This is a genomic window from Pseudomonas sp. GB2N2 (assembly GCF_054897705.1).
The window spans coordinates 3,325,837-3,383,507 of sequence record NZ_CM142701.1 but is presented as its reverse complement, the minus strand read 5'-3'; the positions used below and the strand labels follow the sequence as shown (position 1 = coordinate 3,383,507).

General features: G+C 59.9%; 42 protein-coding genes and 1 pseudogene (1 of these 43 running past the window's edge). 21 read left to right on the top strand and 22 right to left on the bottom strand.

Features of this window, described 5'->3' with window-relative positions; all coding sequences use genetic code 11:
- Positions 1-34 precede the first annotated feature (34 nt).
- From ACYZT4_RS15685 to guaA, 4 genes are all read left to right on the top strand, one after another.
- Positions 35-802, top strand: coding sequence for a sulfite exporter TauE/SafE family protein (locus tag ACYZT4_RS15685; protein ID WP_461981074.1), 768 nt, complete (start codon positions 35-37; stop codon positions 800-802).
- A 72-nt stretch (positions 803-874) separates the two neighbouring features.
- Positions 875-1,423, top strand: coding sequence for a sugar ABC transporter ATPase (locus ACYZT4_RS15680; protein WP_461981072.1), 549 nt, complete (start codon positions 875-877; stop codon positions 1,421-1,423).
- 207 nt (positions 1,424-1,630) lie between these two features.
- Positions 1,631-3,100 carry an IMP dehydrogenase gene (gene guaB, locus ACYZT4_RS15675; RefSeq protein WP_461981070.1) on the top strand — a complete coding sequence of 490 codons (1,470 nt, stop codon included), beginning with the start codon at positions 1,631-1,633 and terminating at the stop codon, positions 3,098-3,100.
- Between the two features lie 126 nt (positions 3,101-3,226).
- The gene (guaA, locus tag ACYZT4_RS15670; protein WP_461981068.1) at positions 3,227-4,804 is read left to right on the top strand and encodes a glutamine-hydrolyzing GMP synthase; all 1,578 of its coding nucleotides are present in this window, start codon (positions 3,227-3,229) and stop codon (positions 4,802-4,804) included.
- Between the two features lie 97 nt (positions 4,805-4,901).
- Here the strand turns inward: guaA and ACYZT4_RS15665 are convergent, their stop codons facing one another.
- Positions 4,902-9,104, bottom strand: a complete 4,203-nt coding sequence (locus tag ACYZT4_RS15665) for a membrane-targeted effector domain-containing toxin (RefSeq protein ID WP_461988698.1) — start codon at positions 9,102-9,104, stop codon at positions 4,902-4,904.
- A 327-nt stretch (positions 9,105-9,431) separates the two neighbouring features.
- Here ACYZT4_RS15665 and ACYZT4_RS15660 point away from each other — a divergent pair, with 327 nt between their 5' ends.
- Complete coding sequence (locus ACYZT4_RS15660) at positions 9,432-10,808, top strand: multicopper oxidase family protein (RefSeq protein ID WP_461981066.1); 1,377 nt, start codon at positions 9,432-9,434, stop codon at positions 10,806-10,808.
- Entirely contained in the window at positions 10,808-11,305 is a 498-nt protein-coding gene (gene tadA / locus ACYZT4_RS15655; protein ID WP_461981064.1) for a tRNA adenosine(34) deaminase TadA, read from the top strand. The genes ACYZT4_RS15660 and tadA overlap by 1 nt, the downstream gene beginning before the upstream one ends.
- Positions 11,306-11,436: 131 nt before the next feature.
- Here the strand turns inward: tadA and cmoB are convergent, their stop codons facing one another.
- The 7 genes from cmoB to ACYZT4_RS15620 all read right to left on the bottom strand — a co-directional run bounded on the left by cmoB (position 11,437) and on the right by ACYZT4_RS15620 (position 19,971).
- A complete protein-coding gene (cmoB, locus tag ACYZT4_RS15650) occupies positions 11,437-12,393 on the bottom strand; it encodes a tRNA 5-methoxyuridine(34)/uridine 5-oxyacetic acid(34) synthase CmoB (protein WP_461981062.1) in 957 nt (318 codons plus the stop codon).
- Positions 12,390-13,169: a carboxy-S-adenosyl-L-methionine synthase CmoA gene (gene cmoA, locus ACYZT4_RS15645; RefSeq protein WP_461981060.1), complete on the bottom strand. Its 780-nt coding sequence runs from the start codon at positions 13,167-13,169 to the stop codon at positions 12,390-12,392. Before cmoA ends, cmoB begins: the two co-directional genes overlap by 4 nt.
- A 153-nt stretch (positions 13,170-13,322) precedes the next feature.
- Positions 13,323-13,958 carry a lysoplasmalogenase gene (locus ACYZT4_RS15640; protein WP_461981058.1) on the bottom strand — a complete coding sequence of 212 codons (636 nt, stop codon included), beginning with the start codon at positions 13,956-13,958 and terminating at the stop codon, positions 13,323-13,325.
- A 2-nt stretch (positions 13,959-13,960) separates the two neighbouring features.
- Positions 13,961-14,353, bottom strand: coding sequence for a protease inhibitor I42 family protein (locus tag ACYZT4_RS15635; protein ID WP_461981056.1), 393 nt, complete (start codon positions 14,351-14,353; stop codon positions 13,961-13,963).
- A 190-nt stretch (positions 14,354-14,543) separates the two neighbouring features.
- Positions 14,544-16,961: an endopeptidase La gene (gene lon / locus ACYZT4_RS15630; RefSeq protein ID WP_461981054.1), complete on the bottom strand. Its 2,418-nt coding sequence runs from the start codon at positions 16,959-16,961 to the stop codon at positions 14,544-14,546.
- A 212-nt stretch (positions 16,962-17,173) separates the two neighbouring features.
- Positions 17,174-19,585: a glucose/quinate/shikimate family membrane-bound PQQ-dependent dehydrogenase gene (locus tag ACYZT4_RS15625; RefSeq protein WP_461981052.1), complete on the bottom strand. Its 2,412-nt coding sequence runs from the start codon at positions 19,583-19,585 to the stop codon at positions 17,174-17,176.
- A 74-nt stretch (positions 19,586-19,659) separates the two neighbouring features.
- The gene (locus tag ACYZT4_RS15620; protein ID WP_461981050.1) at positions 19,660-19,971 is read right to left on the bottom strand and encodes a hypothetical protein; all 312 of its coding nucleotides are present in this window, start codon (positions 19,969-19,971) and stop codon (positions 19,660-19,662) included.
- 73 nt (positions 19,972-20,044) lie between these two features.
- On the opposite strand from ACYZT4_RS15620, the gene ACYZT4_RS15615 reads away from it, so the two are divergent.
- Positions 20,045-20,275: a VF530 family protein gene (locus ACYZT4_RS15615; protein WP_131060937.1), complete on the top strand. Its 231-nt coding sequence runs from the start codon at positions 20,045-20,047 to the stop codon at positions 20,273-20,275.
- Between the two features lie 2 nt (positions 20,276-20,277).
- Positions 20,278-20,925, top strand: coding sequence for a Pr6Pr family membrane protein (locus ACYZT4_RS15610; RefSeq protein ID WP_461981048.1), 648 nt, complete (start codon positions 20,278-20,280; stop codon positions 20,923-20,925).
- On the opposite strand, the gene ACYZT4_RS15605 is transcribed toward ACYZT4_RS15610, so the two are convergent.
- The gene (locus ACYZT4_RS15605) at positions 20,922-21,707 is read right to left on the bottom strand and encodes a siderophore-interacting protein (protein WP_461981046.1); all 786 of its coding nucleotides are present in this window, start codon (positions 21,705-21,707) and stop codon (positions 20,922-20,924) included. The two genes, ACYZT4_RS15610 and ACYZT4_RS15605, sit on opposite strands and share 4 nt — an antisense overlap.
- Entirely contained in the window at positions 21,704-22,294 is a 591-nt protein-coding gene (locus ACYZT4_RS15600) for a PadR family transcriptional regulator (protein ID WP_461981044.1), read from the bottom strand. The genes ACYZT4_RS15605 and ACYZT4_RS15600 overlap by 4 nt, the downstream gene beginning before the upstream one ends.
- A gap of 502 nt (positions 22,295-22,796) precedes the next feature.
- Here ACYZT4_RS15600 and ACYZT4_RS15595 point away from each other — a divergent pair.
- The 6 genes and pseudogenes from ACYZT4_RS15595 (at position 22,797) to ACYZT4_RS15570 (ending at position 29,744) form a co-directional block, all read left to right on the top strand.
- Positions 22,797-23,288 carry a CS1 type fimbrial major subunit gene (locus ACYZT4_RS15595; RefSeq protein WP_461981042.1) on the top strand — a complete coding sequence of 164 codons (492 nt, stop codon included), beginning with the start codon at positions 22,797-22,799 and terminating at the stop codon, positions 23,286-23,288.
- Between the two features lie 111 nt (positions 23,289-23,399).
- On the top strand, positions 23,400-25,922 hold the full coding sequence (locus tag ACYZT4_RS15590; protein ID WP_461981040.1) for a CS1-pili formation C-terminal domain-containing protein: 2,523 nt from the start codon (positions 23,400-23,402) through the stop codon (positions 25,920-25,922).
- Positions 25,923-25,926: 4 nt separating this feature from the next.
- On the top strand, positions 25,927-27,141 hold the full coding sequence (locus tag ACYZT4_RS15585) for a hypothetical protein (RefSeq protein ID WP_461981038.1): 1,215 nt from the start codon (positions 25,927-25,929) through the stop codon (positions 27,139-27,141).
- 44 nt (positions 27,142-27,185) lie between these two features.
- Positions 27,186-27,857 (top strand): annotated as a pseudogene (locus tag ACYZT4_RS15580) (molecular chaperone); the annotation flags it as partial.
- 105 nt (positions 27,858-27,962) lie between these two features.
- The gene (locus ACYZT4_RS15575; protein WP_461981036.1) at positions 27,963-28,463 is read left to right on the top strand and encodes a CS1 type fimbrial major subunit; all 501 of its coding nucleotides are present in this window, start codon (positions 27,963-27,965) and stop codon (positions 28,461-28,463) included.
- A gap of 36 nt (positions 28,464-28,499) precedes the next feature.
- Positions 28,500-29,744, top strand: a complete 1,245-nt coding sequence (locus tag ACYZT4_RS15570) for a hypothetical protein (protein WP_461981034.1) — start codon at positions 28,500-28,502, stop codon at positions 29,742-29,744.
- 112 nt (positions 29,745-29,856) lie between these two features.
- On the opposite strand, the gene ACYZT4_RS15565 is transcribed toward ACYZT4_RS15570, so the two are convergent.
- The 3 genes from ACYZT4_RS15565 to ACYZT4_RS15555 all read right to left on the bottom strand — a co-directional run bounded on the left by ACYZT4_RS15565 (position 29,857) and on the right by ACYZT4_RS15555 (position 40,192).
- Positions 29,857-35,004: a dermonecrotic toxin domain-containing protein gene (locus ACYZT4_RS15565; RefSeq protein ID WP_461981032.1), complete on the bottom strand. Its 5,148-nt coding sequence runs from the start codon at positions 35,002-35,004 to the stop codon at positions 29,857-29,859.
- A 171-nt stretch (positions 35,005-35,175) separates the two neighbouring features.
- Complete coding sequence (locus tag ACYZT4_RS15560) at positions 35,176-38,292, bottom strand: transglycosylase domain-containing protein (RefSeq protein ID WP_461981030.1); 3,117 nt, start codon at positions 38,290-38,292, stop codon at positions 35,176-35,178.
- 274 nt (positions 38,293-38,566) lie between these two features.
- The gene (locus tag ACYZT4_RS15555) at positions 38,567-40,192 is read right to left on the bottom strand and encodes a glucan biosynthesis protein D (protein WP_461981028.1); all 1,626 of its coding nucleotides are present in this window, start codon (positions 40,190-40,192) and stop codon (positions 38,567-38,569) included.
- A 414-nt stretch (positions 40,193-40,606) separates the two neighbouring features.
- Here ACYZT4_RS15555 and ACYZT4_RS15550 point away from each other — a divergent pair, with 414 nt between their 5' ends.
- Positions 40,607-40,792 carry a hypothetical protein gene (locus ACYZT4_RS15550; protein ID WP_461981026.1) on the top strand — a complete coding sequence of 62 codons (186 nt, stop codon included), beginning with the start codon at positions 40,607-40,609 and terminating at the stop codon, positions 40,790-40,792.
- Positions 40,793-41,001: 209 nt separating this feature from the next.
- On the opposite strand, the gene ACYZT4_RS15545 is transcribed toward ACYZT4_RS15550, so the two are convergent.
- From ACYZT4_RS15545 to ACYZT4_RS15505, 9 genes are all read right to left on the bottom strand, one after another.
- Entirely contained in the window at positions 41,002-41,460 is a 459-nt protein-coding gene (locus ACYZT4_RS15545; RefSeq protein ID WP_461988696.1) for a BRO-N domain-containing protein, read from the bottom strand.
- A gap of 292 nt (positions 41,461-41,752) precedes the next feature.
- Entirely contained in the window at positions 41,753-43,237 is a 1,485-nt protein-coding gene (locus ACYZT4_RS15540; protein WP_461981024.1) for an APC family permease, read from the bottom strand.
- A gap of 146 nt (positions 43,238-43,383) precedes the next feature.
- On the bottom strand, positions 43,384-44,808 hold the full coding sequence (locus ACYZT4_RS15535) for a gamma-aminobutyraldehyde dehydrogenase (protein WP_461981022.1): 1,425 nt from the start codon (positions 44,806-44,808) through the stop codon (positions 43,384-43,386).
- Positions 44,809-44,853: 45 nt separating this feature from the next.
- The gene (locus ACYZT4_RS15530; protein WP_461981020.1) at positions 44,854-45,663 is read right to left on the bottom strand and encodes an ABC transporter permease; all 810 of its coding nucleotides are present in this window, start codon (positions 45,661-45,663) and stop codon (positions 44,854-44,856) included.
- Positions 45,653-46,600: an ABC transporter permease gene (locus ACYZT4_RS15525; RefSeq protein ID WP_461981018.1), complete on the bottom strand. Its 948-nt coding sequence runs from the start codon at positions 46,598-46,600 to the stop codon at positions 45,653-45,655. Before ACYZT4_RS15525 ends, ACYZT4_RS15530 begins: the two co-directional genes overlap by 11 nt.
- A 1-nt stretch (position 46,601) precedes the next feature.
- A complete protein-coding gene (locus ACYZT4_RS15520; RefSeq protein WP_461981016.1) occupies positions 46,602-47,636 on the bottom strand; it encodes an ABC transporter ATP-binding protein in 1,035 nt (344 codons plus the stop codon).
- Between the two features lie 187 nt (positions 47,637-47,823).
- On the bottom strand, positions 47,824-48,975 hold the full coding sequence (ydcS, locus tag ACYZT4_RS15515; protein WP_461981014.1) for a putative ABC transporter substrate-binding protein YdcS: 1,152 nt from the start codon (positions 48,973-48,975) through the stop codon (positions 47,824-47,826).
- A gap of 117 nt (positions 48,976-49,092) precedes the next feature.
- Positions 49,093-50,580 carry a gamma-aminobutyraldehyde dehydrogenase gene (locus ACYZT4_RS15510; protein ID WP_461981012.1) on the bottom strand — a complete coding sequence of 496 codons (1,488 nt, stop codon included), beginning with the start codon at positions 50,578-50,580 and terminating at the stop codon, positions 49,093-49,095.
- Positions 50,581-50,684: 104 nt separating this feature from the next.
- Complete coding sequence (locus ACYZT4_RS15505; protein WP_461981010.1) at positions 50,685-51,599, bottom strand: LysR family transcriptional regulator; 915 nt, start codon at positions 51,597-51,599, stop codon at positions 50,685-50,687.
- Between the two features lie 182 nt (positions 51,600-51,781).
- On the opposite strand from ACYZT4_RS15505, the gene ACYZT4_RS15500 reads away from it, so the two are divergent.
- From ACYZT4_RS15500 to ACYZT4_RS15475, 6 genes are all read left to right on the top strand, one after another.
- Positions 51,782-52,504 carry a tellurite resistance TerB family protein gene (locus ACYZT4_RS15500; RefSeq protein WP_461981008.1) on the top strand — a complete coding sequence of 241 codons (723 nt, stop codon included), beginning with the start codon at positions 51,782-51,784 and terminating at the stop codon, positions 52,502-52,504.
- 147 nt (positions 52,505-52,651) lie between these two features.
- Positions 52,652-54,274, top strand: a complete 1,623-nt coding sequence (locus ACYZT4_RS15495) for a methyl-accepting chemotaxis protein (protein WP_461981006.1) — start codon at positions 52,652-52,654, stop codon at positions 54,272-54,274.
- Positions 54,274-54,810, top strand: coding sequence for a chemotaxis protein CheW (locus ACYZT4_RS15490; RefSeq protein WP_461981004.1), 537 nt, complete (start codon positions 54,274-54,276; stop codon positions 54,808-54,810). Before ACYZT4_RS15495 ends, ACYZT4_RS15490 begins: the two co-directional genes overlap by 1 nt.
- Positions 54,807-56,069 (top strand): CheR family methyltransferase, encoded by a 1,263-nt coding sequence (locus ACYZT4_RS15485; protein WP_461981002.1) that lies wholly within the window; start codon positions 54,807-54,809, stop codon positions 56,067-56,069. Before ACYZT4_RS15490 ends, ACYZT4_RS15485 begins: the two co-directional genes overlap by 4 nt.
- Positions 56,066-56,749 carry a chemotaxis protein CheW gene (locus tag ACYZT4_RS15480; protein ID WP_461981000.1) on the top strand — a complete coding sequence of 228 codons (684 nt, stop codon included), beginning with the start codon at positions 56,066-56,068 and terminating at the stop codon, positions 56,747-56,749. The genes ACYZT4_RS15485 and ACYZT4_RS15480 overlap by 4 nt, the downstream gene beginning before the upstream one ends.
- Positions 56,746-57,671: the 5' portion of a response regulator gene (locus tag ACYZT4_RS15475; RefSeq protein WP_461980998.1), read on the top strand. 1,387 nt of this gene lie beyond the right edge of the window; 926 of the gene's 2,313 nt are visible here — the first part of the coding sequence; its start codon is at positions 56,746-56,748; its stop codon lies beyond the right edge, outside the window. Before ACYZT4_RS15480 ends, ACYZT4_RS15475 begins: the two co-directional genes overlap by 4 nt.

Genomic DNA, 57,671 nt, shown 5'->3' with positions numbered 1-57,671 from the left:
TAGAGTTCGCTCCGGGATTCATGGATGACTGGGGATGAATGTGGTTGAGCTGATGAATCATTGGCCATTTGGCTTGGTGGATTGGGCTGTGATCGGGGCGGCCATCGCCCTGGCCTACATCGTTTTCGGCATCGCCGGCTTCGGGACCGCGCTGGTGGCCGGGCCGATTCTGATTCTGTTCATGCCGCTGTCGAAGATCGTGCCGCTGCTGGTGCTGCTGGATTTTGTCGCGGCGTTCGGCAATCTGCTGCCCTCGCGCCGGGATGTGGCCAAACCTGAGTTGCTGCGGCTGCTGCCGTGCATGGCGGTGGGTTGCACGCTGGGGGTGATTTTTCTACTGAACCTGCAATCCGATGTGTTGCTGCTGATGATGGGGCTGTTTATCAGTGCCTATGCGATTTATAGCCTGTGGGTCAAAGCACGACCGACGCAGTTGTCCGCCGCCTGGGCGGTGCCGATGGGCACGATCGGCGGGATGTTCGGGGCGTTATTTGGCAGTGGCGGCTTTTTATATGCCATTTATCTGAACAGTCGCTTGTCGAAAGACGCCGCACGGGCGACCCAGAGCGCGCTGATCAGTTGCAGCACGGTGGTGCGCCTGAGCCTGTTTGCTGTCGCGGGTGTGTATGCCGAGCTACCCTTATTGATGTTGGCGCTGTGTTTGTTGCCGGCCATGGCGCTGGGGTTGTGGATTGGCCGGCGGCTGAGCATGAGGTTGTCCCGCGAGGCATTTGTGCGGCTGGTGACCTGGCTGGTGCTGGCCAGCGGGATTGCGTTGATCGGGCGGTATTTGAGTGCTTGACCTCAGAGTGTCAGGGATTAAGCTGCCCGCCGCTCCCACAAGGGTAATCACTCAGTATTGCAGGCTCGCACCATGAACTCCCAAAGCATCATCGTCCCGAAAATCTCCACGCTGCCGGTGCACGAACCCCGGGCCCGGGCGGTCGTGCGTTGGCTGGTGCGCAAGAACATCATCAAGGAAGAACTGACCACCTGCGGGCGAACCGGCAATCGAATGGCTTACGCCCTTGCCGACGGTGCCCGCGCCGTGGTGCTGCACCCGCAGGCGCTGCCGTTCAACGAACCGGTCAATGGCCTGGAGATCGTCACCAAGCGCTGCATCTACACGCCGGCCAAGGGTTTCCTCGGCGAAGCGGGCTGCGCCGAGTGCCTCAAGGAAGTCGGCGAGGCGCTGTTTGAAAGCCTGGAAGACTGGATGCCGGGCCGAACTGATAACTTCACCTGCCCGGAATGCGGGCACGAAGACGACATCAACGGATTTCTGTTCCTGCAGGAATGCGGGTTTTCCAATCTGGGGTTCATCTTCAACAACTGGGCGGAAGCCGGGTTCAAGCAGAGCTTTATCGATGAGTTTGCCGATTGGCTGGATCAGCCGGTCAGCTGGGTCAAGGTCGAGTTGTAATTCATCTGATGGACCGCGTTATCGTTCATCGCTGGCAAGCCAGCGCCTACAGAAACGCGGTGTATTTGTTTGAGCCTGCTGGCTGGCGATGCTCTGCAAAGACCCCGTCGATCACTGTGTCGATAATAGGCAGAGTTTTACGTTGTACCCGAGGGGGTGTCTGACTATAATGGCGCGCTTCCATTTTCCCGCTCGGGAGCCCCCGCGATGCTGCGTATCAGCCAAGAAGCTCTGACATTCGACGACATTCTCCTAGTGCCCGGTTATTCCGAGGTGCTTCCTAACGAAGTCAGTCTCAAGACCCGCCTAACCCGTGGCATCGAGCTGAATATTCCTCTGGTTTCTGCCGCCATGGACACCGTCACTGAAGCCCGTCTGGCAATCGCCATGGCTCAGGAAGGTGGCATCGGCATCATCCACAAGAACATGACCATCGAGCAGCAAGCTGCCGAAGTGCGCAAGGTCAAGAAGTTCGAAGCCGGGGTCGTCAAGGATCCGATCACCATCGAGGCTGACGCCACGGTTCGTGACCTGTTCGAACTGACCCGCATGCACAACATTTCCGGCGTTCCGGTGCTGCATGATGGCGACCTGGTCGGCATCGTCACTTCCCGTGACGTCCGCTTCGAAACCCGTCTGGAAGCCACCGTCCGTGAAGTCATGACGCCTAAAGAGCGTCTGGTCACCGTCCGTGAAGGCGCCGACAAGAACGAAGTCCGCGAGTTGCTGCACAAGCACCGCCTGGAAAAAGTCCTGATTGTCGACGACAAATTTGCCCTCAAAGGCATGATGACCGTCAAAGACATCGAAAAAGCCAAAGCCTACCCACTCGCCAGCAAGGATGATCAGGCTCGCCTGCGCGTCGGTGCTGCGGTGGGTACCGGCAAAGACACTGGCGAACGTGTCGCGGCACTGGTGGCGGCCGGCGTTGACGTGGTGGTGGTCGACACCGCCCACGGTCACTCCAAAGGCGTGATCGACCGCGTTCGCTGGGTCAAACAGAATTTCCCTGACGTGCAGGTCATCGGCGGCAACATTGCCACCGGCGCCGCCGCCAAGGCTCTGGTTGAAGCCGGTGCGGATGCGGTCAAGGTCGGTATCGGCCCTGGCTCGATCTGCACCACCCGTATCGTCGCCGGTGTCGGCGTCCCGCAAATCAGTGCCATCGCCAACGTCGCTGCGGCCCTCGAAGGCTCGGGCGTACCTTTGATCGCCGACGGCGGCATCCGTTTCTCCGGTGACCTGTCCAAGGCCATCGTTGCCGGTGCTTCCTGCGTGATGATGGGCTCGATGTTCGCCGGTACTGAAGAAGCGCCAGGCGAGATCGAACTGTTCCAGGGTCGTTCGTACAAGGCGTATCGCGGCATGGGTTCGCTGGGCGCCATGTCCCAGGCGCAAGGTTCCTCCGACCGTTACTTCCAGGACTCCTCTGCGGGTGCCGAGAAGCTGGTTCCGGAAGGCATCGAAGGGCGTGTTCCGTACAAGGGCAGCCTGAGCGCGATCATCCATCAACTGATGGGCGGCCTGCGTTCCTCGATGGGTTACACCGGCAGCGCCGACATCGAAGAAATGCGCACCAAGCCTGAGTTCGTGCGGATCACCGGCGCTGGCATGGCCGAGTCCCACGTCCACGACGTGCAGATCACCAAAGAAGCGCCAAACTATCGGGTCGGCTGACGCCGACAGCTCTAAGCCACAAGTTATAAGCTGTAAGCGGGGCTGCGTTAGTGCAGCTACCGCTCGGCTTCCGATTACTTGCAGCTTGCAGCTTGAAGCTTGCAACTGCTTTTCAGAGTTTCTTCCATGGCCCTCGATATTCATGCCCACCGCATCCTGATCCTCGATTTCGGCTCGCAGTACACCCAGCTGATTGCCCGCCGCGTGCGTGAAATCGGCGTGTACTGCGAACTGCACCCGTTCGACATGGATGAAGATGCGATTCGCGAATTCGCCCCGAAAGGCGTCATCCTCGCCGGCGGTCCCGAGTCCGTGCACGAAGCCAACAGCCCGCGCTGCCCGCAAGCCGTGTTCGACCTGGGCGTTCCGGTCTTCGGTATCTGCTACGGCATGCAGACCATGGCTGAACAGCTGGGTGGCAAGGTCGAAGGTTCCGATCTGCGTGAGTTCGGTTACGCCCGTGTCGACGTGGTCGGCAAGAGCCGCCTGCTCGACGGCATCGAAGACCACATTGACGCCGACGGCCTGTTCGGCCTCGACGTGTGGATGAGCCACGGTGACAAGGTCACCAAAATGCCGCAGGAATTCCACATCCTCGCCAGCACCCCGAGCTGCCCGATTGCCGGCATGTTCGACGACGCGCGCGGCTACTACGGCGTGCAGTTCCACCCGGAAGTGACCCACACCAAACAGGGCGGCCGCATCCTGTCGCGCTTCATCCTCGACATCTGCGGCTGTGAAGCCTTGTGGACGCCGTCGAAGATTGCCGAAGACGCCATCGCCAACATTCGCGCCCAGGTCGGCACCGACAACGTATTGCTCGGTCTGTCAGGCGGCGTTGACTCCTCGGTGGTTGCCGCGCTGCTGCACAAAGCCATTGGCGACCAGCTGACCTGTGTCTTCGTCGACAACGGCTTGCTGCGTCTGCACGAAGGCGAGCAAGTGATGGCCATGTTCGCCGAGAACATGGGCGTCAAGGTGATCCGTGCCAACGCTGAAGATCAGTTCCTCAACAATCTGGCGGGCGAAAGCGACCCAGAGAAGAAGCGCAAGATCATCGGCCGTACCTTCATCGACGTCTTCGATGCCCAGTCGAACAAGCTGGACAACATCAAGTACCTCGCCCAGGGCACCATCTACCCGGACGTCATCGAGTCGGCTGGCGCGAAAAGCGGCAAGGCTCACGTGATCAAGTCGCACCACAACGTGGGTGGCCTGCCGGAAGAAATGAACCTGAAACTGGTTGAACCGCTGCGCGAGCTGTTCAAGGACGAAGTCCGTCGTCTGGGCCTGGAACTGGGCCTGCCGTACGACATGGTCTACCGTCACCCGTTCCCGGGCCCGGGCCTGGGCGTGCGCATTCTCGGTGAAGTGAAGAAGGAATACGCCGACCTGCTGCGTCGCGCCGACCACATCTTCATCGAAGAACTGCGCAAGGCCGACTGGTATCACAAAGTCAGCCAGGCATTCGTGGTGTTCCAGCCGGTGAAATCGGTTGGCGTGGTAGGCGATGGCCGTCGTTATGCCTGGGTCGTGGCCCTGCGTGCCGTGGAAACCATCGACTTCATGACCGCGCGTTGGGCTCACCTGCCTTACGAACTGCTGGAAACCGTCAGCGGCCGCATCATCAATGAAATCGAAGGCATCTCCCGCGTCACGTACGACGTGTCGAGCAAGCCGCCAGCGACGATTGAGTGGGAATGATCCGGCCCAAGCCTTGATGGCTTGAAAGCCGGTTTGACAAAAAGCCGCGTGGAACGATGTTTCACGCGGCTTTGTTGTTTTGGGCGATAGAGGATGGCTACAGGCGCCTGGACCAGCCCGCTAGGCTCATGCCTCTCGCAAGTGCCAGGAGCAGCGATTCGATGCTGTCGAAGCGTTTTTCGTGGACGGTCGGCCAGGCCGGGCGATCAATGAAAAACCGGCTGGATTCGGAATGGATGGCCGTCTGCACGATCGCATTGTCGCGGCCGCGATGAACCAGATAACTGCCGCCAAGTTCCTTTTTCAAGGTGTACAGACCTGGTCGGGAGAGTAACTGTTCAATTTCCGAGCTTGTTCGTGCGTGCCATGGCGTTTCAACTTGCAGGCGCAGGTCGCCTCTGGCCATTGCCGCGTTTTTGCCCATTTCATCTGGAAAACTTTTGCCCGGATCAAGTTCTATACCTGCGGGTTTTCCTTCGGCGACATCTTCGGCGCGCAAGCCGACGGCGCCCTCCAGTTCACTGACTCCGGCGACGCCTTCAAATGTGTTTGAGTGGGAATTCCCCATCAGTGCCACCCAGTTGTGCGGACCACGTGCAGCCTGGTCGGCCTCGATCACGGTGTGAGCATAAAAATTCATCATTTTTTGCCGCGCCGTCGGGTCGGCGACTCGCATTCCTTCAGTTCGGTAGCTTGCCATGCAGTCGATGGCCTGAACCCGGATGCCGTTCCGGTTGGCCTCCTTGACCAGGTTGAGAAAGGTGTTGCGTTGCAACGGATCGGTCAGGTGCCCGCTGTCGAGCTGGATCAGGTATTGCTCAAGATCGCGAGGCATGATCGAAGTCCTGGCGAAGTTGTCCAGCGCGGCCTGGTGGAAGTCCGAGAGCAGATGTTCAAAGTAGAGGGTCTTCACGCCCTTGTTGGCCAACGCTTGCATATTGTCGATGAGCCATTTCTTGCTGCCGATGTCGGCATGGCTTTCGCCGATGACCAGCCCGCGGAACTCTTCGAACAATCGCTCGATGAAGGCTGGCGCGGACAGTCCTGCCTCCAGGGGGGCAATCGACGGACGCGCCGGTAGGCGTAGTTCGGCATAGAAATGCACGGCAGCCTCATACAATTGTTTGCGCAGCGCCCTGAAGGTGTCATAGGGCGAGTTGCCGAGCGTATCGAGAAAGTCGGCCAACAAGCGGGGATCACCGCTCACTGCAGCGCTTTTCAGGTCGGCTCGCGCCTGCACCGGGATCTCATAGGGCGAGTTGATTCGAGGTGGGTCCGTTATCGTCAAGTCGGGGGCTTGCGGCGTCACTGCGCCGTGGACGGAGGGCGACGGTTCGATGTCCGGCAGCGTGCTGGGACCGGCCAATGGATCAATGCGCACGTGCACATGGGACAAGCCTTCATGTTCGATGGCATTCGCCAGCTCATGCACGCTATCGAAGTGGCGGCCACTGACCGATGACCATCTCGGACGTACGATGAAAAAACCTGCACCGTCCTGTTGGATTGGCGTGCGCACCAACGTGCCATCGCCACTGCGGTGAACCAGAGTGGATGGCTCCTGAAACATGAAATTGCCGGGCTTGGGTAACGCCTCCTCGAGCGTTCGGACCGTCACCTTTGCGGGTTCAGCGCGCAGTTGCAGGCGCAGGTCGCTCTTCAGTTCATCGATGGTTCGTCCCAGGATATCCTTGATCTTTTTCCCTGGATCAGCGGTCAGCCCTTGTGCCTGGCCGAACGCACTTTCATCGACGCGCAGCGCCGGCGTGCCTTCCAGTTCGCTGAGTCCGGCGACGTTATCAAAGGTGCTGGCGCGCCCCTCATCCACCAGCGCCACCCATCGATGAGCGCCCCGGGTGGCCTGATCGGCGCGCAGGGTCGTCGCCGAATAGTAATTCATCATCTTCCGGCTACTGGCCTCAGTCGTGCCCTCCATGCGCGGAAAGCGCCGGCTGGCCATGCTGTCGATGGCCTGGACGCGGATGTGGTTTTTCTGCGCGGTTTTCAACTGCTCGGTGTACGAATAAGGTCCGGTGGGGTCGGTCTTGAACCGGGTGTCCAGCGTCTTCATATAACGTTCAAGAGCAGGAGGCATCTTGCCGGTCTTGTGGAAAACATCCAGGTCCGCTTGATGGAAATCCGTGAGCAGATGGTCCATGTAGAGGGTTCTGGTCTTTTGCTTGTTCAACGCTTTGAGGTTGTCGATCAGCACCCGCCGGGCACCAGTCCCGGAACTGCCTTGTCCGATCACCAGACCGGGGTTTTCCTGAAACAGACGCTTGGTCATTTCAGCGAATGACGTCGTCGGTTTGAAGGCCAGCACCATCGGACGCGGGGGTAGTTCAGGGGGGGCAAAGAAGGTGACGGCGTCGTCGTATAGCGTGCGGCGCCCTGTCCTGAAGTCTTGAAAAAAGCGGTCGCTGTTGTCCTGCGGGTCGAGCGGAAAATCACTGACATCGGCCTCCGCCACCGGTTGCAACGCCGCTCTGTAGGCTGGGGGCATGTCATACGGCAACGGCTGCACGTCCACCTCGGGCAGCGGGTCGGCCGTGTGGCCGAAGGGCCATTTGCCGAAAATCTTCACCCCACCCTTGAGGCCGATGCGGGCGGTGGGCTGCCATCTCACGGCTTCGTTCAAACGAATCGGGACATTGCGGTAAAACGAAAAGGGATTGGCCGGATCGACAATCACCCAGCCTCGCAATTGCTCGACGTAGCGCACCTGGTAATAACCACCACTCCCAGCGCGGCGCATGAAGATGTAGTGCTTGCCCGAGGAGGTCTGGATAATTTCCTGAAATTTCGGGTCGCCCGTTTCAATGCGCGTGCCCTCGGTGATTTCAGTCTTGAAGGACGCGAGAAAATCCTCCGGTTCCGCGGGCAGGATGCGGGTCGGCGCGATGTCTTCCAGGGCAGGCAGCGGCGCGCGGGCGATGGCCGCTTCGGCGAGCTTTTCTTCAGGTACGAAGAAGGCCTCGGCCTCGGCAATTTCCGGCAGACGACCACTGCCTTTGATGAAGGTTGCGTTGAACAGGGTATCGATCGTCGCGAAAATCGCGCCCAGCGTCGCGGCCTTGCGCTCGCCACGGGTCTTGCCATTGATCGCCTGGTCGATTTGCAGGCCGACGTTGGCGATGCCGGCTCCGACGACCGCCAGCGCCACCGGCCAGCCGACGGCGGCCATGGGGCCGAACATGCGGCCGAAGGCATTGAGATAGCCGACCCACAGCTTTTTTCGTAGATCGCCATTGGTGTGCATCATGAATGTGGCGTCGCTGATCATCCGCACATGGGTGGCGTTTGCGAGGACCGTGAAGGCATCCTCTTGGAACGCTTCGCTGGTGTGTTCGATCAGCGTGGGATGGGCGCGGTCCCAGGTGCTGACCAGCAGATCCAGGACGTGGTTGAGCCCGACATTTTCAACATGCGGTGCGCGCCATAACGTCGAGGCCATACCCACCACAGGCCCGAATACCCAGAGCCATTTCCTTTTCGCCACGGCGCGCCAGGAGGTGTCTTCCATGATGTCGTGGTCGGCGACCTGGAAGTGCGCGAGGAAGCGCCTGCGGTCAGCCGGTTTGCGCGTCTGTGACAACACCCACCAATGCAGATCGCGGTAATTCTCAAAGGTGTGCAGCCCCCAGGTTTCACCGGGTGCGTAGATGATTTCTCTGCCATGACCGTCGTGGATGCACAGGATATCGGTCGCCACGTAGTCGCCGATCTTCAGCAAACTGAGGCGCATGCCATCGGCGGGCGGCACTTCCTCTTCAAGCATTTGCAGGGTGATTGGCCAGCTCACATTGCCGGCCACCGCTTTGATCACGGTGCGGAAATTATCATCCGATAACCGGCCACCCTCACGGTCCTCCATGGCTTTGGCAAGAAAGGTGCACTTGGCCAGGGTACGGAACGTCTTGCTGTGCCTGGTCCAGAACGAAGCGACTCTCTGGTCGAACCGATCAGCAAAGTTGATCGCCCAGAAATCCTTCAGCACCTCGTTGCCATGCATCCGCACTTCGTTGGTTTCGTTGAAGTTTTCCGCTCCCGGCCCCGCCGTGTAGAAGCCGCCATCGACGTCCAGCATATCGGCGTTGTCCTGATCACCGACGCGGAACCGCTGGATCACCAGTTGCGGCAACGTCATCGACTCAGTGGGTTTGGCGCCGTTGTGTTCCCAGCCCGTGAAGGCTTGCCAGCGACTGGCGGACCCTATGAATCGATGCCAGTAAACCTGCTCGGGTTCCAGGTTGGTGATGCCGTGTTTAAGCAGAATTTCCTTGGCAACCTCGCAGGCCATTTCGTACATGTCGGGGCAGGCCTGGATCAACGCGGGTACCAGGCCCTTGAATGCGAGCCTGTCGGCGGCGTTGGGTAATGCGGTGTTTTCTGATGTGTCCACCGTCGTTCCTTGATCGTGGTGTTGGAAGTGGCTGCGATCATTTCAAGAGGCTCAGGGCCGGTCTGTCAGCAATCAGGTTGATCAGTTGTCGGATCGATAGACGGGGGGTATGGGAAAAAGACTTGTGGTCACCGCGCCGCCCTTACTGTTTCTCATCCGCAGGTGTATCGTATTCGCCTTTTGCGGGCCACGTGCCCGCCGCTGATACGTGAGGTAGTTGAGTTCATGTCCTTTACCCGTCGCCAAATCCTCGGTGGCCTGGCCGGTCTTGTTGTCGTTGGCGTGGGGGCGGGAGGCGCGTCGCGTTATTGGCTGGGCAAAATGGCCGACGCCGACGCCGGCCACGACTATGAGCTGATTGCCGCGCCGCTCGACGTCGAACTGGTACCGGGACACAAGACCGAGGCCTGGGCGTTTGGCCCGTCGGCGCCGGGCACCGAGTTGCGTGTGCGCCAAGGTGAATGGCTGCGGGTGCGGTTCATCAATCACTTGCCGGTGGCGACGACCATTCACTGGCACGGCATCCGCCTGCCACTGGAGATGGATGGCGTACCGTACGTTTCGCAGCTGCCGGTGCTGCCGGGGGAATATTTCGACTACCGGTTTCGCGTACCCGATGCCGGCAGCTATTGGTATCACCCGCACGTCAACAGCAGCGAAGAGTTGGGTCGCGGGCTGGTGGGGCCGCTGATTGTCGAAGAGCGCGAGCCGACCGGTTTCAAGTACGAGCAGACCTTGAGCCTGAAGAGCTGGCATGTCGACGACGTGGGCAATTTCGTCGAGTTCAGCATTCCCCGGGAAGCGGCGCGAGGTGGCACTGCGGGGCGTCTGGCGACGATCAACGGTGTGCCGCAAGCGGTCATCGACTTGCCGGCCGGGCAGATCACCCGCGTACGACTGCTCAACCTCGATAACACCCTGACCTATCGCCTGAACATCCCCGGGGTCGAAGCGCAGATCTACGCGCTGGACGGCAACCCCGTCGAGCCACGGCCATTGGGCAAGGAATACTGGCTCGGTCCGGGCATGCGCATTTGCCTGGCGATCAAGGCGCCGGCGGCGGGTGAGGAATTATCCCTGCGCAACGGCCCGGTTCGCCTGGGCACATTCCGCTCGGTGGCGAACTCCGATGCGCCCACCCAGTGGCCGCCCGCGCTGCCCGCCAACCCGGTCGCCGAACCGAACCTGGCGAATGCCGAGAAACTCAACTTCAATTTCGAATGGGTCGGTTCGGTGTCGGTCAACGTCGAGAATGGCAAGCCGCCGAGCCTGTGGCAGATCAACGGCAAGGCTTGGGACATCACTGACAAGACCTGCGCCGACCGCCCCATTGCCAAGTTAGAGAAAGGCAAAAGCTACATTTTCGAACTGAAGAACATGACTCAGTACCAGCACCCGATTCACCTGCACGGCATGAGCTTCAAGGTGATCGCCTCGAACCGGCACAAGGTGATTCCGTACTTCACCGACACCTATTTGCTGGGCAAGAACGAACGCGCGCAAGTGGCGCTGGTGGCGGATAACCCCGGCGTGTGGATGTTCCATTGCCATGTGATCGACCACATGGAAACCGGCCTGATGGCCGCCATCGAGGTGGCGTGATGCGGCAGATTCGTCCCGCTCCAATTATCGACCGCAGCCGTGATCGCGATTTCATGCGCGAAGCGTTGGTGCTCGCCGCACAAGGCGCCGCGCTGGGGGAGGTGCCGGTGGGCGCGGTGCTGGTTCAGGACGGTGAAATCATCGGGCGCGGCTTCAATTGCCCTATCAGCGGCCACGACCCGAGCGCACATGCGGAGATGGTCGCGATCCGCGTCGCGGCATTGGCGGCCAGCAATTACCGACTGCCCGGCAGCACGCTGTACGTGACGCTGGAGCCGTGCAGCATGTGCGCCGGGTTGATCGTGCACTCGCGGATCGCGCGAGTGGTGTACGGCGCGCTGGAGCCGAAGGCGGGGATTGTGCAGAGTCAGGGGCAGTTTTTTACCCAGGCATTTTTGAATCACCGGGTGTTGTATGAGGGCGGGGTGTTGGCAGAGGAGTGCGGCACTGTCCTGAGCGAGTTCTTCAAGGCCCGCCGCGCCAAACCCGCAGACTAAACACAAGTCTCCTGTAGGAGCGAGCCTGCTCGCGATTGCGGTCGAACATTCAACACAGATGTTGACTGACCCAGCACTATCGCGAGCAGGCTCACTCCTACAGGGGGGCTCCGTTGATGGGAGATCTGTGTTTACTTGCGGGCCACAATCACCGCGCGCATCGGCGCCGGCAGCCCTTCAATCGTCTTGCTGTGATCTTCCGGATCAAGAAAATCACTGAGCGACTGAAACTTCATCCACTCCGTCCCGCGCTGTTCCTCGACGGTGGTCACGCTGACATCCACGCATTTCACATCGGTGAACCCGGCGCGGCGCAGCCACAGCATCAGCGCCGGCACTGACGGCAGGAACCACACGTTGCGCATCTGCGCATAACGATCTTCTGGCACCAGCACCTGTTGCTGATCGCCTTCGATTACCAGCGTTTCCAACACCAGTTCACCGCCCTTGACCAGGCAATCCTTCAGCGCCAGTAAATGCTCGATCGGCGAACGGCGGTGGTAGAACACGCCCATGGAAAATACCGTGTCGAAACCTTCGAGTTCCGGCGGCAGGTCTTCGAACGGAAATGGCAAGTGCCAGGCATTCGGCTCGGACAGGTAACGCTGAACCGCCTGGAACTGGCAGAAGAATAACCAGTTCGGGTCTACACCAATCACGCTGTCGGCCCCGGCACCGAGCATGCGCCACATGTAGTAACCGTTACCGCAGCCGACATCGAGGATGCGTTTGCCCTTCAGGTCCAGATGCGGCGCAACCCGCGACCATTTCCAGTCCGAACGCCATTCGGTGTCGACGTGTACGCCGAACAAGTCGAACGGCCCCTTGCGCCAGGGCGACAAACCCATCAGCGCTGTACGCATCTGCGTGCGGGTGGCGGCGTCGCAGTCGGTGTCCAGCGTCAGGCCGTTGAGCAGATCGACTTCGGTTGGCTGGATTTTCGGCAAGGCATCCAGCGCGCTTTGCCAGCGCTCCAGGTCGCCATGGCCCTTTTCCATTTTCCTGTCGAGTTGTGCTTGCAGGGTGTTGGCCCAATCGGCCAGCGGGGTGTCGGCCAAGCGGCGGGCGAGGGGGGACAGATCAATCATGGCAAGGCAATCAACGAGGCAAAGTTAAGACACTGGAACCACGGCACGACTTTCGAGAAACCGGCGGCCAGCAGGCGCTCGCGGTGTTCTTCGAGGCTGTCGGGCTTCATAACGTTTTCGATGGCACCGCGCTTCTGAGCGATCTCCAGTTCGCTGTAGCCGTTTGAGCGTTTGAACGCGATGTGCAGGTCGGTAAGCAGCGCGTGTTCCTGTTCGTCCTCAAAGCGCAGCTTTTCCGAGAGGATCAACGCGCCGCCCGGCAACAGCGATTGGCGGATTCGGCTGAGCAGCGCAGTGCGCTGGTCCGGGGCGATGAATTGCAGGGTGAAGTTCAGCGCGACCACCGAGGCTGGCTGGAAGTCGAGGGCGAGGATGTCGCCCTCAATCACTTCGACTGGCAGCAACTCCTGGAACATCGAGTCCTGACCATTAAGGTATTCGCGGCAGCGTTCGACCATCGCCGCCGAGTTATCCACAGCGATCACGCGGCAGCCGTCGGTGCGCACGTGACGGCGCAGCGCCTGAGTCACGGCGCCGAGGGACGAGCCAAGGTCGTAAAGCACACTGTTGGGCTGGGCGAACTGCGCGGCGAGCACGCCGAGGTTTTCGACGATGGTCGGATAACCCGGCACCGAGCGCTTGATCATGTCCGGGAACACCCGCACCACGTCCTCGTTAAAGGCGAAGTCAGGCACTTGGGCCAATGGCTGGGCGAAAAGGCGATCGGGTTCTTTGCTCACGGCGGTTCCAGCGGCGTAGGTGGAAAAGGCCGGCATTTTAGCCAAGTTGGCGCGCGGATGCGCGGGTTGTCGGATAAACCGCCACACAGGCTTTGAAATCCGCGTCTTCAGTCATAGCGCTTTCGCGAGCAGGCTCGCTCCCACAGGTACAGCGCAATCCCTGTAGGAGTGAGCCTGCTCGCGATGGGTTCAGCGTGGTTTCGGACCGAACGCGGAGGCGGTAATGCCCCATTGTCCCAACCAATAACTCAGGATGATCACATAAGGCGCCGCATCGAACGGCACCACAAAACGACTGATGCCAATCACGCTGTCCGAGAACACAAACGCCACCGCACCCGCTGCTGCCAGCAACGCTGAGCGTTTGGGCGCGTCGGTGCCCAGCCGTGCCAGCGCCCGCCAGAGCATGGCGCTGATGGCCAGACCGTAGATGATCACCGGGATCAGCAGCGGGCCCAAACCATTGGCAATCAAAATCCCCAACAGCAGCGCACCGACGCCCAGCGCGAGCATCAACGGTAACAGCGCCAAGCGCCGGCAATCGCTCAGGTACGCTTTCAAATACGCGAGGTGTGCGATCAAAAACGCCCCGAGCCCGAACACGAACAAATCCCCCGGCCACGCCAGCAACACATCGCCGAGCAAGGAAAAGATCAATCCCAGGCTGATCCAGCGCCGATACTCGCTGGGCGGCGCGTCGTGCAACCAGCCGAGCAGAGCCAGCACCGGCAGCGGTTTGACCAGCAGGCAAAGCAGTGCGGCGTGCACGCTCAGGCCGTAGAGAAAGGTCACCGCGCCCATCAGCGCCAGGATCAGCCAGCCCATGGTCAGTTGACCGAGATCGCGCAGTCGAAGGTTTCCACCGGCAGCACCTCCGGCGCCCACGGCTGTTGCGAGGTCAGGCGCAAGCGCCCGTCACCGGCGGCGAATGCCTGGAAGCGCCAGGTCGAGACGCCCGCTGCGCCGACGACGCCGGCATCTTCCGGATTTCGATAAACCTCTGGACCCAGTGCGCGCAACACGCCACCGGCCGAATCCTGAATCGCCCAGCGGTAACCCGTGGTTGGGTTGCTCGGCAGGGTCAGGATCAGATTTTGCCCGTTATGCATTTTCACCGGGCAGGCGCTCTGTTTTTCCACGGTCACGTTCTGTTTCGGTTGCGTGGCGCAAGCGGCCAGCAGGGAGAGGGCGAGGGGGACGAACAGGCGGGTGGGGGACATAAGGTCAGCGGCTCCGGCATTCACGACGAACGGCGAGCATAACTGAAGATGAGACAAATTGTGACCGCCCCCGGAATCGGAGTTGTCACGCCTGACACTACCGCCAGCAAGCCGGCTCCCACAGGGGTTGTGTAGAAACTGTGGGAGCTGGCTTGCCAGCGATGGTGGTGGTATGGACGCTACATCACCGTCAGAACAACACCTTCGCCACATCCGCAAACCGCTTGGCAAAGTGCACGGTAATCCCTTCCTTCAGATAATCCGGCAATTCATCGAAGCTCCCACGATTCGGCTCCGGCAGGATCAATTCGAAAATCTTCTGCCGCCGTGCCGCGATCACTTTCTCGCGCACGCCGCCAATCGGCAGTACATGCCCGGTCAGCGTCAGTTCGCCGGTCATGGCCACGCCTTTTTTCGGGGCTTGATTGCGAGCGAGGGAGAGCAAGGCGCTGGCCATGGTTACGCCCGCACTCGGCCCGTCTTTCGGGGTGGCGCCTTCCGGTACGTGAAGATGGACGAAGGCTTCGTCGAAGAACTTCGGATCGCCGCCAAACGACTTCAGGTTCGAGCTGACGTAGCTGTAGGCAATTTCCGCTGACTCTTTCATCACATCGCCCAGTTGCCCGGTGAGCTTGAAGCCACGGTTAAGCGTATGAATCCGTGTGGCTTCGATCGGCAGGGTCGCACCGCCCATGCTGGTCCACGCCAGGCCGGTGATGACGCCGGTGCCGGACAGCACTTGTTCGTTGCGGAACACCGGATGGCCCAACGAGGCTTCGAGATCCTTCGGTGCAATCTTGATCACGGCTTTCGGCTCGTCGATCAACTTGACCACGGCTTTGCGCACCAGTTTGCCCAGTTGTTTCTCCAGTTGACGCACCCCGGCTTCGCGGGCGTAACCGTCGATCAACGCTTTCAAGGCGCTGTCGCTGATGCTCAGGCTGCCCTTGGACACGCCGGCCTTCTCAAGTTGTTTCGGCCACAGGTGACGCTTGGCGATGGCGATTTTTTCTTCGGTGATGTAGCCCGACAGGCGAATCACTTCCATCCGGTCCAACAACGGGCCGGGAATTGAATCGAGGGTGTTGGCGGTGCAGACGAACAGCACTTTCGACAAGTCCAGACGCAAGTCCAGATAGTGGTCGAGGAATTCGACGTTCTGCTCCGGGTCCAGCGTTTCCAGCAGTGCCGAGGCCGGGTCGCCCTGATAGCTTTGGCCCATCTTGTCGATTTCGTCGAGCATGATCACCGGGTTCATCACTTCAACGTCTTTCAACGCCTGTACGAGTTTGCCCGGTTGCGCGCCGATGTAGGTGCGGCGGTGGCCTTTGATCTCGGCTTCGTCGCGCATGCCGCCGAGGCTGAAGCGATAGAACGGTCGGCCGAGGGATTCGGCGATGGATTTGCCGACGCTGGTTTTGCCTACGCCCGGCGGCCCGACCAATAAAACGATGGAGCCGCTGATCTCACCTTTGTAGGCGCCGACTGCGAGGAACTCGAGGATGCGGTCCTTGATGTCGTCAAGGCCGGCGTGATGTTTGTCCAGCACCTTGCGCGCGTGCTTGAGGTCGAGTTTGTCCTCGCCAAACACGCCCCACGGCACTGAGGTCGCCCAGTCGAGGTAGTTGCGGGTGACCGCGTACTCCGGCGAACCGGTTTCGAGGATCGACAGCTTGTTCATTTCCTCTTCGATGCGTTTCTGCGCCTGGGCCGGCAACACCTTGCCCTCTAGACGCTGTTCGAACTGCTCGATGTCGGCGCTGCGGTCATCTTTGGTCAGGCCCAGTTCCTGCTGGATCACCTTGAGTTGTTCCTTGAGGAAGAACTCGCGCTGGTGCTCACCGATCTTGCGGTTCACTTCGGCGGAAATTTCTTTTTGCAGACGCGCGACTTCGACTTCCTTGCGTAGCATCGGCAGGACTTTTTCCATGCGCTTGAGCATTGGCACGCAATCGAGCACGGCTTGCAGCTCGTTACCGGTCGCCGAGGTGAGGGCGGCGGCGAAGTCGGTCAGCGGCGAGGGATCGTTGGGGCTGAAGCGGTTGAGGTAGTTTTTCAGTTCTTCGCTGTACAGCGGGTTGAGCGGTAGCAGTTCCTTGATCGCATTGATCAGCGCCATGCCGTAGGCCTTGACCTCGTCGGTCGGCTCGGTCGGCTGGTGCGGGTATTCGACTTCCACCAGGTACGGCGGGCGATGGTGCTTGAGCCAGGTTTTGATCCGTACGCGGGTCAGGCCCTGGGCGACAAATTGCAGCTTGCCGTTTTCGCGGCTGGCGTGATGCACCTTGACCAGCGTGCCGTAGAGCGGCAGGACCGAGGTGTCGAAATGGCGCGGATCTTCCTGGGGCGTCTCCATGTAGAACAGGGCCAGGGAGTGATGATCGGACTTGCTCACCAAATCCAGGGTTTCAGCCCACGGCTCTTCATTGACGATGACCGGCAGCACTTGGGCCGGGAAGAACGGGCGATTGTGGATCGGAATGATGTAGACCTTGTCCGGCAGGTTCTGGCCGGGCAGTGCCAGGCCTTTGCCGGTGGAAGGGTGTTCGGCGTTCTCTGGATCGGCGTAGTCGCTCGGGTCTTCGGGGAATGCTTGCTGGTCGCTCATGGGGCACCTGCGCAATGGGATATGGGTCTTAGATGGGGCAGGTAGACGGTGGTTTCAATGGCTCGGGACATTTCAGGTTGTGTGTTCAGGGTTTGGACAGGTCGTTTATTGCGAGCCGGCTCCTGCAGGGTGTGTGTTTTACAACTTGATGGGCATGCATGAAAAAGGCGACTCCCGTGAGGGAGTCGCCTTGGTTTTTACCGCGCTGAAGCTTACTCAGACAGCTTGTACGCCATCACATAGTCACCTTGCTTGGTGCCCAGCGAACCATGACCGCCGGCGACGACGAGCACGTATTGCTTGCCGTCCTTGCCGGTGTAGGTCATCGGTGTGGTTTGCGCGCCGGCTGGCAGGCGGCCTTCCCACAGTTGCTTGCCGTTTTTCACGTCGTAGGCACGCAGGTACTGGTCGAGCGTACCGCTGAGGAAGCCCACGCCACCGGCAGTGGTGAAGGTGCCGCCCAGGCTAGGCACGCCCATGGTCAGCGGGATTGGAACCGGCGAGCTGTCGCGCACGGTGCCGTTCTTGTGCTTCCAGATGGTTTTCGCGGTGGTCAGGTCGACCGCTGCCACGTAACCCCAGGCGGGCGCCTGGCACGGCAGGCCCATGGGCGACAGCAGTGCTTCGAGGACCACGCCGTATGGCGCGCCTTTGTTTGGCTGCACGCCTTCGGTTTCACTTTTACGCGGGCCTTGCGCGGCAATTTCTGCGGCCGGGATCAGCGTCGATTTGAACGCCATGTAGCTCGGGTTCACGAACGCGATCTGACGCACCGGGTCAACCGAGATACCGCCCCAGTCGAACACACCGAAGTTGCCGGGATACACCAGCGACCCTTGCAGCGACGGCGGGGTGAACGGGCCGTCGTAACGCAGGGATTTGAAGTCGATCCGGCAGATCAGTTGGTCGAACGGGGTCACGCCCCACATGTCGCGCTCTTGCAGCGGCGGCGGCATCAGGTTGAGCTCGGATTTCGGTTGGGTCGGCGAGGTGTGATCACCGGCGACGGCGCCTTGGGGCACCGGCACTTCGTTGATCGGCACGATCGCTTTGCCAGTGCTGCGGTCGAGCACGTAGATGCTGCCTTGCTTGGTGGAGGCAAGGACCGCCGGCTTCACGCCATCAGCGGTCTTCAGGTCCATCAAGGTTGGCTGGCCACCGACGTCCATGTCCCACAGGTCATGGTGGGTGAACTGGAAATGCCAGCGCACTTTGCCGGTGCCGATGTCGAGGGCGGTCAGGCCGGCGGCGTGCAATTCAGACTCGGGGGTGCGTTCGCCACCGAACTGGTCCGGGGTCTGGTTGCCCATCGGCAGGTACAGCATGCCGAGTTTTTCATCGACGGCGAACATGGACCACATGTTCGGCGAGTTGCGGGTGTAGACCTTGCCGTCGGCAATCGGAGTGGTGTCGTCCGGGTTGCCACTGTCCCAGTTCCACACCAGTTTGCCGGTGTGTACATCGAACGCGCGGATCACGCCGCTCGGCTCGTCGGTGGAAACGTTATCGGTGACGTGGCCGCCAATCACCACCAGGTCCCTGGTCACGGCTGGAGGCGAGGTGGAGTAGTAACCGCCGGCATTGAAGCCGCCGATGTTGGCGCTCAGGTCGATCTGGCCTTTGTTGCCGAAGTCTTCGCACATCTTGCCGGTGTCGGCGTTCAGGGCGATCAGACGGGTGTCGGCGGTGGGCAGGAAGATCCGGCGCGGGCAGGCGTTGCTGGCCGTTGCCGGGCTGGCGCTGCCGGTGGGGCTCTGCTCGGACGCGTACACGGCGTCATCGTGATACGACACGCCACGGCAGGTCATGTGCGCCCAACCCTTGAAGTTCGCCGCGTTCTGGGTGGAGAGCTTCGGATCGAAACGCCAGATTTCCTTGCCGGTGTCAGGGTCCAGTGCAATCACCTGGCTGTGCGGCGTGCACACGTAAAGCATGCCGTTGACTTTCAGCGGCGTGTTTTCGGCAGTGGTTTCACCCGGATCATTCGGACCGGGAATGTCGCCGGTGCGATAGGTCCAGGCCGGAACCAGCTTGTTCACGTTTTGCGCAGTGATCTGCGTCAGGGGCGAATAACGATCGCCGTGGGCGCTGCGGCCGTAGGAGTTCCAGTCACCGTCGGGCATGGCCGGGGCGGTGTTGGTCATGCCTGGCACGCTGTCACGGTCCAGTTGGCCTTTGGTTTCACCGGGGTTGGTGAACTGGCTGGCCAGTGCGGTAACGCCGGCCAGCACCACGGCCACGCTCAGCGCGCCGGTGCCGGTCCTGGCTTCGCCTTCGCGCAGCAACGGACGACGAAACCAAGGCAGCAGCATGACGATGCCCAACGCAAACAACAGCGCCAGACGCGGCACCAGTTGCCACCAGTCGAGGCCGACTTCCCACAGGGCCCACACCGTACTGGCGAACAGCACCAGCGCGTAAAGGCCCAGCGCCATTCGGCGCGCGGCGATCAACAGCGCGCCGGTCAGTGCCAGGCCGATACCGGCCAGCAGGTAATACAGCGAGCCGCCGAGCATGCTCAGCTTGATTCCCCCGGCCAGCATGGCCAAGCCCATTAGCAGAAGCAGAATGCCGAGCAGGGTCGGCAGTAGACGGCTTCGACTCAAAGCACCCTCAGTGCTCATAGTGTGGTTCTCCGTGACATTTCTAGTAGTCCCGCGCAAGTTCACTGTAGATGACGATCCGGCGTGGGCATGGTTCAGATAAAAAAGTGAAACTGTTGCGGTCCTCTGTAGGCGTGAGGTTCGTTGAAAGCGGGCTCCAAGACAGCGCTGTCTCGCAAAAGCTGAAAGGATAATGTCCTGTTACAAATAGAGAAAGGCCTTTTGCCGAGATGAATTTTTGCCGATTTGGTAACAGTCAGCGTGCAATTCCATTTTTCACCAAATCCCTGTAGGCGTCGGCTTGCCGGCGATAGCGGCGGTTCAGCCAACATCATCTTTGCCAATGAAATCGTCATGTCCGGCAAGCCGGCGCCCACAAGTGCACCTACATTGAAAAGAGTGCGCACAGACGCTTTCCCCCAACGCTGCCCTCGGCTAAGGTGCGCGGCTTCCAACTCATCCACCGCTCGAAGGCCCGGCATGACCGAACAGAACAACAACCCGCTGCACGGCGTCACGCTGGAGCAAATCCTCAACGCGCTGGTGGAACATTACGAATGGTCGGGGCTGGCCGAGCGCATCGATATCCGTTGCTTCAAGAGTGACCCGAGCATCAAGTCGAGCCTGACGTTCCTGCGTAAAACCCCATGGGCGCGGGAGAAGGTCGAACATCTGTACGTGAAGTTGATGCGTACCAAGCGGCCGCTCTGATCATGGTCATACGGCCTGCCGTGCGCCGTCGTCTGGTGGCCGTGGCTGCCGTCCTTGGCTGGGCGGGTTTGAGTATTCAGCTGTACCTGATTTTCTATTCGCGCTGGATGCTGGGCGCAAGTTTGCTGGGTGGGCTGCTGAGTTTTTTCAGCTACTTCACCGTACTGACCAATACGCTGGTGGCGACCGTGCTGACCTGTGAACTGACGTCCCGCGAATCAGCGGCGCGACGCTGGTTTTTGCAGCCGTCGGTCAGCAGTGCGATTGCCGTGAGCATCGCCGTGGTCGGCCTCGTCTACAACGTACTGCTGCGCCATTTATGGCATCCCGAAGGCTGGCAATGGCTGGCCGATGAGCTGTTGCATGACATCATGCCGCTGCTGTTCCTGGCCTGGTGGTGGTTGTGTGTGCCCAAGGGCACGCTGCGATGGCGGCACATTGTGCTTTGGCTGATTTATCCGCTGGTGTACTTCGCCTATGCACTGCTGCGCGGCCATCTGCTGGCGGTTTATCCGTATCCGTTCATTGATGTGGATAAGTTGGGTTATCCACAGGTGTTTGTGAACGCCGGGGGATTGTTGATGGGGTTTATGGTGATTGCGTGGGTGGTGATCGGGTTGGATCGCCGCCGTCGTTACGGTCTGCGTTAATCCTCGTCGCCGTCATCCAACCGCCAATAACCGGCCGCTTTGACGAACTGATCGTTAAGCCCATGCTCCTCCAGCAACACCCGGCGAATCTGCCGCGACACTTTGCTCTCGGTCGCCACCCACGCATACAGATTGCCGCTGGGAACTTGCAGTTGCTTCACGCTGGCCAACAGGTTGTTCCGGCCACCCTCGCGCAACACCCAGATCACATTGACCTGCGCCGGGCTGTGCAGCTTCTGCTGCTCCGCGCCGTTTTCCACTTCGATTACCACCAGCGCCCGGCGATTGGCGGCCAGGCCTTCCAGCCGCCGCGCAATCGCGGGCAGGGCGGTTTCGTCGCCGATCAGCAAGTAGCTGTCGAAAATGTCCGGCACGATCATCGAACCTCGCGGCCCGCCGATGTGCAGGAATTGTCCGGGTGTGGCCTGTTCAGCCCAGGTCGAGGCAGGACCGTCGCCGTGCAGCACGAAGTCGATGTCCAGTTCCAGTGTGTCCAGGTCATAGCGCCGCGGCGTGTAATCACGCATTGCCGGCATCGGGCCGTTGTTTTTGCCGGCACCCAGGACCAGGTTTTCCAGCGCCGCGAGTTCGGCGGCGTTCTGTGGGAACAGCAGTTTGACATGGTCGTCGGTGCCGAGGCTGATGAAGCCGGCCAGCTCGGGGCCACCCAGGGTGATCCGGCGCATGCGTGGGGTCAGGTCGACCACCCGCAAGACTTCCAGGCGACGTCGTTTGATTTCATGCATGACGCGATGGATGGTGTGCTCGATCACTTCAGTCATTCGCTTTTCTCCGGTGCATGGGCAACGGCGGGGCCGTCGACGATGGCTTTGGCGGTGTCATTGAGCAACGCGGCAACCCGCAGGATTTCTTCCGGGCTCCAGCGCCCGTGGTGCAACTGCAAGGCATGCCGCAGGTTATGCACTGCTTCATGAATTTCGGCCGGTCGGTCATGACCGCGCAACGAGCGCTTGCTGACATCGATGCGCATGCGCACGCCGTCCAGCGCAATCGCTTGCTCGCTTAAAGAAAGACGTCCGGCGTCGGTCACGCTGTAACGTTTTTTTCCGCCCTCGGCATCGCCCAGAATCATTTCGCTTTCTTCGAGAAAGGTCAGGGTCGGGTAAATCACCCCGGGGCTGGGGCTGTAGGCGCCGTCGAACATGGCTTCGATCTGGCGGATCAGGTCGTAGCCATGGCAGGGTTGCTCGGCGATCAACGCCAGCAGCAACAGCTTCAAGTCACCGGGCGCGAATACCCGTGGGCCGCGACCGCCACGTTCGCGGCCGGGGCGTTTTTCAAAGCCGTCGCGGCCGTCGCCGTGTTCGCGGTGGGGAGAATGGTGGTTGGGGGAATGATGGTCTCTCATTTTTCTGCTTCTCTCGTCATGTTTAGACATAACTTAAGATATATCTTAATGCGCCCGCAAGGCTTTTTTTGAGCATTGATCGCATCACTCGACGGGTGGTACAGGCTTCCCGTCATCCGTGAAAGCGCTGACGACTTATTTTTCTTCCAGTAAAGGCGGTATCGGAAAAATTAAAGTTATCGCTCTAATTTTAGTTGAGCTTATATTCTAAATTTCGTGAATCACCTGTATTAACTAACTGAAATCGCTGTATGGTTTTTTCATGAAAACTGTATGTAAGGCGCAACTTACAGCTACTGTTTCCAATATCGTTCTTTCTGTTTTTTTTCTTTCCGGTCATGGAGTAGTTGAACTACGAGTTCGTCGGAAGTTGCCTGCTTACTTTCCAGAACAAACACTTGATCATGCCTCGGGTTGAAATCACAAACCTATACACCTCACTGCGCAGGTGTTGTTTGAGATTTCAATGAACCGATCCTTTCAAGCAAACAGGTACTGAACGATGTTCAAGAAATTCGCAATCGCTGCCCCTCTGGCTGTTCTCGCACTCAACACCTCGATGGCCTTTGCTGCGGGCGAAGCCACTCACTCCATCAGCCTTGTTGCACATGTGCCGACCAATGGCTTCTATGTGGTACCGACTGACTCGGACCTGGTCAACAAAGACCAGGACATGAGCTACCAGCCGACCACCGGCAAAATGCGTGAAGTCAACGGTTTCTTCGACGTGCGCAACAACAACGGTTCGGTTCACGCCAGCCTGGAAAGTACGCCGAAACTGATCTCTGGCGCTCAAGCCATTGATTTGAAAGTCGAATTCAACAACAAGGAACTGTCTCTGACGCCTCAATTGGTGGTGGGTGAGTCCGAGTCCGACGTGAACTACCGCGCGCCGCTGAAAATCAGCGCCGTAGGTACAACTTTCCAACCGGGTGACTACACCGGCGTGGTCGCAATGACCTTCGACGCTGTGCCGCCAATCGCTGCCCGCTAATCAAGCGTTCTGGCAACAAGCGCTCACCTTCATAAGAAGCGTTTACCGGCGGACATCCCCAGCTGGCTTGTCCGCCGGACTTCAACTTGTTCGTAATCAGAGTACGAGTTCATGTTCCCGATGACACCCATCGCGGCAACGCTTGCGTTGTTGTTTTGTGCCAGTGCCATGGCGGCTGCCGATTCCGTCGGTACGACACCGCGAAGTCTACTGGCCCAGGCCAAAGGCTTGCCCGCGGACTTCGAGGAGCATTTTTTTGATGTTCCTCTGGCCGTGCGGGTAGAGCTTGATCAACAGCCGTTGGGGGAGGCCATGGTGGTGCTGTCGCGTGATGATCGCGTCACGCTGCTGGAGTTCACCGACACCAGCGAAAACCGCTACAGCCCCGCCGAGCGGGAAAAGTGGGCGAGCTATCTCAAACCTGGCGTGGCGCTGGGTAATTGCTCCGGTTCCTGCCCGGACCAGGTGCTGGCGGTGCACTACAACCTGGAAAACTCGCTGGTCTCGATCCTTACCGAAAACGCTGAGCGCGACCTTGAAGCCAAGCGTTATTTCGAGCAGCCCGAAGGCGGCAGCAGCGGCCTGATGGTGCGTAACCAGCTCAATCTCAACGGCGGCCAGGAGCAGGATCTGGGCGGTCGCTTTGGCCTTGAAGCCAGCGGCAGCCTGGGCAACTGGAGCCAGACATTCAATATGCAAATGGCTCGCCTTGGCGGTCCGGACGACAAGCTCTACCACGCCGTCCATGAGTTTTACACCCAGCGCGAGTTGCAAGGCAATTTCGTTCGCCTGGGCTATTTCACCCCCAATTCAGAAGGGTTGACGCGCCAACCGCGTACGTTCGGCACCAGCCCCGATACCGCCGTCGGCGTCATGCTTGGCAGCTCGGACAGCCTGGCCATCAACAGTCCGATGCCCAGCGTTTATCCGATCTACGTCACGTCCAATCGCCAGGGTTCGGTGGAGATCTATCGCGACGGTCTGCTGATCAACACGCAATCGGTGCCGGCCGGTTTGCAGACCCTCGATACCCGTCCGTTGCCGGGCGGCATTTATGAAGTGGAGGTACGCCTGATCGAAGACGGCCAGATCACCTCCACCACCCAGGAACTGGTGTACAAGCCTGGCAACTGGCGCAACCTCGACGAGCGCTGGCGCTACAACCTGTTCGCTGGCGAAGAGAGCAAACTGCTCAGCAACTGGGATCAACAGTCCAGCGGCAGCCCCACGGCCGGAGCCTCGGTCAACTACCTGATGCACCCGCGAGTGATTCTCGGCCTGTCGGCGCGGCAGATTCGCGAAAAGCTGCAATACGGCACGTCCATCGACTGGACCCTGGCCAATCACATCAGCCTGTACGCCAACGTCTACCAAACCCAGGATCACGGCACTGGTCTGGACCTGCAAAGCCTTTACAACTACGGTGCCGGCAGCCTGGTGATCAGCCACAACCGCAGCTGGCTGGACACCACCAACCTGTACGACACCCTGCCGGACGGTACCCGCGTACGGCAGCGCAATGTCTTCAAAGGCGAAACCAGCAACTCTTCGCTGGCGATCAACCACCGGCTCAGCAGCAAAAATTCGCTCAACGCGCGGGTGTCCCACAGCGAGGGCAACGTCGAGGGTTTCGGCGTGGACCTGGGTTGGACCCGGCGCACCGAACTGTTCGGCAGCGATGCCAACTGGCGTCTGTCGCTGTTCGACCGGCCGGGCAGTTTCAGCAGCGGCGATGCGCGCAATCGCGGGGTCGATTTGAGCATCAACATGGCACTGGGCGCGCCCGGCGAGCAGATCACCGGCAGCATCGGTTCGCGTACCGACCGTGAGGGTGGACGCGACAATAATGCGTCCATCGGCTGGCGCAAGGACCTCAAGGATCACGTGCTGCAAAATGTCTCGGTCACCGCCCTGACTGACACCTATGGCGTCGGCGTGTCCAGCCTCGCCAACTTCCGCACCGATGCGATCAATGGCGACGGTTTTGTCCAGCGTTCGTCCTACAACGGCAACCTCACCGGCGGCCTGAACCTCGACAGCACCCTGGTGCTGGGCGCTCAGCAAATGGTTATGACGAGCCAGTACGAAATGCGCGGCGCCGGGATGATCGTCGATGTCGAATCGGACATCGATGACATCGCCCTGCGCGCCGACGACTACAGCGGCGGCACGGCGGCACTGAAACCGGGGCGCAACTTCATCCCGATCACCGCCTACCAGAACAGCTCGGTGAGTTTCGATTTCGAGGGCAACCATGTGCCGGCGGCCACCATCGAGCCGGCGCGCACCCGCTATCACCTGAACAAGGGTGGGGTCGACTACCGCAAGGTCCGCGTGATGAAAACCCTGACCGTGCTCGGTCGGCTGGTCAACGAACAGGGGCAGCCGCTCAAGGGCCACCACGTGATCAACCACGCCAGTCGCGGGGTGACGGAGGTGGACGGTTTCTTCTCGATGGAAATGAACGCCGGCTCGCCGACGCTCGAGGTGCGCCAGGATAACCGTTTGCTTTGCCAGTTCCGGCTGAACGCCCAAGCGCATCGCAGCGAAAACAACGTGTTGATGATCGGCGATCTGCGCTGCACGCCGGACACCTTGGCTGATGCAACCTTTACCGATCAGAAGGCGGGTTGAACCGATGAAAAGATTTTCGTACGCAGTGGGCTTGCTCGCGGCGCTGGGCATGCCTTCGGCAGAGGCGGTGAATCAGGAAATCAGGGCGTTGTTCCAGCCGGATCCGTCGCAGCCGAACAAAAACGTGTTTGTTAACAAGACGTCCAACAGTGGTTATTGCGCGAATTACCCCGGTGAGTGCGCAAACAACAACATGTTCAGCATTCAGATTCCGGTCCGGTTCGATTCCACCCGCGCCGTGACGCCTGGAAATGGGCTGGGGATAAAGGTGCCGGCCAACTGGCGGCAGTTGACGGTGACCAATCCGGTCACCCTGGACACCGAAACCGTTGAGGTCCGCATCATTGGTATTGGCTCCAACTTTGTCCTCAGCGATTCAGCGGCCAACCTGGTGGGTGTGTCGGACATCCTTGAGGGCCATCAAAAACTTTGGACCAATAGCAGCTGGGTGTATGCGCCGGCTCCCTGTGGGTACAGCGGTGTCGGGGCCTTTAACCCGACCAGCTACAGGTTTTTCTGGAAAGCGCCGGTCGAGGCGGCTTGCACCAAAGTAGCCGCTTACAGAATCCCGTCGATGTACTTCGACTCCCTCGATTTCGCCTACGAACTGCGCACCCCCAATCCGTTGGGCATGTCGTCCGGGCTGTACACCGGCTCCCTGTCCTACACGCTGGGCCCCAGCGGGGATTTTCAGTTGGGTTCGATGATGGTGCCGGATGACAGCAACCTGACCCTGGACTTCGTGCTCGACGTGCAGCACACCCTGAAAGTCGAACTGCCGCCCGGCGGGAACAACGTGGCCATGGAACCGGTGGGAGGCTGGCAACGCTGGATCGACGGTGGTCGCCTGCCGACCGAGATTTATCGAGACCAGCCGTTCTACCTGTCGGCGTCGTCGCGCTTCAAGGTCATGATGATCTGCAGCTCTTTGGGCGGCACAGAGTGCCAGATGGGCAATAGCCAGGTGGGGTTCTCCAAGTTCGAGGTCCGTCTCACCGTGCCGAGGGGCATCGTCGGCCCCGGCGGTGCTGACGGCTGGGCTGGCACGCTGAATCACAACCTCTGGATCGGACCGTTCGAGCCCACCCGTTACGTTGATCGCAAACCCGGCATGTTGCGATTCCAGATGCCCTCAAAGTGGATCGCTTCCCTGCTCAAGCCCGGCATGAACGGCACGCTCTGGGGATTCGTCACGATCATTTTCGACTCGGAAGTCTGAACCTCCGGGACTGGCCATTTTTCATTTTCACGAGGTTGAAGACGATGACACGTCTGTTTTTGCTGTTGCTGTCCGCTGTGTTTTGCACGGCGGCCCATGCCGGGCCGCAGATCAATGTCGGTACGGTGTACGACTATCTCGACGGCGATAAAAGTACCTACCTCAAACGGGTATTCAACAGCGGTGACAGCACCGCGTTCGTCAAGGTCAACGTGCTGGAGATCGTCTACGACGGCGAGGGCCAGCCGCAGGAAATTCCGGTCGTCAACGCGGCCGACGGTGCCTCGCGCAACGGCCTCATGGCCAGCCCCGCACGGTTGATCGTACCGGCCCAGGGCATGCAGGGCACCCGGTTGCTGTACATGGGCGAACGTGACCGCGAGCGTTATTTTCGCGTGAGGTTCGTGCCGGTGGTGCCGGAAAAGGAAGACGAGTTCGTGGTCTCCACCGAAGAGCGCGAAGACTATAAGAAGAACCTGTCGGCAGGGGTCAATGTGATGACCGGTTTTGGCATTGTGTTTTTCGTACGTCCCAAGGACGCCCGCTATGACACGGCGATCAATGAAACGGCTGGCCGCTACGAATTGCGCAACAACGGCAACACGGTGCTGGTGGTCGATGAGTTCAAAAGCTGCTCGCTGAGCAAGGAAACGGACTGTGGCGCGACCACCAAACACCATGTCATGGCCGGCAAAACCTTCGCTTTCGACAAGGAGTAGGGCCGTGAATACCGTTTCAAGCTGATCGAAGGCAACAGCAAAAAAGACCTGACGGTAACGAGCGGCTGACGGTCGCTCCCATAGATGCGGTAGGTACAGAACATGAACAAGCAATGCGCCGTCGCCACGCTGATGGCTTTCACCGCACTGATGAGTGGCCCGAGCTGGGCAGCCCGGGAAGAGCTGAATTTCGAAGTCACGCTGACCATCCCCAGTCGTCCGTTTTACATCATCCCGACCGAGCCGGACTGGATTCACCGGCCGCAGCGACTCAATTGGGATTACCCCTCGTCGACCCTGGGCGGCGTGCAAAAATATTTCGATGTCCGGCACGACACCAGTGCCATCGAAGCGCGCCTTGGCATTTCGCCTTACCTGTCAAACGGCCGGCCGGGCGAGGAAATCGGTTTGAAGGTCAGCTTCAACGGCGTCGAGTTGAGCCCGGATATTCGCCCCCGGGAAGTGTTGTCCAAAGCAGAGGCCGCGGTGGGCAAAAGGGTATTGCTGGACATACAGCCGGTGAAACCCTCCGGTGGCTATAAGGCCGGGGACTATGATGGCACCATCATTCTGCTGTTCAACGCAAAAGCACCGGGAGAGTAAGCGCCCATCAATTTCAGCAAAAAAAATGGATGAATCATGAAAAGGACGACAAGCTGGTTGGGCTTGGTGACGGCGTTGAGTTTGCCGGGAGTGCAGGCAGCGAATCAGGAGATCCGGGCATTATTCCAGCCCGATCCAGCACAGCCGAACAGAAACGTGTTCACGAAAAAGACGCCTAACAGTGGTTATTGCGCGGTGTATCCGGGCCAGTGCGCGGATAACCACACATTCAGCATCCAGATTCCGGTCCGGTTTGACTCTACCCGCGCGATCACGCCGGGCGCGCCCGGCGATGCAATGGCGTTGAAAGTGCCGGCCAACTGGCGGCAACTGACAGTCAGCAATCGCGAAACGGGTCAAACCGAAATCGTTGAAGTGCGCATCATCGGCATCGGTTCGAATTTTATTCTGAGTGATTCGGTCGCCAATCTGGTGGGGGTGTCAGACATCCTCGAAGGTCATCAAAGGCTCTGGAGCAACAGCAGCTGGGTTTATGCGCCGGCTCCCTGTCAGTACAGCGGTGTTGGATCCTATACCCCCACTACCTATCGGTTTTTCTGGAAAGCACCCCTGGAAAACTGGTGCACCAAAGTGGCGGCGTACCGTATTCCCTCTATGTCGTTTGACACCCTCGATTTCGCCTACGAGCTGCGCACACCCAATCCGTTGGGTATGTCGTCCGGGCTCTATACCGGTGCGTTGTCTTACACCCTCGGCCCCAACGGTGATTTTCAGATGGGCCCCATGATGGTGCCAAACGACAGCAACCTGACGCTGGACTTCGTGCTGGACGTGCAGCACACCTTGAAAGTCGACCTGCCACCCGGTGGCGACAAGATTGCTCTGGAACCTGAAGGCGGCTGGCACAGCTGGATACACAGCAGTGGCAGACCGGCTCATATTTACCGCGATCAACTGTTCTACCTGTCGGCGTCATCTCGCTTCAAGGTGATGATCCAGTGCGAGTCCTGGACCGCGTTCGGAACCGACTGCAGGATGGTCGGCGACAAGGATTATCTGCCATTTCCGAACACCTCCTGGGTACACACCAGACTCAGCCTGCCGGCCGGGATCACCGGCCCCGACGGCGCGCCGGTCAAGGATCTTTTGCTGAAAAGGTACGAGTGGTCAGGTCCCTTCGAGCCGAGCCTGTATGTGGATCGAAAACCTGGAAACCTGCGTTTCGAAATGCCGCAGGAGGCTATCGATTACATGCTGCGCCCGGGTCTCAATGACACGCTGAAAGCCAGCATCGTGGTGATCTGGGATTCGGAAGTCTGATCGCCCGGACCGCGTCAGTGTGAAACCGGCCGGGTGACCGGCCGGCTAACGTCAGCGTTAAGGTGATGACACATTTCAACACCCGCCCCAGCAAGCCTGAAGCAGGCTCACATCAGCGGGACAGGATTGGAAGACCGGCGTTTTTCAGCGCCGCGCGGGTCAGGTCTCGGGCCAGTGCGTTTCGTGCATAGCCCATGTCGGACACTTGCTGCCTGTAAAACCACGGGCTCATTTCTTCGCCAGTGAACACTTCTTTTTCTGAAATCTTCAACGCCTGAGCCAGGCCTTCCAGTTTTTGCTTCAGTGCCTTTGTCTCTGTCAGATCCTGGTGCCCGGCCCATTCTTTTTGCGTCTCGCGCAACGCGGTGAGTTGCTCCAGTTTGTCTGCGTAAAGACGGTCATTGGCGGTGAATTCTTCCGGGTGCGTCCTGCGCAGAAAGTCCTCCCAGAACGGAAACTCGAATAAACCGAGCATCCCGTTGAGCAGTCCGTCGCCGCGCTCGCGTTCGATAATGGTTTCGTGGGCCGTATCGATTTTGGCCTGGTCAACGCCTGCTCGGGTTTCAAACGGTATGCCGTCAGATCGCCAAGGCAGATCCAGTCGATTCGCCAATCCTGTTTCGTAGGCCCTGTGCACTTCGGCGTTATCCGGTGTGTCGTTGCTTGCCGGATCGATCAAATGCTGCTGTTGCTGGCGGTTGATTTCGGCCCGGGCGTGGTCGCCCACCCTTTCCAGGCGAGCGGCACTGCGGGCCAGTTTGACCAGATGGTTTTCAAGCTCCGTGGCGGTGGTGACTTCTATGTAGGCCTGCGACACCAGCACTCTAAGGCCCATTCGATTGAACAGTTCCGACCAGGCATCGGCGTAGGTCTGGGGGTCGGCGGTCTGCTTGAACAGTTCCTTGCGCAAATCGCTGTCCACCGCCATGGTCTCGATCATTTGCCAGACGCGCTCGGTGAGTGGCCTGCGCGATCGATTGTCCCGGTAGTCCTGACTGTCCCGCTGCCGGCGAATGACTCTGAAGAAACCGCTGGAGCCTGGTTCCGCCATCACATCCTGCCAGGACTCCTTCCTGTACACCGTGTACCTCCTTGCGGGATTGAATGGCGACGCATCGGTTTCGAAGGGTTTCCAATGGTCCAGTTCATCCTCTACCCGCGCGGAAACCACCTGCTGGCGGGCGAAACCCACGGACTCGCGGTAGTCACCAAGACGCCCCTGATCAGCGGCGGAAAGCTGCGCAGTGCTGAAACGCGAACGCACCAGCACGAACGCCTGATCCGACCCTGCCGCGACCTGCGGCAAGCGGTTGATCGGACATTGGCGCATGTCGAGCGAGAAGTGGCGCGGGCGACTCATCACAGTCGCCCCGTTCGTGAACAGGCCGGACGGCCAGTCCTCGATGCCGGTATTGGCCAGGCGAAGCACGGTCAACTCAGGCATGCCACTGACATCCGGAGGCTGGCGCAGTGGATTGCCGTCCAGGCTCAGCGCCTCCAGGCGCGTGAGGTGGCTCAACGGCTCAAGGGAATCAGGCCCCAGGTCGATGTTATTGTTGGCCAGGTCGAGGGCTCTGAGCTGATGCAGTTCGCCGATAGCGTGCGGCACCCCAATCAACCCGCTGTCGCGGGCGCTTAACTGGCGGAGGTTGGGGAAGTCGCTCAACAATCCGCCGGCGTTGGTGGAAAAACGCGTTCTGTTCAGATTCAGGATGGTGATCTGGTCGAAGAATTTTTGCATGTCGCGCAGCGTGCGCACCTCGTTCCACCAGCGGTCCAGGTCCAGGTCCACGGCGTCGAAAGACAGATCCAGCGTATAACCACCGGCTGGATGGACACTGCGCTCTCCAAACGCCTCGCTCTTGCGTTCGAAGCACTCAAGCAACCGTATCTCGATATGGCGTCCGCCGGTTCGCAGGAACGCGAGATTGATGCCGACTTCTACCTCCCCGCTGCCATCAAGTCCGCGGGGCTGAGCGTCTCGCCACGCGCCCAAGGTATGGCGCAGTTGCTCCCGTTCATTCTCAAGCCGGCCGATGGCCTCGTCCGGTCCGCCTCTGGCGCGCAAGTGCTCGACGAACGAGGCCACCTGTCGTTCGCTCAGTGTCGGATACAATTCCTTGATCCTTTGTTCGAGGGTCTTTGCGCCAAAGAACCAGGAAGGGCCGCGCACCAGGTGAGTGGTTTCAGCACTGGCGACCGAACGAATCGGCGGCTGCGCCATCACCCCGCGGCGCTGGGCCGGTGGCGCGCAATGCTCCATCACCCACAGCTTGAGCAGACGGCCCTGGCCCGTCTGGTAATCCAGTTGAGTGCGCCTTTCTGGCGGCAGGGCGTGCAGGATTGCCTCGTAAAAATCGCCAGCGGGTTGCAACGGGCGGTTGCCCTGGTCCAGCACTTCGTAGCGGCCTTGCTCATCGCGGATCAGCCGCCTCAACGTTGAGGCGTCATCCGGTCCGACGCTGCAGCGCAGTGGCCCGTCATGGGTGTGCGCGCGCACCTCGATGCGCAAGTCGCCGAAGCTGTCGCTGAAAAATTTCAAGGTGTTCAACGCCAGCCTTTCGGTGTCGGGACTCAACAGTTCTTCGTGATAAAAGCCGTCGTAGGCGCGCGACGTGAGTGCTTCAAAGTCGAGTTCGCGGGCCAGGGATTTCAGGCGCAGAGGCAAGCGGTTTTCATCGAAGATCCGTTGCATTTCGTTGGGTGATGCATCCGCAAGAACCTTTTCCGCAAGCGTGAGCGGCATGTCCGCGAACGTCTGTCTGAGCACCTGCACATCCGCTTTGTCCGACCGCTGTGCAGCCTCATGGATGAACCGGGATATTTCGCTGCGGCGCCGGTCAACAACATCGGCCAGTTGATTGCGCAAGGTTTGCGTGCGTTCGGCGCGCGGTACGTCACGACCGAGCAAGGTGTTGATTTCGCTCTCGGTCAAAAAGCCCATGACGCGTTCGGCAAACGAACTCGACATCAGCTCAGGCAGGCTGATGTTCAAGGTGTCGGCGGCGGTCGCTTTGGCGTTGCCGTAGGTGCGCGACTGACCGCTCAGGCCGGAGCTTTCATAAACTTTCAATGCCCGTTCGGCGGGCCATCCGGGCAGCCCGGTCAGCAGCGTTTCAAACCAGATGGACGTGGCCGCGAGCGGTCGCCCGCCACGCAGATTGGCACTGGCGATTCTAGCCCCGTCCAGCGCGGTGAAACGGTTGACGGTGTCAGTCAGCAGTGGCGGCGGTGGTGCATGTTCGAGGTACATCCGGCGCAATTCATTGTCATCGGTGCCGCTGCTGATGCGGATGTGCTCGCGCTCGGCAGGCGAAAAGCGTTCAACACTGTGGCCGAGTCGGCGCATCAGGGTTGCACCTCGCCAGTCACCAGGGTTCTCGCCCTCATGCACCCAGGCACCGTGACCGTTGTGTTCGAGCTTCGGCGTGTAGGCGTTCGCGCGGTGGGGGTGTTTGATCCGGTGCATTGCCGCAGGATCAGTCTTGGCGGGTGTCTCGATGGCATACACCTTGCCTTCGAGCGCGAGCATGGGCTGATCCAGATACCGATAAAGGCCGAGGGCGTCGAGTTGCGCCGTGTCCGGCAGCCTCACACCGGTCTGTTCGTAAGGTGTGAGGTCGGGGTGCCATAACGAGGTTTTGCCGTCAGGCAACTGCACTGCTTTCAACCCTTCGACAAACGGAGATAACTTGAGCCGGAACTCGGCACCGATGTCAGCACCGGCACCGAACGCGGCCAATTGAAGGACGTCGGTCACCACGTCGACCACATGCTCCGCCAATTCCACCCATAGGCCCTCGGCCAGGTCCAGGGTGCCCTCCACAACCTCGGTGGTCAGTTGGTAGGCGGTATAAGCCAGCATCAATTCGCCCAAACCCGGTACGAACGGAGTCAGCACCAGCAGGGCGGCGTTGAAAATATCCGAGAGCATTTTCTTGAAATTGTCCCACCAGGCCCAGCGTGCAGCCTGGTCGGCCCTAACGGTCGACACGGCGATGTCCTGGGCGTCATTGATGATCTTGCTAACGCTCGTCTGGTAGAGGTGCTGCCACAGATCCTTGCCGATGGGCGTGACCCGAAATTCCAGATTGGGCTTGTCCACGGGGGTTGTGCGCCACGTCGGACCGGAATCGAGGTGATCCTTTTCATGCCATTTGACCACGCTCAGGCGTTGGTCGAGGGCGGCGAAAAAATGCCCGCGCTGTTTCTGATCGATGAACTGGCTGAAGAATTGCCAATAGTTGGACCTGGACGAAGGGATGGTTCGGTTATCACGCAGTTGGCGAGTCAGTTCCTGCACGAACGCCAGCCCCGAGGCATATTCTTTCAACGGATGTTCGGGGTCATGGGGAACGTAGGCGATCAGCTTTTCAGTGCTGCGACTTTGGTCGTTGATGGCCGTAAACAGCACGACACCCGTCAAGGACGCGTCCAGCAGCGAAAGCTCGCAGCACTGCATCGCCTTGCCATCCAGCGTGAGGCCCTGCTGCCCGCCGATCAGTCCGATCACGAGGCCGAACGCATTGGCGGTGATGTCTTTCTTCTTCAGGGCCAAATGGGCGGCGGCTTCAAGTGCCGCTTTCTGATTGTTGGTTGCCCTGAGTTCGAGCAGCGCTTGGGCGACTGGCTCCCTGGTCAGTAAAAAGGCGCTGAGGTAGCGGGTGTACTGGCCGCCAATGTCCAGTTCCCGGCACAGATTCTTGAATTGCGCGATGGACATTCTGGTTTTGACGGGAATGACCTCAAAGTGGCCATGGGCATCGGGTTGACTAATGAACTCGGAATCAGCGGTAAAGGTTTCTGAGGTGGCGAAGTTATGCAGCGCTGCATCCAATAGGGACACTGTTCGGTTGGCATGCCCCACCCATGTGGCAATAACATACCAAGGTGTTCTTTTGGGGAAATACAGGCGCAGGTAAGTCGACTTTACGTCCACTTCCACGCCGTAGGCTTCTTTCAATGTGGCTTTGAGCAGTGGTTCGGCGAACGCGTAAATACCCTGAATTTTTTCGAATAACTGGTCTGCCTGATTTTGCGCTGCCCAGGCCCGCAGGTTGGCAGCCTTCAGCGCCTGTGGATCATCGTTTTCATACCAGTTTCGGGTTTTTAAAACGGTAGCATTTAGCGCTTTTGCTCTGTGTAACGATATATGTGTCGTGGCCTTGCTGACTGCATTTTTTATGTGGTCGTAATGACGACCTTTGGAATCATTATTGATCACTTCAAGTTTGGGGGTGTTTTGATCCGAGTGCGGCATGGGGTTTATCTTGTCTATTGAAAAGATAAATAGCCTATCCCGTTCAACTTGCATTAAAAGCCAGAATTTCGCGTCAGTAGTTATGAGTCAACGGGGTGCAATGCTTTTGATTTTGAATAGATGTAATACATATATATGACCTGCGCGAACGCGAGAAACGTTATGTCACGTTCAACGCCGCGCCACTTCGACCGGCAGGCACTGCGTATGACTGCCCGGCTGCAAATAAGGCGTGAGAATCGGCGCCATGCCCTTGAGCACTTGCACCGGCAGCGCCGAGGTGAACGTAAAGGCTTCGGCCGTGCGCCCCGGCACGAAGGCAGTCAGCGTGCCGAAATGGGTATCTCCGATGTAAAACACGAACGTGGCGGTACGGTTGATTGACTTGGAACTGAGAATCCGTCCGCCGGAACCGATGGCTTCTATGCGGTTATCCCCGGTCCCGGTCTTGCCGCCCATCGCCAAAGGTTTGCCATCGGGCGTGACAAAACTGCCGGACACCCGTTTCGCCGTACCGGCATCCACCACTTGCGACAAGGCTTCACGCATGGCTGTCGCCACTTCGGACGGCATCACCCGTTTGCCGGCATCCGGGTCGTTGATCAGCTTGGTTTCATACGGCGTGTTCGCCGCGAAATGCAGGCTGTCGATGCGCAGCGTGGGCATGCGCACACCGTCGTTGAGGATGGTGCCGATCAGTTCGGCCAATGCCGCCGGACGGTCGCCAGAACTGCCGATGGCGGTGGCCAGTGACGGCACCAGGTGATCGAACGGGTAGCCGACTTTCTGCCAGCGTGCGTGAATGTCGAGGAACGCCTCGATCTCCAGCATGGTGCGGATACGGCCGTCGCGTGCCCCCTTGTGTTTGCTTTTGAACAGCCAGCTGTAAACCTCCTGGCGTTCAAACTGGCTGGCCTTGACGACCTCGCTCCACTTGGCGTCGGGATGATTCAACAGATAACCCATCAGCCACAGATCCAGCGGGTGGACCTTGGCGATGAAGCCCTGGTCCGGGAGATCGTAAATGCCCGGAGCGTAATTTTCGTAGAGCCGTTGCAGGCGGTCGTCCGTGAGCTTTTCGGTGAGTTTGGCGCCGCTCATGTGCGAGCGCACGAAGGTGTTGAAGCTTTCCTGGCTGGCTTGCGGCAGCAGGTAACGATGAACCGCGGCCATGCGAATCGGCGTCGGGCGCATGCTGTCGAGGAAGGTTTCGAGCCGCTCCTGGGTGTCCTTGTTCTTGTACTTTTTCCAGAACTTCAGCAGAAACGATGTGCCCTCGCGGTCAGCAAATGACGCGAGGTATTCCTGACGCCGAGGATCGCGGTCGTCCAGGAGCAGAGCAGCGCTGTTGTTCGGGCCGTTATAGGTGGTGTAGCGCACCACGTCGCGCATCAGCCGAATGAACGGCAGGTTGATCGATTCGCGCAGGGCATCGCGCAAGGTCGGGATGCGGCCGTTGTCTTCCTTGCGGAAGTTGTGGAACACGTGCAAACCACCGCCGGTGAAAAAGGCCTCGCCGGGGCTGGCGGAATACTTGCGATCCAGCGCGGCGCCGAGCATGGCCGGCAAGTTGCGGTCCTTGTTCTGGATCAGGTAGTCGATGGCCCACTGGCTCAAGCGGTCCTGATCCGGGACGTCGACTTTCTTCAGTTCGGGAACGGTCATACCGACGTATTTATCGTGCAGTTCGGAGATGATTTGCAGGTATGTGGTCAGCACACGCATTTTTGCGGTGGAGCCCAATTCCAGTTTGCTGCCTTCGTTGATGTCGAAGGGCTGATCGGTACTGTCGGTCTGTACCCGCACGCGTGAACCGTCGGGAGTCAATTCGAACAGAGTAAAGCTGTAGCGCACCTGCGTGGTGCTGGTGGGCGTCAGCAAGCGTTCGCCGATCAGTCCGATCTGCGCGGCGTAGGCCGGGTCTGACAGACGCTTGAGGTATTCGGTGGCCTGAGTCTGCAAGCCGCCTTGGAGGGTGCTGGTGGCCGAGAGGTCGAGGCGATCGAGGTCGTACAGCGGCCGATTGAGCAAACCGCCCAAGCGACTGCGCGCCACGCTGATGCCCTTGTTGGTTTCGATCGGCTGAATGGTCGGCTGGGTCTGCCAGTCGCGGTAGGTCACTTTGCTGGCCAGTGCCGCGGCCGCGAAAGGTGCATCGATCACATTGTTCTGTGCCAGCAGGCGGATATGGCTGTCGGTGAGGTCGGCCAGTTCGTCATGGCCCTTGGTCAGGTAGTGCGAAGGGCGGCGCTGGGCGATCATCAGCGAGAGCATCTCACGCAAGGCCAGGCCTTTCTCCGCCAAGGTCTCGGGATCGGTGTCGGTGCTGGCCAGCCACTCGTTGGCCTGATTGAAATCGGCGCCATACCAGACGCGCAGCCCTTCGGCCATGCCATGCACCTCGCCGTGGCCCGGTACGGCAGACAGCGGCACGCTGTTGAGGTAATCGCGCACCACATTTTTGCGCGCTTCGAGGGTGTCCGGTCCGTCCTGATAGGCGCGCACGCTGGCGGAAATCATCTGCCGAATTTTTTCCCCACCCGAAACCGTCAAGCCATCCGGCGAATGTCGATACTTCTCCAACTGCGTTGCCAACGTACTCCCGCCGGCCGATTGGCCAGGCATGTGCAGCAATTTAGCCACCTGCGACCACGCGGCCATGCCAAAGCGTGGCCAATCCACCGCGGGGTTGGCCCGTGGCTGGCGGGGGTCGAGCAGAAAGCGGTTTTCGATGAACAGCAGGCTGCTGACCACCACCGGCGGGATCGAGTCGAAGCTTGAGTAGAGTTGTTGCGGATATTTGTACTGGTAAAGCGGAGCCGCACGGCAATCGGTGATCGACAGGCCCGCCTGGATTTTTTCCGCATAGGGCACGAAAAAGCCCCTGTCGGTGTAGTCCATCAAGGGTTGAGAAAAACGGGTTTGTGAGGCAACGACATAGTCGCGCTTGATCAGGCGCGGCAGGAATTCGCCCAGAGAGCTGTAGCCCAGACGCAGGTCAAAAGGCCCGGCCCCGGGGTAGCGAATGGCATCGCTGGGCCCCGGTTTCAGTTCGTAACTCAGGGTAGCGGCAAACTTGCTGACTTCCCGGGATTGAAACTTCGAGGTGCGCATTTCCTTGGCGGCAGCCAGCCCCACGACGATCGCGATAATCAACAGCAACAACCAGAAAGCCCCCCAGCCGTGTTTTATGCGACTACGGCGAGGTTTTTCAGGTAAAGGCGCTTCATCCACACGTTCAGTCGGAACCACAGGTTTACTCGAATCGGTTTGCCACAAAGCGCCCATAGTCGACTGATCCATTCACGCAGATTGATCGGACTTGTCTGAAGCTTAGTCGGTGGTTGGCGATGATGAAAAAATTGTGAATAGCGAAATATCAAAAACGCATGTGAACCATCGGAATCAATGGTTTCGTAACGTTTCGCTTGAAATTGAAATGAAAAAGCCCCGGTTGTTGTGACCGGGGCGTTTTGTGTTTGCAGGTGAGCAGTGTGTAGTCCGGGACGCCGCCATCGCTGGCTTGCCAGCGAAGGCGTCCGCCCCCGACGCCTCATCATCTTCAGGTGTACTTACGCTTCTCCGGCGCCGGCGGGAAATACTGGTACAACCAGGTCTCGCTTAGCGTCCGGTCATTGGTGCGAATGAACAAGCGCAGCTCCACCGGCTCCACGCTGTCATTGGTCGGGAACCAGTCAAACGTAATCCGGTAGCCCTTGATGTCATCGAGCGCCAGCACGTTGAAGTCCTTGACCTCGCCGTTGGAGCACGTGACCACCGGTTCAATCCCCGTGCCCTCAGGCAAGCGATCCAGGCCGCCACCGTTGAAGTCCACCGCAAACCGGCGCGCCCACACTTGCGGGTAATGCTCGCCAGGCGCCCAGCCTTCAGTGAAACCGCCCATGCCCGAACGAGTCGCGTTGACCCGCGCCAGCGGCGTACCGACCGGCGGCAATGCGCTCCAGTAAAGTTTGTAGCCGTAGTTCAGGGAATCACCGGCCGCGACCGGCTTTTTCGGGGTCCAGAACGCGACGATGTTATCCAGGGTTTCGCCGGTAGTAGGAATTTCCAGCAGATCGATAGAGCCTTCGCCCCACGCGGTGGTCGGTTCGACCCACAGGCTCGGACGCTTGCTGTACCAGTCGACGGTGTCCTGATAGCTGGCGAACTCGTGATCAGTCTGCACCAGGCCGAAACCTTTCGGGTCGGTGTCGGCGAAGGCGTTGAATTGCAGGGTCGCCGGGTTGTTCAGCGGTCGGCAAATCCACTCGCCGTTGCCGCGCCACATGGCCAGGCGATCCGAGTCGTGGATCTGCGGGTGAATGGTGTCGCACATGCGCCGCTCGTGGGTGCCGCAACTGAACATGCTGGTCATCGGTGCAATGCCGAGCTGTTCGATGGCGGTGCGCGCATTAATGTGGGCGTCGATGGCCATGACTACCTGACTGGCTTGGCAGTCGATGTCGAAACGGTAGGCGCCGGTGGCGCTTGGCGAGTCCAGCAGGGCATACACGACGAAATGAGTGCTGTCCTTATCCGGCGTCTCGAACCAGAACTTGGTGAAGTCCGGAAACTCCTCACGCTTCTTCGCGTAAGTATCGATTGCCAGACCGCGGGCCGACAGACCGTACTGGCCAGTGGCATCGACCGCACGGAAATAACTGGCGCCGAGGAAGGACAATACGTCGTGGCGGTCCAGCTCCGGCGCCTTGAACAGCTTGAACCCGGAAAACCCCAGGTCGCCCGTGAGCTGCTTGGTGTCGACCGTGGCGTTTTCATAGTTGAACAGCGACGGGCGGAAATGCACTTCCCGCGCCTGACGTGTCTTGGGGTCGACACTGTACATGCGCACGGGTTGCTTGAACCCCATGCCGACGTGGAAAAACTGCACGTCCAGCTGACCTTTCAAATCCTTCCACAACGAATGATTGGCGTCGTAGCGGATTGCATTGAAATTCTGCGGCGTCATCGTCGCCAACGTCGGCGGCAGCAGCTGCTTGGTGTCCTGATAGCGGTTGGCGGCAAGCTGCTTGGCCTGGATTTTCAAGGCTTCGAAATCGAAGGCCTGAGCCTCGCCATCAGCCGTGCCATTACCGGCCCAGGCCCGCGTGGCCAAGAGGCCGGTGGCGGACAAACCGGTGTAGGCAGCGATGGCCATGGACGCTTTGAGCAAATTCCTGCGGTGCATAAGTACAACCTGTCGTGAACAATCCCGCGCCGTTCCTGGCGCGTGCTGGATCAGAAATGGAGGTTCGGACATGCCTTCGGCCAAACGCAACGGACTTTAAACAGATGCCAAATAGCTTAAACCGTTCGCTCGCTGAGCAAAAATGATTGATGGCGTGGCAGTGGCACCGCTATGAAACAAGACATTTCCGGTTCACGTTTCCCACAGTCATTTCTGATTTATAGGGCATTTCTGCTTTTTTCGACTAATTACTCTAAAAACCGCTTTTCAGCGCCAATTTACTTTCTATTCTATGGGCATAACCGGTTTCTGCCCTCAGGCCGGTGGGATTCAGTTGGTACAAGGAAGCGGCTGAAAAAACGAAGGGCGATGCGGTATCTGAAGTTTTCTTTGACGTAGAGAGGGACATCGTCCATGTCGAAAGTACAAGGCATCACCGAATTGTTGGGAATCTTCCCCTGCCTGGGACTCGGGCGGCGAAGGCGTCGGCTTAATTCTGAGGAATTGAAGCTGGTGGAAAGGTATCGCGAGCTGTCGGAAAACGACCGGATAGCGATGCGGTATCTGGTGGATGCGATGCGCAGTGTTTCGCGGTTTTGAAGGGGTATTAGGATTTCGGCCGTGACATTTCTGTCACGGCCGAAAATGGATAAGCGAAGAAACACCTGAAGGGAGGTGAAAGCAGAAATTTTTGAAATGCTGACCACTGTAGGAGCGAGCTTGCTCGCGATGAACTAATGACCGTCGCGTTGATTCAGGAAACACGCGTCATCGTTAAAGTCCATCGCGAGCAAGCTCGCTCCTACATTTCAGCTACACGTACCCATTATCGGGAAAGGTCGCTGCGCCTGCGCCAGATCAGGCATGTCCCGCCACTTGATCCACGCCGACTCTTGCCAGTGCAGCAGCGGCACCGAGATTCCGCCCCATTGCAACGAACTCATGCCTGGAACGGTGTTCAACGGCATCGCGCTCGACTCATGCAGCGCCGGTACGACCTCGTTACTCAGCCATTGGCGCAGGTTACGGTTTTCCGGAACGAAATGGTGGACCAGCAATGCGTACATTCCGGACTCGCTGACCATGAGCGATTCGACCGTTTTGCCGTTCTTCAGCAGCCAGACATATCGGCGCTGATCGGGATCGAGTTTTTGGGTGAGTCGTTGGTCAAGCGGGCGGCCCATCAGACGTCCCAGGTCATGGACGCAGAACCAGGCTTGGTTGGCCTGGATGATGGCGTGGAGGAAGCGGTTGTGTCGGGGGAATATGGTTGGGGTGAAATAGGTGTGGCTTTCAGGTGTATTTGAGGTGTGCGTAGAGGATTAGCTTTTCCACTATTTTTCGAATCCATTGAGTTGCGCACAAGGAACAGATCTATGACTGACGGTAGCCACTCGAAACCCGAGACCTATACCCTCGATCGCTTCGAGGCGGTGCGGGGGGAAACTGATATCAAAGGGCGTACGGATGAATTGATGGCTGAGTTGCGGGGAGACGCAAGATGTCGTCTGACGGATAAAGCTTGCCCCGGAATCTCAGATGATCCCGGGGCAATCGTTCTTAGTGACTCACCTTCCACGCATCCCCAGCCGGCGCCGTCCCATGGTCATACGGCTTGGCAATCCACATATAAACCAGCCCCAATCCAATCACGATCGCCGTGCTCAGCACCATTGCGTAGTTGATGTACCACGCCGCATCCGGTGTGCGTGGCCAGGCCATGTTGATGATGGCGCCGACGCCGTAGACCAGCGCGCCGATGTTGACTGCCCAGCCCCAGGCGCCGAGGGTGAATTTGCCGCTGGGTTTCCAGCCTTTCAGGCGTGCATACAGTGCAGCGAGGACGATCATCTGGAACGCGAGGTAGATGCCGATCGCGGCGAAGCTGACGATGGTGGCCACGGCGTCTTGCAGGAAGAAGCCGAGGATAATGATCAGCGCGGGCAGGACACCGGAGACGAACAGTGCCGCGACTGGAACCTGAGTCGTAGGAGAGATCTTTTTCAGCAGCGAGCTGCCGATGACCATTTCATCGCGAGCGTAGGAGTACAGCAGTCGGCTCGCCGCCGCTTGCAGGCTGATGACGCAGGAGATGAAGGAAATCATCACCACGCCCATCACCACTTTTGAACCGACCGGGCCGAAGGCGTTGTTGAGGATGGTGGTGACCGGGTCCTTGTCGGTGCCGTTGATCACGGCTTGCATGTCCGGCACGGCGAGGATCAGCGCCAGGCAAGCGAACATGGCAGAGATGCCGCCGATGTAGATGGTCATACGCATGGCCACCGGAATCTGCTTGCTGGGGTTCGGGGTTTCTTCGGCCACGTCGCCGCAGGCCTCGAAGCCGTAGTACAGGAACATCCCCGCCAGCGAAGCGGTGAGGAAGGCCGGCAGGTAGGAGCCGTTGATGCTGATGTCGAAGGTGTTGAACAGCACGCTGATCGGTTGATGACGTTCGAAAATCAGCAGGTACACGCCGACGATCACTGCGCCGACCAGCTCGCAGAGGAAGCCGAACATGGCGATCCGCGCCAGCACTTTGGTGCCGCTGAGGTTGACCAGGGTCGCGAACAGCGTCAGCACCAGGGCGATGATGATGTTGGTGTTGTTGCTTGGTTCGAAGCCCAGCATGGCGGCCAGGTACGGACCGGCACCCACCGCAACGGCGGCGATGGTGACGCACAGTGCGATCGAGTAGATCCAGCCAACCATCCACGCCCAGCGTTTGCCTACCAGGCGGCGAGCCCATGGGTAGACACCACCGGAAATCGGGAATTGCGAAACCACTTCACCGAAGATCAGACACACCAGCAGTTGGCCGCAACCGACCAGCAAGTAGGCCCAGAACATCGGAGGCCCACCGGCGGCCAGGCACAGGCCGAAGAGGGTATAAACCCCTACGACCGGAGACAGGTAAGTGAAGCCCAGGGCGAAGTTTTCCCACAGGCTCATGCTGCGATTGAAGTTGGAGGTGTAACCCAGCTTGCGGAGTTGCTCGGCATCGCTGTCGACAGCGCCTGCAGAGAGTTCGGGTGATGCGCTCATAGTGTGTTAGCTCCGGAAAATCGGCAGATTTCGGATGTCCGAAAACGTGGCAGAGCCGTGATGGCGCTGCCCGGATCGGTGGTTATTGTTGTGGTGTAAACCTGGTGGTGCGTGGTGCCGGTTTTTACTCTGAAACGGTGACGCCTTTAATGCTTGAACATCACATGCCGCACAACGGTGTAATCCTCCAGCCCGTACATCGACATGTCCTTCCCGTAGCCGGACAATTTCTGACCGCCATGGGGCATTTCGCTGACGAGCATGAAGTGCGTGTTCACCCAGGTGCAGCCGTACTGCAAACGCGCCGCCAAGCGATGGGCGCGACCGACGTCGGCGGTCCACACCGATGAAGCCAGGCCGTAATCCGAATCGTTGGCCCAGCCGAGCACCTGCGCTTCATCGCTGAACTTGGTGACCGAGACCACTGGCCCGAACACTTCACGACGGACGATTTCGTCATCCTGCTGTGCATCGGCCAACACCGTCGGCTCGAAGAAAAAACCGTTGCCTTCAACGGCTTTGCCGCCAGTGATCAAGCGAATGTGCGATTGCGCTACGGCGCGTTCGACAAACCCGGCCACGCGGTCGCGATGCTGTGCGGTGATCAGCGGACCGAGCTCGGTCGCCGGGTCATCCTGCAAGCCGTACTTGATGCTGCTGACCGCTGCGCCGAGCTTCTCGACGAATTTTTCGTAGATGCCGGCCTGCGCGTAGATGCGGCACGCGGCGGTGCAATCCTGACCGGCGTTGTAGAAACCGAAGGTACGGATGCCTTCCACGGCGGCATCGATGTCGGCGTCGTCGAAGATGATCACCGGGGCCTTGCCGCCCAGTTCCATGTGCATGCGTTTGACGCTGTCGGCGGTGCTGGAAATGATGTTCGCACCGGTGGCGATCGAGCCGGTCAGCGAGACCATGCGCACTTTCGGGTGGGTGACCAATGGGCTGCCAACCGTAGGACCACGGCCAAATACCAGGTTGAGTACGCCGGCCGGGAAAATTTCCGACGCGATTTCGGCCAGACGCAACGCGGTCAGCGGGGTTTGTTCCGACGGTTTGAGCACCACGGTATTACCTGCAGCGAGGGCCGGGGCGATTTTCCAGGCGACCATCATCAGCGGGTAGTTCCACGGCGCAATGGAGGCGATTACGCCCACCGGGTCGCGGCGGATCATCGAGGTGTGGCCGGCCAGGTATTCACCGCCGGCCGAACCGCTCATGCAGCGGCTGGCGCCGGCGAAGAAACGGAACACGTCGGCAATCGCCGGGATCTCGTCGTTCAGCGCGGCGCCGTAGGGTTTGCCACAGTTGTCGGATTCCAGTTTCGCCAGTTCCTCGCCGTGGGCTTCGATGGCGTCGGCGAGTTTCAGCAGCAGCAGCGAGCGGTCTTTCGGCGGGGTTTGCGACCAGCTTTCAAACGCGGCATCGGCAGCGCGTACGGCTGCGTCGACCTGGGCTTCAGTGGCTTCGTTGATGTCCACCAGCACGCGACCGAGGGCCGGGTTGAATACCGGTTGGGCGGGCCCTTCGCCGTCGAGCAGTTGGCCGTTGATCAAGAGTTTGGTTTGCATGGCATTGTCCTCTGTAGGCAATTCTTGTTTTGAAACCGATTCCCGTTACTTCCCGCCACTTCCCGCCACACTCTCGCCGCCACGGGTCAGGTAATACGCGCCGAGAATCGGCAGCATGGTCACCATCATCACCAGCATCGCGACGACGTTGGTCACCGGTACATCCCGGGGGCGGCTGAGCTGGTTGAGCAGCCAAAGCGGCAAGGTGCGTTCATGGCCAGCGGTGAACGTGGTGACGATGATTTCGTCGAACGACAGCGCGAACGCGAGCATGCCGCCGGCGAGCAACGCCGAGCTGAGGCTCGGCAAGACGATGTAGCGAAAGGTCTGCCAACCGTCAGCACCGAGGTCCATCGAAGCTTCGATCAAACTGTGCGAAGTGCGACGCAAACGGGCGATGACGTTGTTGTAGACGATCACTACGCAAAAGGTCGCGTGACCGACGATGATGGTGAACATTCCCGGCTCGATCCCCAGCGACTTGAACGTCGCCAGCAGCGCGATCCCGGTGATGATCCCCGGCAACGCGATCGGCAGAATCAGCATCAGCGAGATGCCTTGCTTGCCGAAGAAATCCCGTCGGTACAACGCCGCCGAAGCCAGCGTGCCGAGGACCAGTGCAATCAACGTTGCGACAGAGGCGATCTGCAGCGACAACTTGATTGCTTCCAGCACGTCGGGGCGCGAAAACGCCACGCCGATCCACTTCAGGGTGAAGCCCTTGGGCGGAAAGCTGAACGCCGTGTCCTCGGTGTTGAAGGCATAGATGAAAATGATCAGGATCGGGAAGTGCAGAAACACCAACCCGCCCCAGGCTGCGATGCGCAGGCCTAAAGAAGCTCGCTCAGAGTGCATCGAAGGCCCCCAGTCGTTTGACGATGGTCAGGTAGATGGCGATCAGCACTATCGGCACCAGCGTGAACGCTGCCGCCATCGGCATGTTGCCGATCGCACCTTGCTGGGCATACACCATGCTGCCGACGAAGTAGCCCGGCGGGCCCACCAGTTGCGGCACGATGAAGTCGCCCAGGGTCAGCGAAAAAGTGAAAATCGAACCGGCGGCGATGCCCGGAATCGACAGGGGCAGGATCACCTGCATAAAGGTCTGGCGCGGCTTGGCGCCAAGGTCGGCCGAGGCTTGCAGCAGCGAGGGCGGTAAACGTTCCAGCGCGGCCTGGATCGGCAGGATCATGAACGGCAACCAGATGTAAACGAACACCATGAATCGCCCCAGGTGCGAGGTCGACAACGTGCTGCCGCCGACACCCGGGATGCCCAATACGAACTGCAACACCGGCTCCAGTCCCAGGTGTTGAACGAACCACTGCGCCACGCCGCCCTTGGCCAGCAACAAGGTCCAGGCGTAGGCCTTGACGATATAACTGGCCCACATCGGCATCATCACCGCGATGTAGAAAAACGCCTTGGTCTTGCCGGTGGTGTAGCGCGCCATGTAGTAGGCAATCGGGAACGCGACGATGGCGCTGGCGATCGACACCACCACGGCCATGCTCAGGGTGCGCAGGATGATGTCGAAGTTCGCCGGCTGGAACAGCGCGGCGAAGTTTGCCAGGGTCAGGTCCGGCGTGACTGCCATGGTGAAGTCGTCGAAGGTGTAGAAACCTTGCCACAGCAGTGCCAGCAGCGAACCGAGGTAGATCGCGCCGAACCACAGCAGCGGCGGCACCAGCAGCAGCGACAGGTAAAAATTCGGCCGGCGATACAGCAGGTTGGAAAACCTGCGCAACGGCGAGCCGCTGGCCGGAGTTTGAGGGAGCGCCACGCTGGTCATGTCACACCCCGCCTACGGTGTCGTGCAGCGGGATCATCGCTTCCCGCGCCCAGCGTGCGCTGATGCGTTGCCCGGTCTGATGCTGCGCGCTGACATCCAGCCACTGGTTATTGGCATGGCTGATGTTCAGCGTCTGGCCGTTTTCCAGTTTCACTTCATAGCGGGTCGCGCTGCCCTGGTACTGAATGTCGTGGAGCAGGCCGCTGACTTCGATCTCGTGGCTGGCCAACGGGCCGTCGGCGAAACGCACGTGTTCCGGGCGAATCGAAAACGGTTGCGGGTTGCCGCTGATCTGCCGCGCCAGATCACCGCGAATCACGTTGGAGGTGCCAACGAATTCCGCGACAAAGGTGGTGGCGGGTTTCATGTAGAGGTTGCGCGGAGTATCGACTTGTTCAATGCGACCCTTGTTGAAAACCGCCACGCGGTCGGACATTGACAGCGCTTCGGTTTGATCGTGGGTGACGAAAATGAAGGTGATGCCGAGTTGGCGTTGCAGCTTCTTCAGCTCACTTTGCATTTGCTCGCGCAGCTTCAAGTCGAGGGCGCCGAGGGGTTCATCGAGCAGCAACACTCTAGGACGATTGACCAGGGCGCGAGCCAGGGCCACACGCTGGCGCTGACCACCGGAGAGTTGCACCGGTTTGCGCTCGCCGTAACCGCCGAGGGCGACCATGTCGAGGGCTTCTTCGGCGCGTTTGTGGCGTTCGGTTTTGCCGACGCCTTTTACTTTCAAACCGTAGGCGACGTTGTCGAGCACGTTCATGTGCGGGAACAACGCGTAGTCCTGAAACACGGTGTTGACGTCACGCTCGTACGGCGGCAGCCCGGCGGCTTCTTCGCCATGAATACGGATCGAGCCTGCACTCGGTTGTTCGAAACCGGCGATCAGGCGCAAACAGGTGGTTTTGCCCGAACCCGAAGGGCCCAGCATGGAAAAGAACTCGCCGTCCTGGATGTCGATGGAAACCCGGTCTACGGCTTTCACTTCGCCGAATAGACGGGAAACGTTGGTGAACTGGACTGCAAGCGTCATGGTGCGGTGCTCCGAAAATCAGAATCTGTAAAAGCTTCGCGAGCAAGCTCGCTTCCACGGGTAATACGGATCAACTGTGGGAGCGGGCTTGCTCGCGAAAGCGCAGGGTCAGCCAACATCAATGTTGAATGTGATGACCCTTTCGCGAGCAAGCCCGCTCCCACAGGGCACTGCGTCAACTCAGAGGCTAGCGACCGCCCATGATCGCGATGTAGTCCTGGGTCCAGCGGCTGTATGGCACGAATTTTCCGCCTTCAGCCTGCGGGGTTTTCCAGAAGGCGATCTTCTCGAACTGGTCGAAACCGTTGGTTTTGCAGCCCTCGGCGCCGAGCAATTCGTTGTCCTTGCACGCCGCCGGAACCGCTGGCAACGAGCCGAACCACGCCGCTACGTCGCCCTGGACTTTCGGTTGCAGCGACCAGTCCATCCACTTGTAGGCGCAGTTCGGGTGCTTGGCTTCAGCGTGCAACATGGTGGTGTCGGCCCAACCGGTTGAGCCTTCTTTCGGAATCACCGACGCCACCGGCTGTTTGTCCGCGATCAGGCCGTTGACCATGTAGCCCCAGGTGCTGGACGCCACGACGCCTTCGTTCTTGACGTCACTCATCTGCACGGTCGCGTCATGCCAGTAACGGTGGATCAGCGGCTGCTGTTTGCGCAGCAGGTCCAGCGCGGCTTTGTACTGTTCTTCGTTGAGCTCGTACGGGTTCTTGATGCCCAGTTCCGGCTTGGTCGATTTGAGATAGAGCGCCGCGTCGGCGATGTAGATCGGACCGTCGTACGCCTGAACCCGGCCCTTGTTGGATTTGCCGTCCGGCAGGGTCTGTTCTTCGAACACCACGCTCCAGCTGTCCGGCGCGGTCTTGAACACGTTGGTGTTGTACATCAACACGTTCGGGCCCCACTGATAGGGCGTGCCGTAGGTTTGTTTATTGACGACGTACCACGGGCCATCTTTCAGGCGCGGATCAATGTTCTTCCAGTTCGGGATCAACGCGGTGTTGATCGACTGCACACGCTTGCCGCCGATCAATCGCAGCGACGCATCGCCCGACGCGGTCACCAGGTCGTAGCCGCCCTTGGACATCAGGCTGACCATCTCATCTGAGGTCGCGGCGGTTTTCACGTTGACCTTGCAGCCGGTTTCCTTCTCGAAACCGGTCACCCAATCGTAGGCCTTGTCACTTTCGCCACGTTCGATGTAGCCCGGCCAGGCGACGATATCCAGCTGACCTTCGCCGGCACCGACCGCTTTCAACGGTTCGGCGGCCTGGATACTGGCACTGGCCACCAGCGCTGTGGTGATTGCACTGAGCAGTGCGGTCTTGTGCACGAACATGGGAACCTCTCTTTTGTTTATTAGTGATTGGTTGAGAGTAGCTGCAAGCTTCAAGCCGCAAGCTGCAAGTAACAGCGAATCGCGCACGGCTTTGACTTGTAGCTTGTAGCTTGTTGCTTACAGCTCCCGGCTATGCCGGGCCATGATGTGCCGCACCACGCTGTAGTCCTGAAGCGAATCGCTGGACAGGTCTTTGCCGTAGCCGGACCGTTTCAGGCCGCCGTGGGGCATTTCGCTGACCAGCATGAAATGGCTGTTGATCCAGGTGCAGCCGTATTGCAACCGCGCCGCAACCTGCATCGCCTTGTCGAGGTTCTGGGTCCAGACCGAAGAGGCGAGGCCGTATTCCGAATCGTTGGCCCAGTCCACTGCTTGTTCGAGTTGGTCGAAACGGGTCACCGTCACCACCGGCCCGAACACTTCACGCTGGACGATTTCATCGCTTTGTTTGCAACCGGCCAGCAGGGTCGGCTGATAAAAGAAACCGGCGCCGGAATGCACGGCGGCGCCCGTCACGCGCTCGATGTGTGGCTGGCTGAGGGCGCGTTCGACAAAACTGGACACGCGATCGCGCTGGCGGGTGCTGATCAGTGGTCCGAGTTCGTTGTCGGCGTCGCGTTTTCCGGCGAACCGCAGGCTGCTGACCGCCGCACCGAGTTCCGCGACCAAGCGGTCGTGAATCCCGGCCTGTGCATAAATTCGGCAAGCGGCGGTGCAATCCTGACCGGCGTTGTAATAACCGTAGGAGCGCACACCGTCGACCACCGCCTGGATATCCGCATCGTTGCAGACGATCACCGGGGCTTTGCCGCCGAGTTCGAGGTGCGTACGTTTCAGGGTTTTTGCGGCGGCCTGGAGGATTTTTTGCCCGGTGACGATATCGCCGGTCAGCGACACCATACGGATTTTCGGGTGGCTGACCAGGTGGCTGCCGACGCCTTCACCGCCGCCGCAAATAATGTTGATCACCCCGCGCGGCAAGATCTCGGCCAGCGCTGGCGCCAAGGCCAGGATCGACAGCGGCGTGTGCTCGGAGGGCTTGAACACCAGCGTGTTGCCGGCGGCGAGGGCCGGGGCGATTTTCCACGCGGCCATCATGATCGGGTAGTTCCACGGCGCAATCGACGCGACCACGCCAATTGGATCGCGGCGCACCATGCTGGTGTAACCCGGCATGTATTCGCCGCTGAGCTGCCCGGTCTGGCAGCGCACGGCGCCGGCGAAGAAACGGAACACATCGACGGTCGCGTTCAGGTCGTCCTGACGCGCGAGGTGCAACGGTTTGCCGCAGTTCAGGGATTCGAGGCGGGCGAGCAGGTCGGCCTGTTTTTCGATGGCGTTGGCGATGTCCAGCAACAGGTTGGAGCGCTGCTGCGGCGTGGTCCGTGACCAACTACCGAACGCATGGTGAGCGGCGAGGATCGCGGCTTCGACTTGCTCGGTACTGGCTTCGGCGATGTGCGTCAACACTTCACCGGTGGCCGGGTTGAGAATCGGCTCGACGAAACCCTGACCTGCAACCAGTTCGCCATCGATCAACAACGCGGTGAACAACGGGGTCTGCGCGCCAGCCATTTTTCGGGTTCTCTTTTCTTGTGTGGCCATTATGGGTGCTCCCTGTGACTGGGCCCCGGCCGTCTTATAGATGCAACAAGACTAGTGCGCGGACCCGAGGTCGACAAATACTAAATACTGAAGGTGGCGTTCGATTAAATAGATGGCTTGCGCCCGCCGTGAGGTTGCTCGCGGGCGACGGTCAGGAATGGATCGACCAGCGCCGGTCGCGCCGTGCCACGGCGCCATGCCAGGCCGACGTCGAGGGTCTGGCTCAAGTCGGCAATCGGTCGCGCTTCAATGATGTCGCCCTCCAGCGACCACGGGCGGTAGGTCATGTCGGGCTGGATCGACACGCCCAGGCCAGCGGCAACCAGGCTTCGCACCGCTTCGGTCGAGGCGGTTCTGAGGGTGATGCGCGGCTGAAGTGCCGCTGCCGACCACATGCGCTGGGCGTTGCGGTCCATTTCATCGACATTCAGTTGAATCAGCGGCTCGCGGGTCACATCGGCGAGGTTGATGCTGTCGTGTTCCAGCAGTGGATGCTGCGCCGGCAGCCACAAACGGTGCGGTGAATGGGTCAGCACTTCGGTTTGCAAGGCGTGGCGATCTTCGAGGTTGGAAAGGATCAGCACGCCGACGTCGATCTCGCCGCTGACCAGCAAATGCTCGATATAGGGCCGCTCGTCTTCCATCACGCGAAGTTCGACGTTGGGGTAGGCGCGTTGAAAACGCGTGAGCAAGTCCGCGAGGTAGTAGCCAGCAACCAAACTGGTTACGCCGATGATCAACTGCCCGGCAACCTGGTCGGTGCTCTGTTGCAGGCTGCGCTTGGCGTTGTCGACGGTCGCCAGAATCAGGTGTGCCTGGCGCAGGAACTGGTGGCCCTGGTGGGTCAGCGTCATGCCTTTGGCATGCCGGTTGAACAGACTGACGCCGATTTCCTGCTCCAGTTGCTGGATGGCCAGGGTCAGGGTCGATTGGGAAATGAACGCGGTTTGCGCGGCGGCGGAGATCGAGCCGGTCTCGGCCACGGCGATGAAATGACGAATCTGACGCAAGGTCATCATTGAGCAGTACCCGGTGGGCAGTTTTTATAGATTTGTCTGAGTGTATATCTTTTTAATCGATAGGCTTTTTAGCATTACAGGAGATGAGCAACATCTGGAAGCACTCTGAGCCGCAGGGGCAGGGCACTTTCGATCTAGGCTGTTGGCCTTATGTCCGGTAAAACCCTTTTTGGAGGCGGAAAATGATTACCCGTGGATTGCTTGATCAGCTGCTCAAGTCCGGCCAGGACTTGCTGCAAAACAAGGCCGGTAGCGCGCAGAACAAGGCCTCCGGTGGCGGACTGGGTGGGTTGCTCGGCGGTAGCGGCGGTTCGGGTGCGCTCGGCGGTTTGCTCAAAGGCGCGGGCGGCGGCGCGCTGGCGGCGGGCGCCATGGGCCTGCTGATCGGCAACAAGAAAGTGCGCAAGGTGGGCGGAAAAGTCGCCATTTATGGCGGTCTCGCGGCATTGGGCGTCATTGCCTACAAGGCTTACGGTAACTGGCAGGCTCAGCAGGGCACGGCACCCAAGCAGGAACCGCAAACCGTGGACCGCATTCCGCCGGCGCAGGTCGAGCAGCACAGTCAGGCGATTCTCAAGGCGTTAGTGGCGGCTGCCAAGGCTGACGGTCATGTCGATGAGCGTGAGCGCACGTTGATTGAGGGCGAGTTCACCAAACTCGACAGTGACCGGGAGTTGCAGCACTGGCTGCACGCCGAACTGAACAAACCGCTGGACCCGACCGATGTCGCACGCGCCGCCAGCACCCCGGAAATGGCGGCTGAGATGTACATCGCCAGTGTGATGCTGGTGGACGAGGAGAACTTCATGGAAAAGTCCTATCTGGACGAACTGGCCCGCCAGTTGAAGCTTGATCCGGGTTTAAAGGCCGAGCTGGAAAAGCAGGTGCGCCAGGCTTCTTTGTAGGAGCCCTCCAGTTTCGCATTGATCTCAAGATCGACATCGCCACACTCCTCAATCATCGAGATGAGCACTGCCGCGCATCCGTCTTATAAATGAAACACCGCCCTCGGCTATACTCCCCAGCATTTGAAATGGCCCCGAGGACTGACTGTGAAGAACTGGACGTTGCGCCAACGCATTTTGGCGAGCTTTGCGGTAATTATCACCATCATGTTGCTGATGGTCGTCGTCTCGTATTCGCGGCTGCTGAAGATCGAAACCAGTGAAGAAAGCGTGCGTGACGACGCACTGCCCGGGGTCTATTACAGTTCGACGATTCGTGGCGCCTGGGTCGACAGTTTTCTGCAGATTCAGGAAATGCTCGGCCTGAAGGAGGGGCAGGGCATCAGTGCTGAAGACGCCGCCGACTTCAAGGGGTTTGAAGCCCGTGTGATCAATGCGATGAGTGACTATCGAATGACCATCACCACGGACGAGGACAGGGTCGAGTTCGCGGCTTTCGAAAAAATCCATGAGCAATACGGCAAACTGCTGGCCGCGGTGCTTGACTTGCATAAGCGCAATCAGGAAGCCGAAGCCATCAAGTTGTTCAACGACCAACTGACCCCGGCCTGGACCGCAGGGCGCATGAAGCTCAATGACATCCTGCGCGAGAACAAAGTCGTGGCCGATCAGGACATGGTGAACATTGATGATGCGGTGTTTACCGCCAAAGTCATCATGGGCATTTCCCTGCTGGTGGCGGTATTGGCCGCCGCCCTCTGCGGCCTGTTGCTGATGCGCGCGATCATGGCGCCGATGAACCGTATCGTGCAGATCCTCGAAATCATGCGCACCGGCGACCTCAGTGGCCGCTTGAACCTGGAGCGCAAAGACGAATTCGGCGCCGTGGAAACCGGCTTCAACGACATGATGACCGAGCTCACCTCCCTGGTGTCCCAGGCCCAGCGCTCATCGGTGCAAGTCACCACATCGGTCACCGAAATCGCGGCCACCTCCAAGCAACAACAAGCCACCGCCACCGAAACCGCCGCCACCACCACCGAGATCGGTGCGACGTCCCGGGAAATCGCCGCCACCTCCCGTGACCTGGTGCGCACCATGACCGAGGTCACCACCGCTGCCGATCAGGCCTCAGTGGCCGCCGGTTCCGGGCAACAGGGCCTGGCGCGCATGGAAGAGACCATGCACTCGGTGATGGGTGCTGCGGATCTGGTCAACGCCAAACTGGCGATTCTCAACGAGAAGGCCGGCAACATCAATCAGGTGGTGGTGACCATCGTCAAAGTGGCCGACCAGACCAACCTGTTGTCGTTGAACGCCGCCATCGAAGCGGAAAAGGCCGGTGAATATGGCCGCGGTTTTGCCGTGGTTGCCACCGAAGTGCGACGCTTGGCCGACCAGACCGCCGTGGCCACCTACGACATCGAGCAAATGGTCCGCGAAATTCAGTCGGCGGTATCGGCCGGGGTCATGGGCATGGACAAATTCTCCGAAGAAGTGCGCCGCGGCATGTCCGAGGTTCAGCAGGTCGGCGAGCAGCTGTCGCAGATCATTCATCAGGTCCAGGCGCTCGCGCCGCGGGTGTTGATGGTCAACGAAGGCATGCAGGCCCAAGCCACCGGTGCCGAACAGATCAACCACGCGCTGGTGCAACTGGGTGATGCCAGCAGCCAGACCGTCGAGTCCTTGCGTCAGGCCAGTTTTGCCATCGACGAACTGAGCCAGGTGGCCGTCGGGCTGCGCAGCGGCGTCTCGCGATTCAAAGTCTGATGAGCGAACTCACGGCCAAACGCACCGCCGTGAAGCCGGCGTTGCACGCATTGTTTCTGGTGTTTCGCATCGGCAGCGAGCGTTATGCCCTGCAAGCGATCGAAGTCGCGGAAGTGCTGCCGCGCCTGCCCTTGAAGCCGATTCCCCGCGCACCGGACTGGGTCGCCGGGGTGTTCGCCTATCGCGGCGCGGTGGTGCCGGTGATTGACCTCAGTGCGCTGACCTTTGGTCAACCGGCGCAGGCACGCACCAGCACCCGACTGGTGCTGGTCCATTACCGCCCGGATGAAGCCGGCGAGGCGCAGTTGCTCGGGCTGATCCTTGAGCAGGCGACCGATACGCTGCGTTGCAACCCGGCGGATTTCCAGCCTTATGGACTGGATAATCGCCAGGCGCCATACCTCGGACCCGTGCGTGAAGATGCGCAGGGTTTGCTGCAATGGGTGCGGGTCGCCGATCTGCTGGATAACGAGGTTCGTGCGTTGCTGTTTCCGGCAACGCCCTTGGACCTGGCACTGCTTGGGGAGCGGCCATGAGCAGCGATCAGCGGTTTTTCGATTTCCTAAAGGAGTGCATTGGTCTCGACGTGACCTCGGTGGGCCCGGCGATCATTGAGCGCGCAGTGCGCCAGCGCAGCACGGCCTCCAATGCGCGGGACGCCGATGAGTATTGGCACCTCCTGCAGGGCTCGCGGGACGAGCAGCAAGCGCTGATCGAAGCGGTGATCGTCCCTGAAACCTGGTTTTTCCGTTACCCGGAATCCTTCGCCACCCTGGCGAAACTGGCGGCGAAACGCCTGGCCGACATCAACCACATGCGCGCACTGCGGATTCTCAGCCTGCCGTGTTCCACTGGCGAAGAGCCCTATTCCATCGCCATGGCGCTGCTGGATGCCGGATTCAAACCGCATCAATTCAAAGTCGACGGCATGGACGTCAGCCCGCTGTCGGTGGAGAAGGCCAGGCGCGCGTTGTACGGCAAGAATTCGTTCCGCGGCCAAGACATCGCCTTTCGCGAGCGGCATTTCATCGCTGAGAATGATGGCTACCGCCTCAGCGAACGGGTGCTGGAGCAAGTGCGTTTGCAGGTCGGCAATCTGCTGGATCCGGGGTTGCTGGCCAGCGAACCGCCCTATGACTTCGTGTTCTGCCGCAACCTGCTGATCTATTTCGACCAGCTGACCCAGCAGCGAGTGTTCGAAGTGCTCAAACGCCTGACCCATGTCGACGGCGTGCTGTTTATCGGCCCGGCGGAAGGCAGTCTACTTGGGCGGTTCGGCATGCGCTCGATCGGCATCCCGCAGTCTTTCGCATTCAGTCGGCAGAATATGCCTGAGCCGATGCCGGTCTTTGTGCCGACACCGCTGCCGGTGCGGCAACCCTTGCGCAGCGTGCCGCCGCCACCCGTGCGCAGTCGGCCCTTCCTGACCGCTACGCCGCTGCCGGTGCCGGGTAAAAGCGCCAATCCGGACACCGCGACGCTATTGGCAAACATCGCCGCACTGGCCAACGAAGGCAAAAGCGCCGAAGCCCGGGCGGCCTGCGAAAGCTATTTGCGCAGCCATGAGCCAGTGGCCCAGGTTTTTTACTGGCTGGGGCTGCTCAGCGATGTCGCCGGCAGTGTCCTCGAAGCCCAGGGGTTTTATCGCAAGGCGCTGTACCTCGAACCGCAACACCCCGACGCGTTGATGCACCTGGCAGCCTTGCTGCAATCCCAGGGCGACACGGCGGGCGCCAAACGATTGCAGGACCGCGCCGCCCGCAGCGAGCGCGCAGACAGTGAGCGCAAACGATGACCGCGGCTGACACCTTTCGCCTCACCCATGAAGACGCCCAGACCATCGACGACTGCTGGAACCGCATCGGTATCCACGGCGACAAGTCCTGCCCGCTATTGATCGAGCACATCCACTGCCGCAATTGTGCAGTGTACTCGGCGGCCGCCACGCGTTTGCTGGACCGCTACGCGTTGCAGCAAGAGGACCGTGGGCAGGCCTCGGTCGCGGTCGAAAGCGATGTCAAAACCCGCTCGCTGCTGATGTTCCGCCTCGGCGAAGAATGGCTGGCACTGGCCACTCGCAGCCTGGTGGAAGTGGCACCGCTGCAAGCCATCCATTCGCTGCCGCACCAGCGCTCCCGGGCGTTGCTCGGCGTGGCGAATGTGCGCGGCGCGTTGGTCGCATGCCTGTCGCTGGTCGAGCTGCTCGGGCTGGACGGCGCGAGCAGCGTGGCGTCCGGCGCGCGCGTGATGCCACGGATGCTGATCATCGCCGCCCACGGCGGACCGGTGGTGGTGCGGGTGGACGAAGTCGACGGCATCCACGCCATCGACGAACGTACGCTCGACGCGGCGTCCCGGTCCGGCACGCACGTCAGCGCCAAATACACCCGAGGCGTGTTGCAATTCAAAGGTCGCAGCCTGCGTTGGCTGGATGAAGAACAGCTGCTGTCCGCCGTGACCCGGAGCCTTACATGACCCCCGAGCAAATGCGCGACGCCTCGTTGCTGGAGCTGTTCAGCCTCGAAGCCGAAGCACAGACCCAAGTGCTGAGCGCGGGGCTGTTGGCGCTGGAGCGCGATCCGACCCAGGCCGATCACCTCGAATCGTGCATGCGCGCCGCGCATTCGCTCAAGGGCGCGGCGCGGATCGTCGGGGTCGATGCCGGCGTCAGCGTCGCCCATGTAATGGAAGATTGCCTGGTCAGCGCGCAGGAAGGGCGGTTGTACCTGCGGCCCGAGCACATCGATGCGTTGCTGCAAGGCACCGATTTGCTGATGCGCATCGCCACGCCGAATAACGCGCCGACTTCTGCAGACATCGATGATTACGTGGCCCTGATGGCGCTTTTGCTGGACCCCCTGGCCCTCGCCGCACCGATCAGCACGCCGATTGCGCCTTTCATGAGCGAGGAAGAAGCCCCCGCTGTCGATCTGCTGATTCCAGTCCTCGATCCGGTCCTGGCTGAGCCCGAAACACCGGAAGTGCCCGTCGACCCCGTCGTGCCCCTGCGCAATAACAAGCGCACCACAGAAAACGGCGAGCGGGTCCTGCGGGTCACCGCCGAACGCTTGAACAGCCTGCTCGACCTGTCGAGCAAGTCCCTGGTGGAAACCCTGCGGCTCAAACCGCACCTGGCCACCATGCAGCGCTTGAAGCGCGTTCAGAGCAACAGTCTGCGGGCGCTGGAAAACCTCAACGTGCATCTCAAGGAACACACCTTGAGCCTGGAAGCCCGGGAAGCCCTCGACGACGCCCGCCGGTTGCTCGCCGAGTCCCAGCAAATGCTGGTGGAAAAAAACGCCGAGCTGGACGAGTTCGCCTGGCAGGCCAGCCAACGCGCACAAGTGTTGTACGACACGGCGCTGGCCTGCCGAATGCGGCCGTTTGCCGACGTGTT

Bases quoted from the DNA above. Each gene is read 5' to 3' on its own strand.
- ACYZT4_RS15685 (WP_461981074.1), top strand. From the start codon at position 35: ATGAATGTGGTTGAGCTGATGAATCATTGGCCATTTGGCTTGGTGGAT.
- ACYZT4_RS15680 (WP_461981072.1), top strand. From the start codon at position 875: ATGAACTCCCAAAGCATCATCGTCCCGAAAATCTCCACGCTGCCGGTG.
- guaB (WP_461981070.1), top strand. From the start codon at position 1,631: ATGCTGCGTATCAGCCAAGAAGCTCTGACATTCGACGACATTCTCCTA.
- guaA (WP_461981068.1), top strand. From the start codon at position 3,227: ATGGCCCTCGATATTCATGCCCACCGCATCCTGATCCTCGATTTCGGC.
- ACYZT4_RS15665 (WP_461988698.1), bottom strand. From the start codon at position 9,104: ATGGCCTGCGAGGTTGCCAAGGAAATTCTGCTTAAACACGGCATCACC.
- ACYZT4_RS15660 (WP_461981066.1), top strand. From the start codon at position 9,432: ATGTCCTTTACCCGTCGCCAAATCCTCGGTGGCCTGGCCGGTCTTGTT.
- tadA (WP_461981064.1), top strand. From the start codon at position 10,808: ATGCGGCAGATTCGTCCCGCTCCAATTATCGACCGCAGCCGTGATCGC.
- cmoB (WP_461981062.1), bottom strand. From the start codon at position 12,393: ATGATTGATCTGTCCCCCCTCGCCCGCCGCTTGGCCGACACCCCGCTG.
- cmoA (WP_461981060.1), bottom strand. From the start codon at position 13,169: ATGCCGGCCTTTTCCACCTACGCCGCTGGAACCGCCGTGAGCAAAGAA.
- ACYZT4_RS15640 (WP_461981058.1), bottom strand. From the start codon at position 13,958: ATGGGCTGGCTGATCCTGGCGCTGATGGGCGCGGTGACCTTTCTCTAC.
- ACYZT4_RS15635 (WP_461981056.1), bottom strand. From the start codon at position 14,353: ATGTCCCCCACCCGCCTGTTCGTCCCCCTCGCCCTCTCCCTGCTGGCC.
- lon (WP_461981054.1), bottom strand. From the start codon at position 16,961: ATGAGCGACCAGCAAGCATTCCCCGAAGACCCGAGCGACTACGCCGAT.
- ACYZT4_RS15625 (WP_461981052.1), bottom strand. From the start codon at position 19,585: ATGAGCACTGAGGGTGCTTTGAGTCGAAGCCGTCTACTGCCGACCCTG.
- ACYZT4_RS15615 (WP_131060937.1), top strand. From the start codon at position 20,045: ATGACCGAACAGAACAACAACCCGCTGCACGGCGTCACGCTGGAGCAA.
- ACYZT4_RS15610 (WP_461981048.1), top strand. From the start codon at position 20,278: ATGGTCATACGGCCTGCCGTGCGCCGTCGTCTGGTGGCCGTGGCTGCC.
- ACYZT4_RS15605 (WP_461981046.1), bottom strand. From the start codon at position 21,707: ATGACTGAAGTGATCGAGCACACCATCCATCGCGTCATGCATGAAATC.
- ACYZT4_RS15600 (WP_461981044.1), bottom strand. From the start codon at position 22,294: ATGAGAGACCATCATTCCCCCAACCACCATTCTCCCCACCGCGAACAC.
- ACYZT4_RS15595 (WP_461981042.1), top strand. From the start codon at position 22,797: ATGTTCAAGAAATTCGCAATCGCTGCCCCTCTGGCTGTTCTCGCACTC.
- ACYZT4_RS15590 (WP_461981040.1), top strand. From the start codon at position 23,400: ATGTTCCCGATGACACCCATCGCGGCAACGCTTGCGTTGTTGTTTTGT.
- ACYZT4_RS15585 (WP_461981038.1), top strand. From the start codon at position 25,927: ATGAAAAGATTTTCGTACGCAGTGGGCTTGCTCGCGGCGCTGGGCATG.
- ACYZT4_RS15575 (WP_461981036.1), top strand. From the start codon at position 27,963: ATGAACAAGCAATGCGCCGTCGCCACGCTGATGGCTTTCACCGCACTG.
- ACYZT4_RS15570 (WP_461981034.1), top strand. From the start codon at position 28,500: ATGAAAAGGACGACAAGCTGGTTGGGCTTGGTGACGGCGTTGAGTTTG.
- ACYZT4_RS15565 (WP_461981032.1), bottom strand. From the start codon at position 35,004: ATGCCGCACTCGGATCAAAACACCCCCAAACTTGAAGTGATCAATAAT.
- ACYZT4_RS15560 (WP_461981030.1), bottom strand. From the start codon at position 38,292: ATGGGCGCTTTGTGGCAAACCGATTCGAGTAAACCTGTGGTTCCGACT.
- ACYZT4_RS15555 (WP_461981028.1), bottom strand. From the start codon at position 40,192: ATGCACCGCAGGAATTTGCTCAAAGCGTCCATGGCCATCGCTGCCTAC.
- ACYZT4_RS15550 (WP_461981026.1), top strand. From the start codon at position 40,607: ATGTCGAAAGTACAAGGCATCACCGAATTGTTGGGAATCTTCCCCTGC.
- ACYZT4_RS15540 (WP_461981024.1), bottom strand. From the start codon at position 43,237: ATGAGCGCATCACCCGAACTCTCTGCAGGCGCTGTCGACAGCGATGCC.
- ACYZT4_RS15535 (WP_461981022.1), bottom strand. From the start codon at position 44,808: ATGCAAACCAAACTCTTGATCAACGGCCAACTGCTCGACGGCGAAGGG.
- ACYZT4_RS15530 (WP_461981020.1), bottom strand. From the start codon at position 45,663: ATGCACTCTGAGCGAGCTTCTTTAGGCCTGCGCATCGCAGCCTGGGGC.
- ACYZT4_RS15525 (WP_461981018.1), bottom strand. From the start codon at position 46,600: ATGACCAGCGTGGCGCTCCCTCAAACTCCGGCCAGCGGCTCGCCGTTG.
- ACYZT4_RS15520 (WP_461981016.1), bottom strand. From the start codon at position 47,636: ATGACGCTTGCAGTCCAGTTCACCAACGTTTCCCGTCTATTCGGCGAA.
- ydcS (WP_461981014.1), bottom strand. From the start codon at position 48,975: ATGTTCGTGCACAAGACCGCACTGCTCAGTGCAATCACCACAGCGCTG.
- ACYZT4_RS15510 (WP_461981012.1), bottom strand. From the start codon at position 50,580: ATGGCCACACAAGAAAAGAGAACCCGAAAAATGGCTGGCGCGCAGACC.
- ACYZT4_RS15505 (WP_461981010.1), bottom strand. From the start codon at position 51,599: ATGATGACCTTGCGTCAGATTCGTCATTTCATCGCCGTGGCCGAGACC.
- ACYZT4_RS15500 (WP_461981008.1), top strand. From the start codon at position 51,782: ATGATTACCCGTGGATTGCTTGATCAGCTGCTCAAGTCCGGCCAGGAC.
- ACYZT4_RS15490 (WP_461981004.1), top strand. From the start codon at position 54,274: ATGAGCGAACTCACGGCCAAACGCACCGCCGTGAAGCCGGCGTTGCAC.
- ACYZT4_RS15485 (WP_461981002.1), top strand. From the start codon at position 54,807: ATGAGCAGCGATCAGCGGTTTTTCGATTTCCTAAAGGAGTGCATTGGT.
- ACYZT4_RS15480 (WP_461981000.1), top strand. From the start codon at position 56,066: ATGACCGCGGCTGACACCTTTCGCCTCACCCATGAAGACGCCCAGACC.